The following is a 57,671-nucleotide window of genomic DNA, read 5'->3' on the forward strand; positions in this document are numbered from 1 at the left end:
GGTTAAGTTGCTCATTGCCTTCAACCTGTAAAATTGAAATCTCAGCAGACAAACCATCAATATTTAACGTATAGCGATTGTGACCGACTTCATTAACCAAACCATTCTTTAAACCACGACTTAAACCATTGCCCAATTGATCCATCAAATTGCTTAATCCTTTATCCATGCTATCCTCAATATATTTCATGTGCACTGCAAATTCTACAGTGCTTTATTTAACCATTTATTATTAATATAAAATAAAAATTATAATTATTATAAGCAGTGCATAAAATAACTTATTTTAGATCAAATATCAATCACAAAATAGCTATCAATCATACTGTTACAAATTGTAACCCTAACACTTATGAGTAAAAACTGATTGATTATTCAATAAAAATTAGACTTTTTATTTGCCTCATTTTACATAAATGGGGTATTTTGCTATAATTAATACCTAATTTTCATGAAAAGAATGATTTTGTCGATATTCAGTTATATTAGAATGCATGAACAAAACATCATTTTTTGCTTTTTTATTGTCCTCTTTTATCTTTGCTTAAATTTTCATCAATAAAATTAACTGAATAACACATTGTAAATGTGTCATTTGAATTGTATTCATCTTGCATTACTAAGTAACCGATTTACCTTGTTGCATTATTTATTTTCATTTATGACATGAAAACAGGCGGTATTCTATGAAGAAAACGATAAAACCGAAAAATCACCCATTAAATATAAATGACATAACAATTATTGATGATAGCAAATTAAAAAAAGCCATTATTGCAGCAGCACTTGGTAACGCAATGGAATGGTTTGATTTTGGCGTATATGGCTTTTTAGCTTATGTATTAGGGCAAGTATTCTTCCCTAATGCTTCACCCAATGTACAAGTAGTTGCTGCATTGGCAACTTTCTCGGTGCCTTTTTTAGTTCGACTATTAGGTGGATTAGTGTTTGGTATATTAGGCGATAAATTTGGTCGGCAAAAAGTACTTTCTGTTACCATAATTATCATGTCATTAAGTACATTTTGTATTGGTATGATTCCTTCCTATGCATCAATTGGCATTACCGCCCCTGTACTATTATTATTGGCTAAATTAGCGCAAGGCTTTTCAATTGGCGGTGAATATTCCGGCGCAGCAATTTTTGTGGCCGAATACTCGCCAGACCGTAAACGAGGTTTCATGGGCAGTTGGTTAGACTTTGGCTCCATAGCGGGTTTTCTAGTAGGTGCGGGCTTAGTCGTGCTATTATCAACTATCCTTGGTGATGCTAAATTCCAACAGTGGGGATGGCGAATTCCATTCTTATTTGCTTTACCATTAGGACTAGTTGGACTTTATTTACGTCATGCATTAGAAGAGACCCCTGCATTTATGCAACAAACTGATTCAATGGATAAAAATGAACAAGCCAATATCGCAAATCCACCTAAAATGACTTTCAAAGAAATTATAACCAAGTATTGGAAAAGTTTATTTGTTTGTGTTGGATTGGTCATTGTCACTAATGTCACTTATTACATGCTACTGACCTATATGCCGAGTTACTTATCACACAATTTAAATTATCATACTGATCATGGTGTATTAATTATTATTGCTATCATGATTGGCATGTTATTTGTGCAACCTATGATAGGGTTGATTAGTGATAAAATAGGACGTAGACCCTTTATAATAGGAGGAAGTTTAGGATTATTTATTCTTTCCTATCCTGCCTTTGTAATGATTAATAGTGATATTATTGGTCTTATTTTTCTAGGATTATTGATATTAGCAGTTTTGCTAAACTGTTTTACAGGAGTAATGGCATCAATATTACCGGCTATTTTTCCAACCCACATCCGTTACAGTGCATTGGCTATCTCGTTTAATATTTCAGTGTTAATTGCTGGTGCAACACCAACCGTTGCCGCTTGGTTAGTAGAGGAAACTAATAACCTATACATGCCAGCTTACTACTTGATGATTGTTGCATTAGTAGGATTACTTACTGGTATAAAAATGAGAGAAACCGCCAATCAACCATTAAGAGGTGCAACACCTGCTGCATCAGATCGTTCAGAAGCAAAAGAGATCTTATCGGATCACTTTGATTCCATCGAGCAAAAAGTGGAAGATATCGACGAACAGATAGAAAATCTACAAGAACAACGTCAAGATTTAGTTGATCAACATCCGAAATTAGATTGAGTTTTTGCTTAATTTTGTTTTAATTCGTTTCTTATTATATAGATATTTCTCATAATTAAGGCTTTTATTACAAAAGCCTTAATAAGCTAAAACAAACAATCTGTAAAAAATATTCAGGAGTCTATACCGTTTCATTTTATTTTTAGCCATAATTCATATTAGAAACAAGAATTATGTTATTACATAAACTTTGTCTTTATAAATCAAATCGTTCCAATTGTATTAAATTTGATGAATAAACGTTATGGAGCTTCGATAAACTATCTATACTCGAAAATAAATCAAAATTCACATAATTAAACACTCAAGACCTAACAAAAACAGAATACACAGTATTAAATAGGTAAGTATTTATATTTATTTAATTCAAAATTAAATGATAAAAGAATAAATAATATACAGCTATTTTTATTCCAACTTAATACGTTGCGGTTTAATCAAACCAAATCATTGATGCCATTCGACCAGTCTTATTTTCACGACGATATGAGAAGAATTTATCTTGTTCGGTATAAGTACAGTAGTCCCCACCAAACACATGAACAACCCCCATAGCTTGCAAACGTTGTTTGGCAATTAAATACAAGTCAGCCAGATATTTTTGCTCGGATGGGTTAATTAAAGTAAAAGCCAATTTAGCGTTAGAATCGACTTTTTCAAACTGATGTTTAACTTCAACACCTACCTCAAATTTTTTTGCACTGATGGCGGGACCCATCCAAGCTAAGATTTCACTGGTTGGACAGACAAATTTTTTAACTGTTTCTTCTAAAATACCATGACATAACCCTCGCCAACCCGCATGGGCGGCGGCGACTTCATCGCCTTTCATTGAACAAAATAACACAGGCAGACAATCTGCTGTTAGCACAACACTAACTTGCTTGGGTTGATTAGTATAAGAAGCATCGGCTTCAAATGATTGGTGAGTATTTATCTTTCCTGTTGGTGCTTGTAAAGCAATTTGTGAAATATCGAGCGCGATAGTGCTATGCGTTTGATTGAGCCAATAAGGTTCACTGGGTATCTGCTGTGCGTTAATAATACGCTTACGGTTTTCGGCAACATGATCTAAATTATCATCAGTTCGATTACCCAAATTTAAACTGGCAAATGGCGTTGAACTAACCCCTCCCGTTCTGGTGGTAGTAAACGCATGAATATTTTTAGGTGCAGTCCAATAAGGGTAAATCGATTTAATCATATTTGTTACCAATCCAGTTCATCTTTATGAAGTTCGGTATCTTCCTGTAATGCTTGAATTAATTTTTGCATATCATCAGGAATCGGCGCATGCCACTCCATCTGTTCGCCCGTAACAGGATGGAATAGACGTAACATAGTAGCATGCAGTGCTTGTCTGTCAAAATCTCGTAAGGTTTGAATAAATGATTCACTAGCACCTTTTGGCGGTCTTGGACGTCCTCCATATAATGGATCACCAACCAATGGATGCGCTATATGCGACATATGCACACGGATTTGGTGAGTTCGTCCTGTTTCTAAACGTAAGCGTAATCGAGTATGTAACCGATATTTTTCCATTACGCGATAATGGGTAACTGCAGGTTTACCTGTCGGGAATACCGCCATATGCGTTCGTTTAGTCGGATGACGTGTGATAGGTTGATCAATAGTGCCCCCCGCGGTAATAATTCCCATTGCGACAGCTTCGTATTCACGGGTGATTTCACGCAATTGTAATGATTCAACTAAATGGGTTTGGGCGACGATTGTTTTAGCCACAACCATTAAACCTGTAGTATCTTTGTCTAATCGATGCACAATACCCGCACGTGGTACACGCGATATTTCTGGATAATAGTGCAATAAAGCATTTAATACCGTGCCATTAGGATTACCCGCGCCCGGATGTACAACTAAATCGCGCGGTTTATTAATCACTAAAATATCATCATCTTCATAGACAATATTAAGTTTAATATCTTCTGGCTGATGATAAGTTTCTTCCTCAATTTCAGCGCATATACTTATTTTTTCACCGCCAAGAACACGTTCTTTCGGTTTATTGACAATAATATTGTTAACAGTAACTTTATTATTAACGATCCAATCTTTAATTCTAGATCTTGAGTAATCAGGGAAAAGTTCTGATAATGCTTGATCTAAGCGCATTCCTAGCTGGGTTTGTTCAATTTCGGTCGATAATTTTAACTCGTGCATGTGTAATTTATCTATTTTAAGCTGTTAGGTTTTAGAGTATTATATACCAATCATTGCCTTTAATGTTTAATTAAATTTGGACTGAAAAACGAATGAAACTACGTTTACACACTTTATTAGCAATCACTTTAGCTGGCATGCTAATTGGCTGTACTTCTTCCAAACCAGATGTTGAAAATGTATCAGAATTAGATCTTCATAACAAAGCTCGAAGTGAACTCGAAAGTGGCAACATAAAATCCAGTATTACCATATTAGAGACAATCGATAAGAATTATCCATTTGGTCCTTATTCACAACAAGTACAGTTTGATTTGATTTATGCTTACTACAAATCAGGTGATTATCCATTGACTATTGCGTCAATTGACCGTTTTTTAAAATTGAATCCAACGCATCCTAATATAGATTGGATTATCTATATGCGTGGTATTACTAACATGGCACAAGATGATAATACCATTCAAGATTGGTTTAACGTCGATCGTTCCGATAGAGATCCTGATTTTGCCATGGCCGCATTCAGAGACTTTACCTATCTGGTTTCAAGCTTTCCTGACAGTCCTTATGCAGCTGATGCACAGAAACGTTTGATCTACCTAAAAAACAGATTAGCTCGATACCAATTAAAAATTGCAGAATATTATACCAAACGTGGAGCTTATATTGCAGTGATTAATCGGGTAAGCCGAATGATATCGTTATTTCCTGACACAGATTCAACAAAAACAGCACTTTTGTTGATGCGTAATGCTTACAATGAATTAGGTTTAGATAACGAAACCCAAAAAGTTGATGAGTTAATTCAAGCGAATCTCGAAAATATTCCTAAAGAAGAGGAAAAATCATTTTTATCGCGATTTACCAGCATATTTAATGGTGGTTAAAACTTAACGAGCGGAGTTCAACTCCGCTTATTATTTTCGCCATAGCCAGAATTAACGATTATCTTTGGATTGTTTATTTCAATAAGTTAATATTTTTAATCCCCCCTCCCTTTCTTTTTGCTTAACAATTCAGGCTAACCATGCATATAACGTTTGTAAAACACTACAATAACCAATACAATTAGCAAAATATTTTTATTAGCAATAATAGATAGGACATTAATTCGTCATGCAAGAACAATATCGCCCCGATGAAATAGAAGCCACAGTACAAAAACATTGGCTAGAAAATAAAACTTTCCACGTTACAGAAGATCCATCAAAAGAAAAATATTACTGTTTATCGATGCTACCTTACCCTTCTGGGCGTTTACATCTTGGTCATGTTCGTAACTACACAATCGGCGATACCATTTCTCGTTATCAACGTTTAAATGGCAAAAATGTGTTGCAACCTATTGGCTGGGATGCATTTGGTTTACCAGCTGAAGGTGCTGCGGTTAAAAACAATACGGCTCCAGCAAAATGGACCTATGAAAATATTGCTTATATGAAAAAGCAGTTACAATTATTAGGTTTTGGTTATGATTGGGATCGCGAAGTGACTACTTGCCGTCCTGAATATTACAAATGGGAACAATGGTTTTTTACTAAGCTTTATGAAAAAGGTTTAGTCTATAAAAAAACTTCTGCCGTTAACTGGTGTCCAAATGACCAGACTGTACTTGCCAACGAACAAGTAGTGGAAGGTTGCTGCTGGCGTTGTAGTACCCCAGTTGAACGTAAAGAGATCCCACAATGGTTTATTAAAATTACGGAATACGCAGAAGAGTTACTCAATGATTTAGATACATTAGAAAGCTGGCCTGAACAAGTTAAAACTATGCAACGTAACTGGATTGGACGTTCAGAAGGGGTTGAGTTTGATTTTTCTGTTGAAAACTATGCTGATAAATTACGTGTTTATACAACTCGTCCTGATACTTTAATGGGTGTAAGTTTTGTATCGGTTGCAGCCGAACACCCTCTTGCCCAATTAGCCGCACAAAACGATCCTAAAATTGCCGAATTTATTGCCGAATGCAAAAACACTAAAACGGCTGAAGCTGATATGGCGACGATGGAAAAGAAAGGCGTGCCAACAGGCTATTATGCCATTCATCCATTGACTGGCGATAAAGTGCCTGTTTGGATAGCTAATTTTGTGCTAATTGAATATGGTACGGGTGCTGTTATGGCAGTACCTGGTCACGATGAGCGTGATTATGAATTTGCCTCTAAATATAACTTACCAATTAAACCGGTTATCTTAAACCAAGACGGTAATGCACCCGATCTTTCCGAGCAAGCTTATACCGAACATGGCAAATTATTTAATTCGGGCGAATTCGATGGACTTGATTTTGAACAAGCATTCAATGCAATTGCTGATAAGTTAACTGCGCTTGGTATTGGTACTCGTAAAGTCAATTATCGCTTACGTGATTGGGGCGTTTCACGCCAGCGTTATTGGGGGGCACCAATTCCAATGGTTACGCTTGAAGATGGTACCACAATTCCAACACCAGAAGATCAGTTACCGGTGATCTTACCCGAAGATGTCGAAATGAATGGTATCACAAGCCCAATCAAAGCAGATCCTAACTGGGCTAAAACTACGGTTAATGGCCAACCTGCATTACGCGAAACCGACACTTTCGATACATTTATGGAATCTTCTTGGTATTACGCACGTTATACTTGCCCTCATTATGACAAAGGCATGTTAGATGAAAATGCGGCTAACTATTGGTTGCCAGTTGACCAATATGTGGGCGGTATTGAGCATGCAATTATGCATCTTCTCTATTTCAGATTCTTCCATAAATTAATGCGTGATTTTGGTTTAGTTACCTCTGACGAACCAGCCAAACGCTTGCTTTGTCAAGGCATGGTATTAGCTGATGCATTTTATTACACCAGCCCAACTAACGAACGTATTTGGGTTTCACCAACTGAGGTGACCATTGAACGTGATGAAAAAGGTCGCATTGCCAAAGCGGTTGATAGTAAAGGCAATGAACTGGTGCATGCTGGTATGACAAAGATGTCAAAATCCAAAAATAATGGCATTGACCCACAAGAGATGGTCGAAAAATACGGTGCAGATACAGTACGCTTATTTATGATGTTTGCCTCACCGGCTGATATGACACTGGAATGGCAAGAATCTGGCGTTGAAGGAGCCAATCGCTTTATTAAACGTGTATGGCGTTTAGTGTATGAGCACGCACAAAAAGGTCAAACAGTGGAGCTTGATGTTTCAGCTTTAGACAACGATCAAAAATCATTACGTCGTGAATTACATAAAACGATTGCAAAAGTAACTGATGATATTGGTCGTCGTCAAACATTTAATACAGCAATTGCGGCTGTAATGGAATTAATGAATCGCTTACAAAAAGCGCCGCAAGAATCTGAACAAGACCGAGCATTAATGGACGAAGCGTTAAATGCCATTGTTCGTTTACTTTATCCTATGATGCCTCATGCTTGTTTTGTGATGTGGCAGGCATTAGGTCATAGTGAATCGATTGATGATAGCTTATGGCCAGTTGCTGATGAATCAGCAATGGTTGAAGATGAAAAACTTATTGTGGTACAAATCAATGGTAAAGTACGTGGCAAATTTACCGTGCCAGCAAATGTTGATCAAGATTCGGTCATAGCTCAAGCTAAACAAGAACCAAATATTCAAAAATATTTAGTCGATGTTGCAATTCGAAAAGTGATTTATGTACCTGGTAAATTATTAAATCTTGTTGTTGGTTAATATTGTTTATAACTAAATATAGGCGGTAGTAGATATGAAAAAATATTTAGCTTCTCTCATGTTATTAACGATATCCTTGTCTGGATGCGGATTTCATTTACAACATGAGACAGAAGTACCAACGCGATTTAAAACGATGTCTTATATGAGTTATGATCCTTATGGACGTCTTTCACGAGACATTAAAGAATTATTACACGACAATCATGTTACGTTAACCAACAATGAGGTTTCACAAAGTTATCCTGTATTAAAGGTTGTGAGAGATTCAATGGATCGTAGCACAATATCAATTTATAAAGATGGTAAAGCAGCTGAATATCAATTAGTTTTAACTGTTGAGACACAAGTCATTATCAAAAATGAAAAAATCTATCCTATCAATGTCCGTGTTTTCCGGACATTTTTCGATAATCCTTCAGCCGCGCTTGCCAAAACGACTGAACAAGATTTAATTGAAGATGAAATGTATATGGAAGCAGCAAAACAAATTATTCGTAAATTAAAATCTGTTGATGTCGTAAATTAAAAATTGATATGATTAAAATCAGTGCCGATCAAATCACCACTAAATTAGGATCGCCTTATTACCTGATAATAGGGAATGATCCTTATTTACAACATTATGCGAAAACTCAATTAAAAACTTCATTTAAACAATTAGGTTTTAATGAGCAGCTCCCGTTTAATATAGATAATCAAACCGATTGGTCAACTATCTTCGATAGTTGCCAAGAAATGAATTTATTCTCTGATAATACACTCATTTTTTTGGATTTTGGTGAAAACTCGATAAATGCCAATGTAACCACAAAACTCAATACGTTAAGTGAAATGTTAACTGCTGAGATTGTCTTAATCATCAGTTTAAATAAAATCACTAAAACGAATGAAAATGCACAATGGTATAAAACATTATCTGATAAATTAGTTGTGGTGAGTTGTAATACTCCCGATGAAGTGCAATTACCTAAATGGCTTTCTAATCATTTGCAACAAAAACAGATGCAAATTGAACCACTGGCAATTGAATTGCTTTGTTATTATTATGAGGGTAATTTACTTGCTTTAACCCAAATTGTTGAACAATTAAAATTACTTTTTCCAAATCAGACTATCACATATGATCAAGTCGAAAGTAATATTAATGATTCAGCTATATTTACGCCTTATCATTGGATTGATGCAATGGTTTCGCACAAAACTAAGCGCGCAACACACATAATGCAACAACTAAAGATGAATGAGTTTGAGCCACTAATTCTATTGCGTGTTATACAACGAGAACTTATCTTACTTATCAATTTGAAAAAAGGATTATCAAACAAATCTTTTAAACAAATTTTTGACGAATATAAAATTTGGCAAAATAAAAGACCCATGTATACCTCTTATTTGAATCGCTTTGATATTAAAGATCTATTTAATATACTTAAACGACTAACCGAGATTGAAATAAGTTTTAAACATGATAATCAATTACAAATTTGGGATGCTTTATCTGCTTTGACCATGCAATTTATGGGGTTAAATAGATGTTAACAGCGTTGTTTGGCGGTACATTTGATCCCGTACATTATGGACATATACATCCTGCTATCGCCTTAGCCAAAGAAATTGGCTTAACACAAATTAGCTTGTTGCCTAACCAAATCCCTCCACATAAACCACAGCCAGAAGCAACAACAGAACAACGTTTGGCTATGTTAAATTTGGCAGTAGAAGATTTACCTCTATTTTCGATTGATACTCGAGAAATATCATCTGAAAAATTGATGAGACCTTCCTATACAATCGAAACGTTGGAAAAGTGGCGTCAGGAAAATGGTTATCAAAAAGGACTAGCCTTTATTATGGGGCAAGATTCATTATTAAGCTTGCCTACTTGGCATAAATGGCAAACACTGCTTGATTACTGCCATTTGTTAATCTGTCGTAGACCTGGTTATGCAGAAAAAACCGATAATATCGAGTTACAAAATTGGATAACCACACATCAAACAAAAAATATTAAAGATTTACACGATAATCCATGTGGATACATTTTTTTTGCTCATACGCCACTTGAAAATATTTCGGCGACAGAAATCAGACAAAATATCAACAATAAACAAAACTATGAAAATTTGTTACCAGCCAAAGTTTGGCATTATATTCATCAAAATGCACTTTATAACGCAAAGAAAAAGTAGAAAGGACTTTACATCTGACAGTTTTTTCGGCATTATTTTGCCGCTAAGTTTATATATTCTAAATTCAGTTTTTTTATGTTTATACGTTAATTTGCTAAATCCTATTATAAACAACCTATATGGTTACGAAAAAGTTTAGAGCTTTTTCATGCACACGTTAACAGTGTGAAATAAGACTAGCATTTTAAGTATATTTAATTTGTATTTATTATTTAAGAGGCCCCAATGGCAAAAGAAGATAACATTGAAATGCAAGGTACAATACTTGATACACTCCCAAACACGATGTTTCGTGTTGAACTTGAAAATGGTCATGTTGTTACTGCACATATTTCTGGTAAGATGCGAAAAAATTACATTCGTATTTTAACAGGTGATAAAGTGACTGTTGAAATGACGCCTTATGATCTATCCAAAGCACGTATCATATTCCGTAGTCGCTAATATCGTTATCAAAATAAATAACACAACAGATTATTTATCTCTTTCTTAATAAAAAGGCCGTCGACAAATGTCGACGGAAATTAGGAAGTTTTGAAAAATCTGGGATGTTAATCAGCTTTAGAAAAATCCATCTCATCGTATTTTACCCATTTAGTCTTTTTAACTATTTTGTAGGTAAAATAAATTACAAAGAATAATGGGATACCAATGTAAGTTGCAATCACACCATTCCAATCTATAGTATCTTGTAAAAACGCTTCATAATTTTGTCCTAACGTAATAATTAAGCATAATACAAATGCAAAAATAGGACCAAATGGGAAACAACTTGAACGATAAGGTAATTTACTGACATCGTTACCTTGAATGGTGTAACCCTTTCTAAAGCGATAATGGCTAATTGCAATGCCAAGCCAAGCAATAAATCCTGTCATACCTGACATATTAAGTAACCACAAATAAACGGCCTGATCTTTATACATTGAAGTTAAAAAACAGAGCATCGCGACAAATGTTGTTGCTAACAATGCTGCTCGTGGTACACCTGATGAGGATAATTTAGCAAAGATTTTCGGCGCTTTGCCTTCTCGAGCAAGTGCATAAAGCATACGTGTTGATGCATAAAGACCCGAGTTACCAGCTGATAAAACCGAAGTTAAAATAACGGCATTCATTAGTGCTGCCGCAGACAGTAGTCCTGCATGTTGAAATACTAACGTAAACGGACTAACACTTATATCCGTTTCATCATTGCGTAGCAAATTAGGATCGGTATAAGGAATAATTAAACTAATAACTAAAATCGCAAAGATATAAAATAGTAATATACGCCAAAATACTTGTCGCATAGCTCTTGGTATATTTTTTTCAGGATCCTTTGATTCACCCGCAGCAATACCGATTAATTCGGTACCTTGGAATGAAAACCCAACCACCATTGCGACACCAATCATTGAAGAAAATCCACCAACAAAAGGTGCATCACCTACTTGCCAGTTTTGCCAACCTGCACTTTCTGCACCTCGTAAAATGCCAATTATCATCAACAAACCAACTACGATAAAGACAATAACAGTGACAACTTTAATTAATGAAAACCAAAACTCAGCTTCACCAAAACCTTTAACAGAAATATAATTTAAACAAAATATAATGCTTAAAAATAGTAAGCTCCATAACCAACTGTAAGCCCCTGCATCAATCCAATATGAGATAACGAGCTGTGCGGCAACTAAATCAACCGCAACGGTAATGGCCCAGTTATACCAGTAGTTCCAACCGATTGCGAAACCAAAAGCTTCATCAACATAACGTGCACCATAAGTTGCGAATGTTCCTGAAACAGGTAAATAGGCGGCAAGTTCGCCAAGACTGGTCATTAAAAAGTATACCATCACCCCAATAATGGCATATGACAGTAGCGCACCACCTGGACCTGCTTGGGCAACGGTTGCACCCGATGCAACAAATAGCCCTGTTCCGATTGAACCGCCGATAGCAATCATCGTTAAATGACGAGCTTTTAAATCTCGTTTTAATTTATTTTTCATAACAATGTTCTTCTGTTTATTGATATTAAATTTAATAGAAAAAACAGCTATCAATTAAGATATTTCCTAATCTGAAGATAGCGAAAATTAATTCTATAATTACTGATATTTATTACTAGATATTGAAGTGCGGTGAAGTTTATCAAAAAAACAACTTTGCGAGATAAATAATTCTAATAATCGATCTGGTTTATTAAATTTATGCAATACTCAATTGCTAGTCAACTGTTCTAATTGAGTTAAATAATGTATAGCTTGTTCTCGATTATTGCCACACATTTCAAAACAGGGTTTTAATCGACCACAAACTATCGGTCTTGATGATTTTTGAAAAAGACCACACTGATAATTATTATCCAAATGAATGCATGCAATGCCCGCAGGTTTGCCATTAGGCATACCGGGAATTGCAGATGAAATTGAGGGAGCAATGCAGCAAGCGCCACAATTTTTTCGACATTCATATGAATCTGCCATAGTATTTCCTTTATTTTAAAGTTCTGCGATAAATTTTGATGGTGACAATAGCAAGTTAGCGGTAAAATAGCGAGCTAATTTTTACCTTATCTAACCTTTATTATCATTAATTGTGAAGAATAAATATTATGGCTAAAGCAAATGAAATAAAACGTGGCGATGCGGTCACGTACAATGGAAAACTTCTTCTTGTAAAAGATATCGATGTTCAAAGCCCGAGTGCTCGTGGTGCCAGTACACTGTATAAAATGCGTTTTACCGATGTAAAAAATGGTGGTAAAGTGGAAGAACGCTTCAAAGGTGACGATATTATCGAAACCATTGAGCTTTCTCGTCGTCCAGTTAGTTTTTCTTATATCGATGGTGATGAATATGTGTTTATGGACAATGAAGACTACACACCATTTATCTTCAAAAAAGAACAAATTGAAGAAGAGTTACTGTTCATTCCAGAAGGCGGTATGAGTGGCATTCAGGTATTGATGGCTGATGGTGACGTGATTGCTTTAGAATTACCGCAAACGGTAGATTTAGAAATTATCGAAACTTCACCAAGTATCAAAGGTGCTTCAGCAAGTGCTCGCACTAAACCCGCAACATTATCAACAGGTCTTGTTATTCAAGTGCCTGAATATATTGATAACAATGAAAAAATTAAAATTCATATCGCTGAACGTCGTTACATGAGCCGTGCTGAGTAATCTATAAAATTGTGATGAATACATATAATCAAAATAAACTACATAAACGATTGCGTCGCCTAACCGGCGAGGCAATTGCCGATTTTAATATGATCGAAGATGGCGATCGTATTATGGTTTGTTTATCAGGTGGTAAAGATAGCTATACCTTGCTTGATATCCTTATTAATTTAAAAATAAGCGCGCCAGTCAATTTTGAATTAGTGGCGGTAAATTTAGATCAAAAGCAACCAGGGTTTCCTGAACATATTCTACCTCAATATTTAGCATCATTAGGTATCGAGTATAAGATTGTGCAGGAAAATACTTATGGTATTGTGAAAGAAAAGATCCCAGAAGGTAAAACTACTTGTTCGCTTTGCTCTCGCTTACGACGTGGAATTTTATACCGTACAGCAACCGAACTGGGTGCGACCAAAATAGCATTAGGGCATCATCGTGATGATATTTTAGAAACCCTGTTTTTAAATATGTTCTATGGTGGCAAACTTAAAGCCATGCCACCCAAATTGATGAATGATTCTGGTGAACATATTATCATCCGTCCACTTGCTTATTGCAAAGAAAAGGATATTGCCAAATATGCTGAAATTAAGCAATTTCCAATTATTCCTTGTAATCTTTGTGGCTCACAGCCTAACTTACAACGTCAAGTCATTAAAGAGATGCTTAATGAGTGGGATAAAAAATTCCCAGGACGCATTGAAACCATGTTCCGTGCTACCCAAAATATCACTCTCTCTCACCTGTGTGACACAAACCTTTTTGATTTTAAAGGAATCAAAAAAGGGGATGATGCCATTAATGGTGGTGATATCGCTTTTGACCGAGAAGACATTGCTCCTGCAATGGGTTTTGATGCATCAGAACTTGAAGAGCAAGATATGATTTTGTGGAAAGAAGCAAAATAACCTGTTAGTGAAATTTTGACATCCATTATCGGCTAAATAAACACTATTAACCGATAATGGTTCACCTAAACAATTACATTAACCACTTTTGCCAACTTTGTTTAACAATCTGTTTTTCTCGATAAAATTGTGAACTGTTGACCGTACTTGGTAATAGTTGCAATGCAAGTTGATGAATTTGATTACGCATATCAATATAAGCTTGAGTCAATTGTTCTGCTTCATCACTGTCCATAATTTGGTAATGAGTGGCTAGCTCTAAAATTCGTACATTGTCACTCCAAGTTGTCATTTTAGGGTGTGAATGAGCATAATTGAGCACCAAATATTGTGATAAAAATTCGATGTCACCAATGCCTCCCTCATCAATTTTCAAGTTAAATAGTTCAGCTTGGGTCGTTCCTAAGTGATTTCGCATTTTTTCACGCATTTGCCTAACTTCGGTTTTTAATTGATTTTCATCTCGTGGTTTGCAAAGCACATCATGACGGATTTGGTTAAAACGTTTTATGAGATCATTTTCACCATACACCGCTCGAGCTCGTACCAGTGCTTGGTGTTCCCATGTCCATGCTTCATTCATTTGATAATCCGCAAAGGAATCTAAACTACACGCAAGTAAACCTGCATCACCTTGTGGACGTAATCTGACATCTACTTCATAAAGAATACCGAAACTAGTGCGCACATTAAATAAATGGATAATGCGTTGCACTAAGCGTAAATAAAATTGACGACTATCAATCTGTTTGTCACCATTGGTAACACTATTTGCAGGGCAATCATGCAAAAAAACTAAATCCAGATCCGAACCGTAACCCAACTCCCAGCCCCCCAATTTACCATAAGCAACCACGACTAATCCTTTATGATTATCAGCTAAGTGAGTGGGTTTACCATAACGTTCGACCATCTGACTCCAAGCCATTTGTACAACAAAATCAAGTAATGCTTCCGCCACATAAGTAAGATGATCACTTACTTTCATAGTGGTTAATACATGTTCCACATCAGCCGCAGCAATGTGCAGTAATTGCATCTGCTTAAATTGGCGTAAGGCTTCTAATTGCTGTTCTTCATCGTCAACGTGAATACGTAATAAGTATTGATAAAGTTGGCTTTTATACTCATTAGGTTCAATCGTTTGATAAAGTGAATTAATATCAATTAATTCATCTAATAAAATCGGATAATGAGCCAGTTGATCACTAATCATAGGAGAGGCACTACATAGACGGATCAACTGCTTTAATGCACTCGGATATTCAAGCAATAGCTCTAAATAGGTCGTACGACTAACAATATTAACCAACAAAGGCAATATGCGTGAAAATACCATAATTGCCTGTTGTCCATTACAAATAGCATCTAATAAACGAGGCATGAGTTGATCGAGTATTTCACGCCCACGCACACCTATTGTCCGTTTGCCAATATCATTACGAAATTGGATGAGCATCTGATAAAGTTGCTCTGCATCACTATCAGAATAGTTTGGCAATACAGTTTTTATATCGCTTAATTGCAAATCAGGAACCCATAAGTCATCAAACAGATCATTGTATTGTTTTGTGTTTGGAACAGACTCTGAATCATCATTACCAATAAGAGCATTGAATATCAAGCGATTTTGTTGCATACGCACAGTTAATTGTTCAATAAACTCAGACCAATTGGTAAATCCCATATTGGTAGCTAAACGAATTTGATCGAGCTCTTCTTCTGGTAATGTTTGGGTTTGTTCATCATTAATGGCTTGCAGTAAATTTTCGCAGCGACGTAAAAATAAGTAGTTATTACGCAATTGAGCCACTTCATTAGTATCAAGCAATGATTCTTGTTCAATTACTTGTAAGGCGGTAAGCAGAGAACGTGTCTGTAGCCCAATGACACGGCCACCGCGAATCAGTTGAAAAACCTGTACAATGAACTCGATTTCACGAATGCCTCCAGCACCTAATTTAATATTATTTTTTAAACCACGTCGGCGTACTTCACGTTCAATCATGCTTTTCATATTACGTAAAGATTGCAAAACACTAAAATCAATGTAACGACGATAGACAAAAGGCTTAAGCATTTGGTAAAGTTCTTTGGTGAAAGAGTTTTGCTGATCGCCTAACACTTTGGCTTTTACCATAGCATAACGTTCCCAATCTCGCCCTTGTTCTTGATAATAATCTTCCATAGATGAAAAACTTAAGACTAATGGCCCACCCTCACCAAGTGGACGTAATCGCATATCAACACGATAGACAAAACCGTCTTCGGTAATACTATCAAGCGCTTTTATTAAACGTTGTCCTAAACGGGTAAAAAATACAGCATTATCCAGTTCTCGCCTGCCACCTTGCGTTTGCCCATGTTCAGGATAAGTAAAAATTAAATCAATGTCAGAGGAAAAATTCAGTTCTCCTCCCCCTAGTTTTCCCATACCCAATACGAGCAAAGGTTGAGGTTCACCTTGATGACTACACGGTGTCCCCCACTCTTTACAACTTAATTCATACAACCAATCACGTGCCGTTACAATAATGACTTCAGCGAGTTCACTTAATTGACTTAATATTTGTTCATCGCTACTAGTATAAGTTAATTGTGACCATTCAAGTCTGACTAAGATATAACGTCTAAATAATCTCAATGCTTTCATTAATGCCGTTTCATCCAATACCGATGTTAAGTGTTCATTAAGCCATTGTTGATAATAACGTCTTTCATCAGCTTGTGGCGGATGATTAATAATATTTGTAAGCCACTGTGGATATCGATAAAAAGTATCTACTATAAAATCACTTTGTACCAAAATATTAAGATTTTCCTGTACGAAAACGGAATTACATTGTGATAGCTGTGATGTTATTTTCTGTTTTTGTTGATTCAAAATTTCAGATTGTGACATATCCTTCTCTCGCATTGATGACGTTATCGACTCGTCCTATTTATCATAAAATCATAACATTACTCTTTATTTAACCGTGCAACTAGCAGTAGTTTTAATACTGTATTTATTGGGCTATAAGCAAAATCATAAACGGAGTGAATATTGGTGATTGCTTGTTGCCACTGTTTAAATTCAGATTCGTGTGCAATATCGTGATTAGCTAGTATTTCGTTTATTTGAATTAAGAGTTGTTGATAAAACGCTAGATCATTATTTTCGAGTGCATACTCTTCGTTTTGTTGCCAAAAATTTAATAAGCTTGATAAATCATGTTTAATTTGCAGGCTAAAAGGAGCGCGATTAACAGGCGAGTTTTTTAATAATCGATAACCGCGAGAGGCCTTACTTTGAGAAAAGAGATGTAGGTTAAATCTACTTAATTCAATAGCAAAATTGATTAAATCATGTTTATTACCTTGTTTTATTTCTAACTCAACTTCTTGTATCGATTTTGATTCTCCATTAGCAATGATTTCACCTTGATCTAAAGCGACTTCTATTTCGCTATTGGCAAATGAAATTAACCATGTTTGCCGATCAAAATGTGTTGTAAATAGTGGACGCAGCATTTTTTGTAAATTTTCTATATTACAATCTTTAGGAAAAGCATCGCTTGGGAGCAAAGTTAAATCAAGATGGTTGTCTGGTAAGCTAGCATTATATTCAGATCGTTCATGTAAACCTGCAACGGCTTTGTTACCATGCTTTACGGTAATCTCAAATTGTTTACTGAGCTTGTCTTGTGTTCCCCTAATCCGTAAACCACACCCATTAGAACGTAAATAGTAATCTTGAGTATCATAATAGGTATTTAAAAGTTTAAATTCGTGAATATTGTTTTGAATTTTTGAAGAGGATTCAAATTCAGCTTGATCACAACTTACCCATTGATTTAAAAAATTTTTTAAATCATGAATATCTTTAGTTGCAATTTCAAATTTTAATTCGATTTCTTTCATTATGTTCAGGTAAATCAGTTAATTTTTTATATCATATACCGATTTACCCAAGAAATACACTTAATCAATTACTGACAGAAAACTCTTGTTTTTGCAGAGAATAAAGTCTGGCAAATAAACCATTGTTATCGATTAATTGTTGGTAGCTACCCTGTTCAACAATACGGCCTTTATCTAATACAATAATTTGATCGGCCGTGATAATTGTTTTTAAACGATGGGCAATTACAATCACAGTTCGATCTTTAACTAATTCTGAAATGGCTTGTTGTATATAAACTTCATTTTCAGGATCAAGCGATGCAGTTGCTTCATCCAGCAGTACAATCGGAGCATTCTTTAATAATGCTCTTGCTATTGATATTCGCTGTCTTTCGCCACCCGATAGCTTACTGCCATTTTCACCAACTAAAGTATCCCAGCCATGAGGTAAACGAGCAATCAACTCATCACATCGAGCTTTTTTGGCTGCAAGTTTAACCTCTTCATCGCTCGCATCATGTCGACCGATACGAATATTATTTAAAATGGTATCATCGAATAAAATAACATTTTGAAATACAAACGACACACTGCGCATCAACGTCTCCGGATCGATGGTTTTAATATCATTACCGTCAATACTAATCACGCCTTTATTGACATCCCAAAAACGAGCAATTAATTGTAATAACGTGCTTTTACCGCTTCCTGAAGGCCCTACTAACGCAGTCATTTTGTTTGACGGAATAACACAACTCAGATCATTAATAACAGTTTTTTGCTTATACGAAAAATTAATATGATCTATGGTAACACTAAAATTTTTCAACAAAACATCATCTCGACCTTCCATTATTGGTTCTGTTTGTAAACTTTTCATCCGTTCAATAGATGTCAGCATATAAAAAAGCTCAGGTAATAGCGTTAATACAGAAATTAAAGGGCTGTATATGCGTGAACCAATAACAATAAAGGCTAAAAATGTTATCGGATCTAAACTACCAATAACGATCAACTTCACACCGACTAAAACAACTATGCCCAAACCTACCTGCAAAATCAAAGTAGATAACGCGACAAAAATTCCACTTACACCTTCAAATTTGATCGATGCCCACATCATATTTTTAAGCGCTCTATCCAGTGTTTTAAATTTTTCACCACTAATACCAAAGCCTTTGATGATTTTAATTCCATCAAGATATTCTTGAACCTCATTTGAGACAGCTAATTTACTTTTTACTTGTTTTTCGCCTAATTTTTTTTCAAAACCTTTGCCGATAAGCATAATCAAAAATGCAATAGGTAAAGTACAAAAGATAGCACTTGCCATTCTCCAATCGTAAAAAGCTAATAAAGCACAAGTGATAACACTACTGCATGAATAACCAATTAGTTGGGGAATGACATGACTCAACATGTTCTCAATTGTTGCACAATCACCCATAATATTAGTTGTTAGTTCAGATAAATCTTTACGATTAAAAAAACTAAGTGGAAGTTTTCTTATTTTCTCTGCCACTTCAATGCGAGTATTTGCTGCCTGTCCAAAAGCATTTGCATAAGTTTTTTTATATTCCCTTTGATAGCAAAATAAAAAAAGTAAACTAGATAATATGCCTAACCCTATCATTAACCATAAATAACTCTTATTTACAGCTAAATGACTTGTTAACGGGGTAATTAACGAGACAATAACTTGCAATAGAATAATAAACGGTAACATCAATGTAAGATTTGAGATCGTACATGCAATGATAGCTTGTCTTAAATTTTCACTTCCTGTATCGGATAACATCAATAATCGCTTAAACATTTTCTGACCCCTGCTGATAACTTATTTGCTCATCATTATTTGACTTACTCATATCAGAATGATGCATTTGCCAATCTAATGTTTGCTGATAATATTGCCACATCTTGTAGTAGGTTCCCTTATTTGAAAATAGTTGTTCATGTGTTCCTGACTCAGCAATATTCCCTTTATCTAATACGATGATCTTATTAGCATCTCTTATTGTTGAGAGACGGTGAGCTATCATAATGACCGTTTTATTTTTCATTAATGCTTTCATTGCTAATTGAATTTTGCTCTCATTTTCAGGATCGGCAAATGAAGTGGCTTCATCAAGGATTAAAATTGGAGAATTTTTTAATAGTGCTCGAGCGATAGCCAGTCGTTGCATTTCACCCCCAGAAAGATGTATACCATCTGATCCAATAATTGAATCATAACCATTTGGTAATTTTTCAATGAATTCATGGCATTGAGCAGATTTAGCAACCGCAATAACTTCATTAATTGTTGCGTCAGGTTTACCGATCCGAATGTTGTTTATTACACTTTGCTTGAATAAAAACACATCTTGAAAAACAAAACTTACTAAAGACAATAGATAACCACTAGTCATCTGTTTTAAATCAACATGACCAATTGTAATAAGGCCCTCATCTGGGTCATAAAATCGTGGAATGAGTAAGGATATGGTACTTTTGCCACTGCCTGATAAACCGACTAAAGCCGTTATTTCACCTTGTTTAGCAGTAAATGAAATATGGTTAAGCGCGTTATTACTTTCGGTTGGATTTGATACCTGTTCATCATGATAAGAAAAACACACATTATCAAATTGAATATCGTAGCTTGCAACTTTCAGCCCCTCTTTGGGTTCGCTAAGAGGAGGAACATTTAATACCTCATCCATATTTTGTACGCTTTTAACTGTTTTTTGAAATCCTTGAGTTACATATATCAATTTGAAAAATGGTGCAGGTAATCCTAAAGAAAAAATCAAATAAAAAATGGCTGACAAAATGAAATTAGCGTAATTATCCGTATCACTGATCAAAAAGATAACAACTGGAACAATAAAGAGATAAATACTATTTAATAACAATATAAAAAATGCCATGTGGTATTTAAAACAATATATAAATTTTAAACAATAAAATTGATAAGCTTTAATCGCGTCATTAAATCGTTTAAATGAAAAAAATGTCTGATTGAAAGCCTTTATAACGGTAATACCTCTTATATATTCAACTGAAGCATGACTCATTTCAATCAATTTTTTTTTGCAACTCTTGTTGATTGGTTTTGATATCCTTACGTCGATAGCCACTAATTAATACGATATAGGCAAGGATAATTGGTACTAACGTTGCTAAACCTAATCGCCAATCGAAAACGGCTAGAATCACCAAAATAACCACAGGAGAAGCAAAGGATCCAATCATATCGGGCAATTGATGAGCAATAAATTGTTCAATTTTTTCGATATCGTCATCCACGATTTTTCTAAGCTCGCCACTAGAATGGTTTGTATGAAAGCCTAAAGGTAAACAGGATAAATAACGAATAAAGTTGTATTTAAGATTATAAAGTGTTTTAAATGCAACAATATGTGATAAGCATAACGCTAGGAAATTAAAAACAATCGCTAATGCAGCAGCCATAAATGCCAGCCAGCCATAACTAATAATTAATTCGCTATTTAATTCTGTTTGATGACTGATGCTCACTATAATTTCACAAACAATGAAATAGATGGCAATGAATGGTACAAATGAAGTGATGACACTAAAAATAGAGAATAAACAGGAAAAAATCATTAAAGTTTTATAAGTAAATGCTAATTTCCACAAGCGAGAACTTGGATTGATATCAGTTGAATTCATGACATAACACGCACGCATTTTGATGTTAATAATAATCATTATCAATTATAAGAAATTAAAATGATAATAAGTTTTATCTCTTCATTTGATAAATGATAACTATTAATATTTCAAATTGCATTGATTTATTATGTTACTTATTGCCCGTTAGTTAAGCGGGCGTTAATAGACATTGAGATTTAAATCTGGAAAATAATTTTGTTATTAAAAATTATTTTACCACTCTAAATGGATTGGCCTTTTTTGCAGGAGGTGTTTCGGATTGATTATTTTGTTTTTCTTGTAACGCTCGATATTGAGGTTCATCCTCAAATCCCATCCCTACTCCATTTTCACGAGCATAGATAGCTTCAACCGCAGCCATAGGAACAACAATATGTTGTGGCACACCAGAAAAACGGGCATTAAACTCAATTTGCTCATTATTTGATACATATTGACCTACAGATTGTGGTGCAATATTTAGCACTATCTGATTATTCTGTACAAACTCTTGTGGAACCAATACTCCATAGACAGAAGTATTCACCACAATATAGGGCGTTAAATCATTATCCAGAATCCAATCATAAAAAGCCCTAAATAAATAAGGCCGACGTGGAGTCATTTGCTCAAGTTCCATAAAAATACCTTGTATAAAAAATAGTGCAAATCAGATAAAATTATTTATTATGCTCTCATCTTTCTTTCATCGTCAGTAAGAGACTGAATAAAAGCAGGACGTTCAAAAATGCGTGCCATATAATTTAAATAATTTTTCTCAGCAACTTTTGGTAATTCAATATTAAGCATTGGTAAACGCCATAATAATGGAGCAAAATAACAATCACATAAAGTGAAATCATCACTCATAAAATAATCTTTTTCTTTAAAAATAACTGAGATTGAAACAAGATCATCCAATAAATTTTTTCGGGCTGTTTTAGCTGCATTGCTATTAGGATCGGCAATAATTGTTTCGTAAGCGGCATACCACTCTTTTTTGATACGATACATCGTTAAACGTGCATTTGCTCGAAGAATAGGATAAACAGGCATTAAAGGAGGATGTGGGAATCGTTCATCTAGATATTCTAATGCGATATGAGGCTCGTATAAAGTAAGATCGCGATCAATTAAAGTTGGGATATTAGCGTATGGATTAAGATCCAATAATTCTTGAGGTAAATCATCTGCGGTTACAAACTCGATTTCAGCAGTCACACCTTTTTCTGCCAATACAAAACGAATCTGATGGCCGTAAATATCTGTTGTATCACAAAATAGTGTCATAACAGAACGTTTATTAACAGCAACAACCATGTTCACTCCCAATAAGCAAAGTTAAAATAAGTTAGTTAAGTCACTATTCTAACAAATTGGATAACAAATTTGTTAAAAAAATGCATTTTATTACTATCTTTCTTGTATTGAAAAATTTTTTGACAAGAAGTTTAAGGTTAGCTATACGTTTTAGTAAAAATAATCGTTCTTATGAGTAGCAATAATTAAATTAAAAATCTGAATGTTATATTACAAAAAAGCTAAGTTACACTTAGTCAATCATCTTAATGACTATTTTAGATAAACAATAATTTGACATAAAAAAACCCAGCTTTTGGCTGGGTTTTGAAAACAATTTTGTAACGTATGCAATTAACGTTTGCTGAATTGTGGACGACGACGTGCTTTGCGTAGACCCACTTTTTTACGTTCAACTTGACGAGCATCACGAGTAACAAAGCCTGCTTGACGTAATGCAGAACGTAATGTTTCATCATATTCCATTAATGCACGAGTAATACCGTGACGAATTGCACCAGCTTGACCTGAAATACCGCCACCTTTAACAGTGATGTATAGATCAAGTTTGTCAGTCATTTCAACTAACTCTAAAGGTTGCATAACAACCATACGAGCAGTATCACGACCAAAGTATTGCTCTAATGAACGTTTATTAATAACGATATTTCCACTACCTGGTTTAATAAACACGCGAGCAGCAGAACTTTTGCGGCGACCTGTGCCGTAATATTGATTATCAGCCATCTTCTATCCCCTTAAATATCTAATACTTGCGGTTGTTGTGCCGCATGATTGTGCTCACTACCAGCATAAACTTTTAGTTTACGGTACATTGCACGACCAAGAGGACCTTTCGGTAACATGCCTTTTACAGCAATTTCGATGACTTGTTCAGGATGACGTTCAATCATTTCTTTAAAAGTCGCTTCTTTAAGTCCACCGATGTAGCCAGTATGGCGATAATAAATCTTATCAGTGCGTTTTTTGCCTGTTACAGCAACTTTTTCTGCATTGATAACAATGATATAGTCACCTGTATCAACATGTGGTGTGTATTCTGCTTTGTGTTTACCACGCAAACGGCTTGCGATTTCAGTAGCTAAACGACCTAACGTTTTACCTGCTGCATCAACAACATACCAGTCGCGTTTAACTGTTTCTGGTTTAGCTGAAAAAGTACTCATTCGTAATTATCCAATTTTTAATTAATCTCACGTTAATAAATCATTTGATTTATTTACACTTTTTGATTGTTGCTATTAACTAACTAACCCCTTCGAGTTGTTACATTAACTTTGACAACCGAAAACAACGTTGGGAAAAACGTTGTTGTAACGTGGGTGCCGATATTATACAGAAATAATATAAAAGCGCTAGTTTAAAAATAAAAAATCATGGCGATAATAAAGTCTTGCTGTTACACTTAAAGTCAAGCCCACATAATAGAAAATTTATATCATGAATACGACAATCACACTTTCCGAAAAAGATTATATAAGTCGCGGATTACACCGCAAATGTTATCATCACCCAGAGGATGCGAATAAATGCATTAAAGTCAACTATAATGATGGGGCAGAAGAAGAAACCAACCGCGAGATTGCCTATTATAAACATCTTATTAAACGTAATGTATCATTTGATGCATTAGCTAAATATTATGGATCAGTTTCAACTAATTATGGTAATGGTCATATCTTTGAACTGATTCGAGATTATAATGGTGAAACCGCAATTCCACTGGAAAAATACCTTGCTAATAAATCGTTAACCGAAAAATATTTTGATCAATTAGTCACGGGGCTCAAAGAGTTAAAATCAGCATTATTAAAAGATCGTATCATTACCATGACTATCAAAAGTAAAAATATCTTATTTCAACATTTAAGCGATACTAACAGTCGTTTAGTGATTATCGACAACATTGGTAATTCAACTTTTATTCCAATTGCGAATTACATTCCTTGTTTTGCAAAATCTAAAATTGAACGAACTTGGCAGCGCTTTTTAAAGTCTATTGTTAAAGAAAATAGTCATAATCCTTTGCTTACTCGTTTAATTGACGTGTTGAATCAGTAAGTTGCAATTGTGCAATTGCACCTTTCGCATCGCCAGATCGATTTTTTAACATAAATAAACCCTGATGTAACTTTGCAATACGATTAACAATACTTAAACCAAGCCCAATGCCGTCATGTTTGCGATCCATCCGGAAAAAGGCTTGAGTGAGTTTTTCGCTTTTTGATTCGTCAATGCCTGCACCCTCATCCTCCACACTTATAAAGATATCTTTTTTATCCTTATAACAACTTACTACTATTTTGGTCTGTTTTGGGCTATAGCGATGACTATTTTCGACTAAATTACGCAACAGTAATCTTATTAAAGTGACATCACCATTAAACGAAAGTTTTGTATCAGGTATATTCCATTCAATAGATTGAAATTTTTGTTTAGTTAATTCCGTTAATTCATCAGATAAAGGGATCATAATATCATCATAGAAATTAATCTTTTGATATTGCCCAACTGTAAATTTTTGGCTTGCACGCGCTAACATCAATAATTGCTCAACCGTGTTAACTAAACGATCAATTCTGTCAATTAATTCAGTACAATCAATATTGTTTTTAGTTTCTAATAATTCTAAATGTAAACGTATACCAGCAAGCGGCGTTCGCATTTCATGCGCAACATCGGCAGTAAAAAGCCGTTCTTGTGCCAAAGTTGTACTAAGACGAATAAACAGATTATTCAATACTGAAGTAATGGATTTAATTTCGCGCATATTACTAATCGGTGCAATAGGTTTTAAATTCTCTTCAGTACGTTGATTAAGATCTTTTTCCAAAATTTCTAGCGGTTTAGTAATCCATTTGATGGCTTTATAGGCTAAAAATAATGTCACCAGCATCATGGTAAAAGCAGAACAAAACAGTGCAAAAATAGCTTCAAGTTCTTCATGCTCAACCACTTCATCAATTTTATTTTGACTCAGTGTTAAATTAACCAATACATCAATTTGTTCTTTACTTTCATGCCATAACCAAAAAACGGTAATAGTTTGGCAAATGAGCATAATTGCGCCTAAAGTAAAAAAAAGATTCCAGCGAATACTGTGACGAATATCACTAAGAGATTTTGCGATCATAATAAATTTATATAGTTAGTAGTATTAATTAACAATCAATGTTAAGTTGATAGCCATAGCCACGAACAGTTCGAATACAATTTTTTCCGAGTTTATTGCGTAATCCATGAATGTAAACTTCTAGGACGTTTGAGCTTGGATCACTTTGCCAATCGTAGAGATCGTTTTGCAGTAAATCACGATGCACTTTTTCACCTGCTTTTAACATCAATCGGGATAAAACGATAAACTCTTTTGGCGTTAATACTATTTCTTGATTATTGACAGTTACTTTTTGCTGTTTGATATCAATAGTAATAGGTCCATAGCTAATCAGATTATCAGCGGTACCTTGATTACGACGAATTAATGCCCGCACTCTGGCTAACAATTCTGTTAAAGCAAAAGGTTTTATTAAATAGTCATCAGCACCTAAATCTAAACCCTCTACTCTATCCTCAACGGTATCACGTGCGGTAAGAATAAGAACAGGCGCATCAATTTGCTTTTTTCGCCAGCGTGTCAGTAATTCTAAGCCATCACAATCAGGCAAACCTAAATCAAGAATAATCAGACTAAATTGCCCAAATTGGATATACTGTTCGGCCTGCTTACCTGTTGATGCTAGCTCACACACATAACCATTGGAGGTAATACCATCATACAGACCTTTTTGTAGTAAGCTATCATCTTCAACAATAAGTATTTTCATTATCATTTACTCTAATCGGTATTTTATAATAAAGTCGATAGGTGATGACTTATTATATGTTTGTCTTTGCTACACAGCGCAGTTAATTACAATCCATAAGATAACTATCGATTAATCAATTTACTTATACTCATCCAACATTTTTTAACTATCAATGAGGATATAATGCTTACGATAAATCCAATAAAAATATCTAATGGCCAATGAACTCCCAGATAGATACGGCTCCAACTAACTAATAATGCAACTATCAACAATACGTATAAGATTGTTTTAGTTCTCTGTGCTTTATTAAAAAAGGCAGTAAAAAATAAAGTCCATACAAAAACCGCATGTTGGCTTGGTAACGAGCTTGTTTTATCATGAAACAAATAATTTGTTCCAACATCTATTGTAAATGGCCGTGGAGAATAAAATAGATGACGAATAATAAAAGTAATCAATAATGCGATACATAAACCTATCACCATTTTTAACATGAGTTGCCGATAAATAGGATAAATAAACCAACAAATACTCATAACAATAATTGGGACATAAACCAAATATTTTGCACAAAAAATAGCAAAGCTAATAAATGATTTCGATGCTTGCTCTGACGCATTAATTAATAGAAAAATTTGAGTATTTAAATCATGCCACATTGAACAATTACCAGATTAATTAAAATTATTAACAATTTAACGCTTAAACCTTAAAAGAACCTTAATAATATAATCAATTAATAAACAAATTTATCAAACAAAATCATAGATGCTCGATTATTTTGTACTAAACCAACATTTTTTTGCAAAAAACGATACAACAATATCCAGAGATAAACAAATGATAAAATAGATAACAATCACAAATAAAAATATTTCGGTCGGATAAACCATACTACGATTATTAATTTGCGTGGCAATAAAGGTAAATTCAGCGACACCAACAACATAAGCCAAGGAGGTATCTTTAATCAACGATACCCATTGATTAACAAACGATGGCATCATCATTTTTAGAGCTTGCGGTAAAATAATGTAGATAATGACTTGAGTTTTAGATAATCCTAGTGAAAATGCAGCTTGCCATTGATCTTTCGATATAGCAATCATCCCTGCATGTACTGAGTGCCCAATATAGGCAGCACCAATAACAGATAATGCAAAAACTACCGTTGTAATTGCAGGCACGTCTACATTTAGTAACACAGGCAATAAAAAGTAAGTCCAAAATATGAGCATGATCACTGGAATAGCTCTTAAAAAGCCTAGCACACCAATAAATAAGGAACGAACAAGCCCTTTACTAACCGTTAAGCCAACGCCTGCTAAAACTCCCATAAAAGATGAAAATACAATTGCGGCTAAACTCATTAATAGTGTTAAAAATATCCCCCCCGGAAAGTTACCCCACATCATATAACTTAGGTTATTATAGATAACTTCTAGACCTTTAAATTCCATAATAAGTAATTACATCCTACCCGTAGGGAATTGTTTGGTTTGATAAATATTGCCTAACGTACCAATAATTACAATAGCCAAAATATATAAAAACGTTGCAACAGCAAAATCTTGAAAAGTTTTTAATGATTCGGTTTCAACTTGCCTTGAAACATAAGATAGCTCTAACACACCTATGGCCATCGTTAACGATGAATTTTTAACGATATTCATATATTGACCAATAAGAGGCGTAAAGGCAATACAAAAGCTCTGAGGTAAAATAATAAAACGCATACTTTGCCACCAAGTTAATCCTAATGCCAATGATGCTTGTTGTTGCCCTACACTCACACCAGCAATCCCTGCTCTAAATTCTTCGGCAATAAAAGCACTGGAATAACAAGTCAATCCAATAAAACCAATGATAAATTCGAATGATGGCATTTTCAGTGTCAAAAACCATAATTGAATTTGTGGCTCGTCAAATAGCCAAATTTTAAATTCATCGGGTAATAAGTTACCAATACCAAAATACCAAAAAAACAGTTGTGGCAATAATGGAGAATAACGAAAAATTGCGTTATACCCTACCACCATACTTTTAATCAATTTGATCCCACTTTGCTGAGCAATAACCAATAAAAAACCTAAAATCGTAGAAAAAATGATAGTAAGTAGTGAGATAGCTAAGGTTACTAAAAAACCATCCCATAACCACCATAAATAGCGGACTTCAAGTAATTGCTCTAACATAATTTATTGAGCCGACCCTATTTTAAAAACACCGCGGGGCATTGCAGATTTAGTGTTAGGACCGAACCAACGATTATAAATCGTCAATGCTTCACCATTGGTTTCGAGTTTTAATAATATTTGGTTCACTTTGTCTATTAAGCGTGTTTCTCCTTTAGGGATACCAACCGCTTGATATTCTTGTGTGATACTAAAGGGTGAAATTTCGAAGTTTTCACGCTGTTCTTCTGGTACATTGGCGAGTAAGCCAATTAATTTAGCATCATCTTGAGTAATCGCTTGCACCACACCATTACGTAATGCAGCAAACGCAAATGGCGTATCATCATAAGAGATCACTTTTGCAGTTGGATACTTTTCACGAAGCGTAATTTCCATCACGGTGCCTTTATCAGCGCCGATCCGCAAATTTTTCAGATCATCGGCTGTTTTAAGTACGCCCTTTTTAGCAATAAATTTTTGACCGGTAGCAAAATACGGCAAACTGAAATCGACTGTTTTTGCTCTTTCATCGGTAACCGTAAAGTTTGCCACAATTAAATCCGCTTTTTTTGAGGTTAATAATGGAATACGATTCGCAGGATTAGTTGGTACTAATTCAACTCTGACATTTAATTCTTTGGCAATTGCATTGGCATAATCTACATCAAGACCTACAATTTTATTGGTTGCTTCGTCAATAAAACCAAAAGGTGGGTTGCTATCAAATACAGCTATTTTAATTTCGCCCCGTTTTTCGATATCATCTAAACGATCGGCAAAAGCAGAATTGGTGCTTAATAATGTGCCGAGAAAAGCAATCGTTATTAGCGATTTAGTAAGAAATTTCATTCAAAACCTCATTAAAAATTATATTAGGTACCGCTAAAGTCTATCAACAAAAAAATGAAATAAATAAATAACAAATCATCACATGGTTATAACTAAAAGTTATATTAAGAGAATTGAACTTGCTTTATAAGATTGTTACGGCCTAGAGAATACACTCTTTTCAGTAACACATTAAAAATGATAATAATCAGACCTTGCATTAAAAAAATCTGGTCTTTAAAAAATTAACGATTAAAAAAAGATATTGTTGAAATCAACAGATGTATTGGTAAGAGCGAATCCCCACCCATTTCAATAATATTGCTGGAATATGGTTAGAGATTGAGATTCAAATTGATAAGGTTGTACGCGATCAAAAGGAACGAATTTACGCATGACTACACTATATTATTTCACACTAACCATGTATCCATAATATAGTATAAAATGTGGATTAATATAGCGAGTTAGGCTCAGTGAACAAACACATTAATGATGTTTAAATTCAAGATATTTTCTTAATCCTGGCGGCACAGATTGCAATAAGTAAATGTTTATTGCTTTTTCGTGACGTTGCCAAAAAATACCCGCCACAATAATAGATAAACCTATTATTGTTAAGGCAAAAGGAAACAGTAGGCTGTCTTCAAACACGTGATAGGATAAATAACTTAAATATCCCGTTATTCCTAAACCGCCAAAAATAACAAAAACTCTTCTAACGATTATTACCCCTATTAGTATCATGAGTAAATTAACACAGAAATAGAAAAATTTATTTAACTCACTGTCTGATTCCATTGAACTTAATGCGCCCCAAAAAGTGAGAACGCCAAATAAATAGAGCCAAAATGACAAATCTTTATCACTTTTATTCTTTATATCAATAAGAAAGGCCACCACAACAACCAATAATCCAAACCATAGCGATACTTGTTGACGCATATTGAAATAATCCGAATAATTAATATCGTTTTTTGCATAACCCAATAAATGAACTAAATAAGGTGTAAGATCCATACTCATATACCAGAGTGTAAATGCTAGTGGCATAAATAAAAAAGAAGATCGATATCGAAGAATTAGACAAACAGCAACCAATACGGTCGCTAACTCCATAAATAACCACCGAAAGTCAATATATCGATGATAATCTCTGTAATCATAATGGTTATCCCAAACGCCTATAGCATTTTCAAGTCCATAAACCCCTAAAGGCGTTAATACAATCACTAACGTTGTTAATATATTCGCTGGAATGATCAGATGATAACGTTTTAATAAAAATTGTGCAGTGCAAAGTGCAGTGATGGCATAAATCGCACTAATACACAATAAACCAATACCGCCTAAATGCTCCCAACCTAAAGTCATAAATAGTGACATCGCACCTATCGCAATCAAACCTCCTAGATAATACAATATATGCGTAAATTGAAAGCTAGGCAGATGTTTATTCTGTTCTTGGAAAAACAGCCATAATTGTTCTGCCTGCTGATGAGTCAATAATTTTTGTTCCACTGCACTCGTTAATTGTTTATAGGTAATTTTCATAAGTTTTATAACTCTTTGTTAAATAATAATCACCTAACGAAATATCTCACTATCAACAAAAAAATAAGCAATTTCACGTTCTGCTGATGCTAAAGAATCGGAACCATGCACGGCGTTTTCTCTCACACTATTCGCAAAATCGGCTCTTAAAGTCCCTGCAGCAGCTTTAGATAGATCAGTGGGTCCCATCAGTTGTCGGTAGCGTTCAATGGCATTTTCACCTTGTAAAACTTGAACAACAATTGGTCCAGACATCATAAATTTTACCAAATTAGCAAAAAAGGACTTGTCTTGATGCTCAGCATAAAAACCTTCAGCTTGTTCTTTTGTTAACCTCACCATTTTCATAGCAATAATATCGAGTTTAGCTTGGTGAATTCTTGTTTGAATTTCGCCAATAATCTGTTTTTTTACCGCATCAGGTTTAATAATGCTGAGAGTTTGTTCAATCGCCATGTTAATGTTCCTTTATTAATCTGACATAAAATTTATTCGGACAATTTGTCCACTTTCATCTAATACCAGTAAACGATGTTTTCCATTTTTAGTCACAGTTAAAGCGACTTTTTCATTATCCTTTGAATTAGCCACTAAAGTACCATCTAAAAACCACCATTTTTCACCAAATCCACCTTCAGGAATTAAATCAATCGTGACTTGATTATTGCCTGGTAATGCTCTAACGAGTTGTTTATCCCGTAAACCAACAATATTAAGTGAGGCAAAAATATCTTTACCCATTACAGGACATTTTTTATCAATTGGGGGCAGTAAAGATTGTCGTCTTTCTTTAGTTAACAACCAATTTTCTAATGAAATTGGCCACAAAGCTATCTGTTTTTTTTGTGCTCCTATACAATCAGCTGCTACACGCTCACCGCGATCATTTACCCAAATATTTATCCAACCTGAACGGTAAATATTATTTTTTAATTCACTGTAGGTGCTTAATGTTGGTGGCAACATATTATTTAATACCCATGCTGTTTTTTGACGATGACAATTAGCATCAGATTCAGGAAGTGGCTGCCCTGATGGCCAACAAATTTGGGCGCTTGAGACTGATTCAGGTTTCTCATAAGTGAGGAGAGGATGATTTAAGCGGTTTTCTCTATTTAATAATATTGAATTTACTTGTTGTAAAATTGGAGTTGCAGACATTGAACCATACTGCCCAACAACAGGCGTACCATCAGGGCGCCCTACCCAAATGCCTATTAAATATCGAGGATTTATACCAACAGCCCAAGCATCGCGATAACCATAACTGGTTCCTGTTTTATAAGCTAATAAATTGCTATTAATTAACATTTGCCGTGTTATCCATGCACTACCATCAGAGATAAAGGGTTTATTAATTAAAGGATCAGATTGAGTATATCGTAAGGGGCTCACATCCCCGTGCCTTGCAAATGCACTGTATGCACTAACAAGGTTATCCATTCTAAGTGAAGCTCCACCTAATATATAGGAAATATTCGGATCATTTGCGATAGAGGATAAAGGTAAACCAATACCTGCAAGTTTTCCTGCGAACCTTTTTGGACCATATAACTCAATTAATTGAACTGCCGGTAAATTTAATGATTTACTCAATGCATCAGAAGCACTAACAGGCCCATGAAAACCCTCATCAAAATTAGTTGGTCGATAATCGGTAGTAATACGCGGAACATCTTGTAGTAACGATTCAGAATGAATCATACCGTCATCAATAGCAAAGGCATAAATGAAAGGCTTGAGTGTAGAACCAGGAGAGCGTAACGCTCTAATCATATCGACTTGACCAAAACGCTCTTTATCATTAAAGTCAGCAGAACCAACATATCCTTTAACCGTCATATCATCATGATCTACCACTAAAATTGCTAATGATGTTTTAGGCGGGAGCTGTTTTTTTCGATTAATAGCAAGATCTTCTAAAATATATTGAATAGAAACATCAATAGTGGAATGAATAATATTATCATTAGGATATTGCTGTTTTAAACGATAAGCCAATAATGGTGCTAACTGTGGTGCTTTTCGTGGATAAACCCAAACTTCATCACGTCGAACTTGTTCAATCAACTCTTTTGGCCAAACATCATATTGAGCAAGTCTATCTAATACTTTGTCACGAGCTTGCTTAGCTCTTTCAGGAAATCGATCTGGTCTTAATCGACTCGGTGCTTGAGGCAATACCGCCAATAATACCGCTTCGCTTCGAGTTAATGCTTTAGGTTGTTTACCAAAATAAGACCAGCTAGCGGCTCCAATACCCTCAATTGTGCCTCCGTAAGGCGCATGATTAATATATAAAGTTAAAATCTCTTCTTTACTATAATGTAGTTCAAGTTGAAAAGTCCGAAAGATTTGTTTTAATTTACCGATAATTGTTCGATCATGAGGAGAGAGTAACCTAGCCACCTGCATTGAAATGGTACTACCTCCTGAAATAATTTTATTATTGGATAAGTTTTGCCAAGCAGCTCGAAATAACGACATCGGGTTAATACCAATATGATTATAAAAATAACGATCCTCATAATTTAATAACACATCAAGATAATAATCAGGAACTTCATCAAGGCTTACCGAATAACGCCAAATACCCTTTTCATCAGCAAATCGCCATAAAGGAGTTTCATCTTGAGCAACAACGGTTTGTGTTGTTTTATTTCGCGAAATAGATAATGGAAAAAAATAATCCAAGACAAAAAAACTGCCGACTAACAAAACTGATAATAATAATAAAAAAAGAAATAATTTATAAAAGAACTTTTTCATTATTGATATTCGATTATCCAACACAATTTTAAAAAAATAAAAATTCCGCCAACGCTATTGGCGGAATAGTCAATGAAGTTAATCTTAGTGATAGTATTGAAATTTTTACTATCCCTTGATTAATTACTTTCTTTATTAGGAACAGATATCGTCATCAAATCTGGTGATTGTCCGATTGCAAAACGATCAGGACGGTACATAGATTCAACATAAGGATAAGGAATCATGTAATTACCAGTTGTTACCGCTCTAACTAAATAAGCAACACGTTTATGATATTTTTGGCGTTCCTTATAATTTTGGATATTAACAGCAGCAACATATCTATCATCTCTAAATTCCTGATATTTAAGTTGACTTACATCATCATCTTTCAATAAATCAGATACACCAGGAATTGATGATAAATTCACGCTACTATTTGAAAGATTCTGATTTTCAAGTTCTAACCCAGCTGGTAAGTAATCAACAATCAATGCATCATGAACAGGTTCTTTTGATGTTACATCTAAAATCACAACCATCATGGAACCCACTTCTAATTGGGATGGATTTATTTCGTTGCCATGTAGATCGTAATAGGTTCGGGTAATATTGAAAAAACCATCTTTCGATGTTGGTGCCGGTGGCGTTTTTCCATACCCAGAAAGCGAGAATTTAGCATAAAGTGGTCTATCATGTTCTGAATTATTGATAGATAACCCTTGACTTAAGGCTTCATAATTATAGGAATGAGAATAGACAGAATTAACCTCAACAACACTATCATTTATTGCCAGTTTAAATTTATCATCTTTTTTATGTTGCTCTAATGACCAACCAGCAATAAATAATGAATTTAACTCCTGAGTTGAGTAATAACGTTTATTTTTTAATAATTCTGATAAATTAACTAAATAACTGGCTTGATTTTTTGTGGCCATATCGTTTTCTATCAATAACGATAGAATTAATGCTTGATCACGAACCTCGCTACCATAATTACCCCGCCATGTACTGTAATCATATGGAGTAGTGAAAATTAATGGTAATAATTTATCATAAACAGATGTCAAACCATTCAACTTTGCACTTACGGCTAATTGTGCCAAAGGTAACGGGCTATAGATAAATGATTTATCCTTACTGACCTTATCCGATAAATAATTAATCTCATTACGCATCGCTGAGGTAATCTTATTTTGTTTGGACAGTATCATCAACGCATAGGCTTTAATAGAGAATTTTCTAAATTCAAGTGCATTTTCATCCCTATAATAATAAAGATTATTAAATGCAGAAGTATCATAAATATATTGACCAAGACGCGACATTGCTGCATCAAGAGCTTTATCATTTACCTGATAACCTCGCTCTTTAGCTTGCAATAAAAAGTCCGTAGCATAAACAGTAAGCCAATGTTCTTCTTCGCTATGATTACTCCATAAACCAAAACTACCATTACTACGTTGCATTGATAAAATCCGTGAAATGCCTTTTTGAATTTTTTCTCGGCGCTTATCATCAGAATCCGTTTTAATACCTAACTGTGCAAGCTGTTCACTGTTAGCATATAAAGATGGGAATAATCCACTGGTTGTCTGTTCTAAACAGCCATAAGGATAGGCAAATAAACTTTTGATATATTGAGCGATATTCAGTGGTGGTTGATTAGAGATAACCAATTGCCCTTCAATGGTATTTTCAACCAGTCCCATTAACGCTTCGTCAGGTAATTTCCAACTGTTCTTTTCATCTAACACTACTTCAAAATATCTTGTAGTTGCAGCATAGGCTGGTCTTACACCGATAGCCCATGAACGATGAATATCAAAATCTGAATTATCATCGATAACAATCCCTTTCACATCTATATTTACAGTACCTTTACCATAACCATAATCTGCGACAACAGGAATTTGAATAATATTTTTTTGTTTGCTATCAAGTCTGACAGGAATAGATTTTACATCATTTTGATGAATCAACCCCGTTGTTGATACTTCAACTTGCATATTTTGAGTCGTATCAGTCAAATTATGAAGATCTAATGCTAATACTGCTTGATCTCCCCCAGATAAAAAGCGCGGAGTTGTTAATTCGGCAATAACAGGAGCAGCAACTTTCATCGTTTTTTCTGCTTTACCAAAACGATTGTCATCCCATGCTTGCGCCATGATGCGCAATTCACCATTAAAATTAGGTAATGGTAAATCAATAACACCCTCACCTTGGTCATTTAACTGAATGGTTTTCAATTGTTGAGCAACAATAAGAACTTCATTAGACGGTTTTTTTCCGCCAGCGCCCATCGCATCACCACCAAAACTCATGTTAACATTACGCCCTGAAGCCTCAATTAACTTACCATAAACATCAAAAATATCGACATCATAACGTTTACGCCCTAAAAATCCAGCATAAGGATCTGGCGTAACATAATCAGTAATATTTAATACACCAGAATCAACAGCTGAAACTAACACTGTGACTTTTTTATCTTTTTGGATAAATTTTTCATCCATTTTGATTTTAATTGGCACAGTACTTTCTGGTTTCACTTGTTTTGGTGCATTTATTGAAATATTTAAATGGCGATTTGTTGTATCAGTAGGTAAATAAAGTAAACCAATTGCTCGTTTTACTGTTTGTACGGCAGCATTAGTTGATGGACGGATTATCATGGCATTAATATAAATATCATGTCTTCCCCAATCTTTAATTGGTATATCGACATCTAAACCTTTTTCGCCAACAGTAATTGCTTTTTTCCAAATGATACCATCATTCGTTTCAAGAGAGATATAACCAGAGCCTGCAACTGGGGCTTGAACGTTGACTTTAGCCACATCACCGACATTATAAAATGGTTTATCAATACTTAATTTAACTTGATCGGGACGTACTGATTTCGTACCACGTGTATTATCCTCCCAATCATAACCTGACCAAAAGCGAAAGCTTGTCACTACTTTAGACTCGTCATCGATCACTTCAACACGATAAGATCCATAATCACTGGTTAAATAGCTTATTTTAGTCGTACTATCCTTTTCAATTGATAGCTGATCTTCCGAAATAACAATCTCACTGGAATTATGATTAAGTTGCCAGCCATCTTCACTTGACCAAGTCCAATAATATTCACGACGTTCACGAATCAATCTTGTTTTTAAGGAGTTTGTCGCCAGTTTGTTACCGTCTAGATCAACATAAGCAATTTCAAATTCCGCATTAGTCCCTATATCAACGGTAGGACGCTCATAATAATTATCAGTATTCCAATCATAATAAGGTGAATCGCCAATCAATGCTCGGATAGCTGGTACTTGATTAGCAGGCCAAATGGTTTGAGTTGCATAACGTGTAACCGGTCTACCTCCTGAATCGAGTAAACTCGCTTGTAAAACTACTTTCACTGGAGAACGTAAATTTGCCCAATTACTCCTTTTAATATGAAGCTGGGTTAAGCCATCATTATCTAATGTTTCTTCAAAAGAACCAAGTTCACTATAAAGACTACCATCTGTCACTGAACCAATTTTGAAATCGGCTAATCCGGTAATGGAGTCAACTTTCTTTAAATAAACATTAGCGTTTAGGCGATTATCTGATGCTGGTGCACCATACAAATACCAACCTTTGATATCAAAGTTAACATCTTCATCGTTTAATATTGGACCGTCTGACGAACTGGTTATTTCCATCGCCATACGTTCTGGCAAAAATTCTTCCACGTTGAAATACCAATAACGATAAATATCATCACCTAAATTAAAACGAATTGACCATTTACCTGTTGCCGCATCAGATGGAATGACAAAATTTGCCTGATATAAACCATTGGTATTAGCACTGCTTTTTAATTGAAAATTTTTAACTACACGCCCATCAGTTGAAATCGCATCGGCAATAATTGGTTGATCAGTCAATGGTTGCCCATCCGCATCACGCAATAATGCATTAAAATAGACGGTTTCATCTGGACGATAAAGATCTCGTGGACCAAAAACAAATAATTGTGCATGCGAATAAGGTGTACCTGATAAATCGAATTCAGTCAAATTAAGGGCATTTCGATCTACATATATAAATGAAGTTTGTTTTCCATCATTGGCTAGCAATATCCAATTGTCATCATGGGTATTCATAGAAAATTCAGCATAACCATCTTTATCTGTTTTTTCCGAAACACTACAATCGTCGTCTTTTATTGTTACATAACGACAAGATATTTCGATATTTGCAAGAGGTTTACCATTATCTAAACCATGAGCCATAACCGAAAATCTATGGTTGTTGTAGTTATGAACTGAAACACCAATATTACTTATTGAAAATAGGGTTGCTGGATTTGATTCATTGTAAGTTCCGGCTTCATTCATCACCGCAACATAAACACCTTCTTGTTTAAGTTCACTAATTTTAGAAAGATTGACTAAAACAGTTTCTTGGGCATTAGGTTTAGGATTAAGATCAAAACGTGACGAGTAAACTAAATCAGCATAACTATTGAGTTCTTCAGAGCGCCAAGCATATAGCATATTAATAAAGCCAAATTTATCAAAGAAATCACTTAGTTTTTCTGGCTTAATTTTAAAAAAGTTTATGTCGACCTTATTAATGTTCAATGTCGTCACAGGTAATCCACTCATGGACTTACTCGGTAATAATAATCCAGTACTTGCAAAATTTACTAATGGCTGACGATCCCGAGTGGTTAATTCTTTTTCATAAACTGATTGTAAACTCTTGTTATTAATCGCCGTTAACATTTTATCAATGGTTAAATCTAATTTACGATTTGGTGCAAGATAACGATGTCTTAATTCCAAACCATTATCAGACAACTCCCAGTCACCATCGACAACACCCGTTTCCTTGTCAACTAATCTCAGTAAATTTGAAAAATTTAATTTAGGAAGAAGTGGAACAGAAAAAGTCACGACTAAAGTACTTGATCCATCAATAATCATCTCCGAACAATCAAGAATTTCAAGTTTTTTATCTTTATATTTTTCGATTAATTCTGGTGTTGGATTAAATACATTATGCAATTGCGAATTAACACTCGAGTTTTGAGTTGTGCTATTTTTTTGATTAGCGGTTATATTTGTCGTTAGCTCGTTGTTTTTTGCTTGTGCACATAGCGTTAAAAACAAACCCAACATAGCTAAGTGTTTAGTTAATCTCATGATTTCACCCAATTCCTTTTATTTCACTAAATGTTGTGACTATTTTTGGTCAATATTATGCACTGTCACCAAACGTTTAGCAAAATATCTTTACAAACAAATTGAATTTTTAAGTAAGCAATCAAATTTTTGAAAGAATCGTTGATCTGGGTTTATTGGAAAGTAGTATTACTGACATTTAGAACATATTGTGTTATCAATAAGTTCTAAATGTTAGATGATTTCAGAATTATTAAGCAAAAGCTGGCTGATTTATTACTTTTTTGCAGTTAATTTTTTTAAGATAAAATTCAAAATAATTCCATATAATGGTAAAAAGAATAAACCACAAATTAAAATTTTAAAACTATAATCCATTAACGAAATTTCACCCCAATGATTAGCCATAAATTCATCACTACTTTTGTAAAAGGCAATAGCAAAAAATACAATAGTATCAATACCATTACCAAAGATTGCTGAAGCTGAAGGTGCTACCCACCAAAATTGATTTTTTCTTAAATAGTTAAAAACAGTAATATCCATTAATTGCCCAACTAAATAAGCTGCAAAACTGGCTAATGCTATGCGAAAAACAAAGTTATTAAATTGGGTCAATGCTGACCAACCTACCCAGTGGGTTTCGAAAAATAGAACCGAAATCAGATATGAAAACAGTAAAGCGGGAATCATAACCACAAAGATAATTTTTCTTGCCAAACTGGCACCAAAAATACGGATAGTTAAATCAGTAGTTAAAAAAATAAATGGAAATGTAAAGGCTCCCCAAGTAGTATGAAATCCAAAAATATCAAATGGAATTTGCACCAAATAGTTACTGGAAGCAATAACAATAATATGAAAAAAAGCTAACCAACCTAGTGCTTTATGCTTTTGCTGTCGAGTAAATTGTTTTTCAATCAATTGTGAATGAACGTTCAAATACATATTTGTTTCCTTTTTTAATGGGGTGAGAGAACCCAGATAAATATTTTTTAAGTTTTGGCCAGATATTCTTGTAGACCTTTATCACGCAGCATACAACTTGGACATTTACCGCATCCCCCTTCTACACCGTAATAACAGGTATGAGTATTTTGACGAACATAATCAAGATAACCCAATTTATCAGCCATTTCCCATGTTTGAGCTTTAGTAAGATACATCAACGGGGTTTTAATATTAAACGCATAATCCATCGCTAAATTCATAGATACATTCATGGATTTAATAAAAATATCACGACAATCTGGATAACCACTAAAATCTGTTTCACATACGCCGATAATAATATCTTGAATATCTTGCTGTTTGGCATAACAACCAGCTAACAATAAAAACAGCATATTACGACCATCGACAAACGTATTTGGATAATCGCCATCTTGTGCAGCTTTAATTTCTTGTGAATCGTCAATCAAAGCGTTATTGGTCGTCTGTTTAATAACCGATGTATCAATTACGGTTTGCTTGACACCTAAATCTTCAGCAATCCATTTAGCTTTATCTAATTCAATACTATGACGTTGACCATATTGGAAGCTGATAGTTTCAACATTTTCAAGTCCATAATCGGCAATGGCTTGTAATAAACACGTAGTCGAATCTTGCCCGCCAGAAAATATCACGAGTGCTTTACGATTTTTCATTAAAAAATTCCTGTCAGATTGAACAAATTAGCGATTATCGACTTTTTCAGGATAAAGATCATGATTCGCTAAACGATTGAGCGCAATTTGCTCCCACCGAGTATCAGCTTTACCATAATTGGCATAAGGATCAATTGAAATACCTCCACGTGGTGTGAATTTACCCCACACTTCAATGTATTTAGGATCCATTAATTTGATCAGATCTTTCATAATGATATTGATGCAATCTTCATGGTAATCACCATGATTACGAAAGCTAAACAGGTATAGCTTAAGAGATTTGCTTTCAACCATTTTGATGTTAGGCACATAAGAAATATAAATTGTGGCAAAATCAGGTTGCCCAGTAATAGGACAAAGACTGGTAAATTCCGGACAATTAAATTTAACAAAATAATCATTACCGGGATGTTTATTATCAAAAGTTTCCAGAATTTCTGGACTATAGGTTGTTGGATAGCGAACAGACTGATCGCCTAATAATGTAACGTTACTCATAATTTTCCTTAGTTTTTTAGCGTGGGAGGTTCACGAACCACGAGACAAACCGTACACATTACTCTTTTTTACAAAAAAAGTCTAGAATATCGTTCTTAACCCTTGTGATTAAACATATGACTTGTGAACGAATGTAATAGTTAACTGTAAAAACTAGCCAATATTTCTTTAAAAAATTAACTGTCTAATCAAATTTTATAAAGAAAAAGAAGTTACTTTATTTTCACTAATGTTTATGTGCATCACTCTACCTTGTTTATCAAAAAAATAATATTCATTACCGATAGAAGAACACGACACAATTGTTGATGATTGCCAATCAATCGTTATATGTTTGCGATTAGTATAGGGATGATAAAGATTAATTTCATAACCTGTTTCATCTATTCGTTGAATGACTAAAGCTATAAGTTCGCCTGTAGATAATATAATTAAATTATCAAATTGTTTTTTCTCGATTTGTAATTGAAACTCGAAATCATTGTTATAGTGAGATTTAAATTGTACGCGTTTAGTCGATTCAATATATTCAACTTTTAAGATCTTGTGATTATGACCCATTATTAACCTGTCATAATACCCATCAATTACCAATCGTTTTGTTAAACTATAGTCAGGTAAACAATAATACAAAATTTCATCTTTTTTCTCAGCGTTGTGGGTTAAAACCATTATTTCATGATTTTTAATCACCAACTTATTTATCACATTAGGATAAAGATCGATTCGCCGTACCACAGATAATTTATGACTAATATCAATAAGTTCAAGGCAATTATTTCTAATGATAGCCCAATTTATACCATCAAACTCAAAGGAGCATAATTGGAAGTTAACAACGCCTAGATCGATTGTTTTCTTGGTACTTAAATCAAGTTTATGAATGCGGTAGTAATTATCTTGTTTAGCCAAAGCTAAAATTTGCAATCGATTCGAAGATACGACAAACTTATCAGCAACAATCATAAAATGATCAAGTTGCTTGCCTTTATTATCCACTCTTATAATCCCTGCTTCACCTAATGCAAGCAAATATTGATTATTGATTAGCGGGATCATGTCATAAATTGCTCGATGGCCTTTGTGCGGACTCTGATAATGATCCAAATGATATTGCATTAATAAAGATTTATGCCTAACCAGTTTTAATGAAGAGATAGGCAGATCTATCTGTAATGTTCTATCTTCAGTAAGAGTAATTAATTTTGCAATTTTAGCTTTAGTTAACTCATTAGGATAAGTAATGGCATCAACAATTATCTCGTTGATCATCATTCGTAATAAATCTTGCAATTTTTGAATATTTTGCTGATTTTTTAAAATTTCATTAGCCAGCTCTAATCTTACTCGATAATGAGCTTGTTCAGTTTTTATCTCAATCAAAGTTCTTTCAAGTTTTATTATCGAATTAGGTATTAAAATAAGACGCTTTACGATCGCTTTAGCATCGTATATATCCAGGTTATTAAACCACTGTTCAGCAAGATAACGATATTCCGAGAGTGACCAAATTACATCAATTGCAGCTAACCAATCTGCTTTTTCTGCTAAAGTCTTAGCCCAATAAAGTTTTAATTTATTGGCTATCTCAAAGTGTTGTTTTTCAAGCATCAAAATTACAGCTTCAAAGGCATTATCGCGTCTGGCCAACATAACCGCTATATCCCATTCATTTGCCAAACAACAAAGTTTTATACATAATTGAGTTTTAGCATTCCTTGCAATTGCTAACTCCATGGCTTGTTTATATCGGTTGTGTTGTTCTAAAAATTCTATTCCTTCTTCTAAATGATTGAGCAGTTCTACTAAAACAAAAACCGCTTCTTCTATTTTGTTTTGTTTGGCTAACGTATCAAAGCTTTGTCGATATAGTTTTTTCAAGTATTTAAGTTTTTCAGAATCAAGATAAATTGAGGATGAATCACCATAAACGCAATCACTTATCGACAGTTTATTTCGTGGTTTGGGTGTACCATAGTTTTTTTCGATTGAATTTTTCTCATTATTGATCGGAAGAGCGTAACGCAAGGCATTTAACAAATCACCTTTCTCAAACTTTTTAATCATTGTTTCAATGTAGTTACTCTGTCGAAAAGAAAACAAATGACTTAATTTTGAAAATAATGATAAAAAAGAATGGCTGTTAAGCAGTGATTTTTTTTTATAATGAGAGGGAGATGACAAAGATGAGTGATTAACTTGTGGTAACTCATTGGCATTAATACTGTAAGAAAATGATTTTTTTAACATGCCATCAAGTAAATCTTCTTTTTTTTCTTCTGAAAAGATTCGATTTAGCATTTTTATGGTTTTAATAAAAATAACAAAAATACTCACATGAAAAAAGCTTACTATTATAAAAATAAATATTTTATAGAGATTTTTACCAAGTGAAGTATTAAATGAAGATATTTTTAGAGAATAAATAACATACAATGCTATCAGCAATATTGAAGGAATAACTACTGCTAAAATAATATGACTTTTTTTAATGAGTTTTTCTTGAGACAAATGATTATTTTGTTCATCAATTTCTTTATCTTGATTAACTATCTTATTACTATCAATAAATTGTAATTTTCGAGGACTTGGCACAGGTATCTTGCCATCAAATATTTGTTCAAAGGATCGACTCTCTAAACTGAATTCTGGTAGTTCATTTTGGACAATATTTATTAAATAACGATTGGTTTCATACAATTGATATTCACTAAGATCAACCCAATTAGCGGGATCGATATTGATGGCATCTTCACAACGATAACATTGAATATCATTACCCATAACAATGACCAAATCATAGTTAATTATTTTGGAACTCAGTTTTTTGGGGAGTTGCATAGAACTGAGGATCCCGTTATCTAAAATTAATGGCCAACCAAGTAAAGTATCACAATTCACAGTTTTTGCCGATGGAAACTTAAGTAAATCACCATGTTCAAATTGATAAATTGAGCATCCTAAAAACCATGATTTTATTAAAAGACGTTGACGCTGCTCGCGATCAAACCACTGCGTTGGAAACCATATTCCCGCTACATTTTGAACGCCTTTTAAGGTTGGTTCTGGGATAAAAAAAGCTTTTCCTTTCATATCATTAATCAGCTTTATGCAATTTCAATCTTATTGATTGTGTTTTCAAAGAATATAAAATCAATTCCCCGTTATCCATAATAACTGAAAACGATTGAGCCAATGAGTTATAATGATAGAGAACAATTTTATATGATGATTTGAAACAAACATCAATTTTATGATTGAGATAATCAAACAATGCTACTTGTTTTTTATCTTTATCAATTATTAAAAAATTAATTTTATCTTCATGATTATCATAGAAAAAACCAAAAACCTGCCATTCTAAGGGGGTTGTTACTTCAACATAGCTGTTTTCATCAACAAATACTTGCCATTGATGCTCAAAACCAACAGCTAAATGACCGAATCCAGTCAACCATAAATTTTCGGATGAAATAAAATATTGCAAATTTTCATTAATTTTTTTAATGCTTAAATAATAGGATAAATGATTTAATGCATAACCTGTAATGCAAAACTGTTCTTGATCATCTTGGTAAATATAACAGGCCTGTTTTTCACTCAGTTTGAACAATGCCATTACATTTTTGGCTATTTCTCGTTGAGAATTAAGGATATCACCATAATAATTTATCCAATACACAGAATAAAGTGATTGATGATCGTCTATGTATAACAGTTTTGGATCATGATCGCCATATAGATATAGGAAATAAGATAATTGATTGATAGCATTAATGTTGATCTCTTCCGATAACTCTCTTTTTGGGATATTTGATCCCCATAAATAATATTTTTGATTTTCTTGATACAAGGCTACGATATGTTTTCCTTGAATATCTAAACCCAGTACATGAGATTTTAAAGAATAATTTTTGACACGAAATACCTGTCTTTGAGACAAGACATCATTAATAGTAATAAAACAAATTTTGTTATTTTCACTATTAAATACTAAAACGTGGTTACTATTAGGTGAAATATCAAGATGTAAGTTAGCATTTAAAGGAAGATACGATTGTTCATTAATAACAGCGTAATTACTACCAGACTCAAATAGTCCAGATAACATCTTTGCACAAATGACTTCATTGGGTAATTTTAACTCAAAATGTTTTGATATTTTGTTATTAGTCATATCAACGGATAAGTTTGTAAATTTACCTATTAATCTATTTATCGATATTTTATGCGTAGCAAAATCAACTTTTGAAAAATTATTCCCAATTATCCAGCACTCATCATAAAGTAATTCAGACTGTTTTAAATAATCTTTCCAATAATCAAGATGTTTAGTATCGAGGCAATTCATAGTACGATTTTTTAATAATAACTTTAGGTCTTCAATACCTGAAAATAAAATCAATTCTGAGTTAGATTGTAAGATGCCCCAATAAAATTGGCTATTAAGGTTATGAGCACGGATATCAAATAATATCATCAAAATTAGATGTGCCACACGAGGCATACCCAATTGTAGTAATCCACAATCAAACAAAGCGATAATCACTCCATTCGCTTTTGGTTTTTCATATGCTGGCGTTAAAAAAAGATGCTCATTATTGGCTGCTCGGCGAATAAATTCATCAGGTTCTTCTTGAGCAATTAACCATTCAGTTGTTAACAAATGTTCATATTTTCCTCGCTTTTGCAAATCGCTTGAATCTGATGATAGTTGTTTACTGCATCGACTTTCGCTGATTGAACCTATAAAAAGATTAAATTGCAAAAGTAAATCAGCAATAATCGGTTGTAAGTTCTCATCAAACCTTGATAACCAATGTTGCCAAGCTTGAAATGGTTTGGGTAGTGGTTTATAAGGCATATTGAATAAACTCTTTAGTTAAAGGCCAGCTAAAACTTAATGGAATGATAGCCTGCGGACGATCCCATAACAGGACATGCTTATGCTCAAATTTATTCGCTATAGCATCGGCTAGAAGTAAAGAAGGAACGGAGGGTTTGGCATGACATGGTAGCCAAAGTAAAGGTGTCTGGTTGTCAACCATAGCATATTGCACACCATCAACCCAAGGTAATTGAGAGGACGGACCGATGATAATAATAAAATGGTTACCTTTGATAAATTGAAATTTAGTTAAATCGAATTTATCTAAATTTTTTGAAAGATGAGTAAGTAAGTGTTTAACCGTTTCATGCCAAGCAACAACCGCGATAGGGGTTATTGCTTCATCATCATTGGGTTGCCAATGCCAGTTAATAACAATCTTGTTGTTCATATTAGACAATCAATTTAATTAATTGTGTTCTTAACTGCTTTAATGGCTCAGGTAGAGTATCGATGGTGTAATTAGCATCGATTTCACGTAACACATGTTCAATTCGAACACCACCATTTAGGCAGTTATTAGCCTGTTCAATTAGGCGTTGCAGACGTGCATTCGGTTGTTGTGTGGCAAATTCAGTTGCATAAAACAATTGAGAATTATTTGAGAGTGTAAAAAAATCATTTAAGATTTCTTGTCCGCGTTGTTGCATATCTAAAGTAGGTAATACGTAATATAAAGGCCAGATATCTTGTTTTTGAGCTTCAAATCGACCATTTATTAACGCAGCAGCAGCAATAAGTTTTAATGTTTTTACTACTCGCCTGTCGGATAAAATGATTCCATTTTGTCTAAGTAACCGAATAGCATCTGCGTAAAAAGAAATAATGTTATCTAAATTAACATTTTTAAGATTGTCACTTATTGCTGAAAGTTCAGTTAATGAACTCAATGAATCAACATCAGTAAATTCAGCTTGCCATCCACCCACTAACATATCTTCAATAAAATTATCCGTTACGGGATCAATAAAAAGGTGAATTAAAAAACGATCAGCAAAAGCAACCAGATCTTCATCTTGAGGAAGTGAATTTGATGCCCCTATGCAGATTTTTAATGGGCAACTTATTTGAGTATGTCCACGTCTAAATTTACGTTCATTTAATATGCCAAGTAAAGTATTTAAAATGGCAGTTGATCCTAAAAATACTTCATCTAAAAAAGCAATTTCTGCTTCAGGTAACATTCCTTGAGTATCGGTTTCAACCGTCCCTTCACGAAGTTTTTTTAGATTTACGGTTCCAAACAGTTCGGACGGTTCTGTAAAACGGCCTAATAGATATTCAAAATAGTTACCATTCATGATTTTAGCCATTCTCCTCACTACAGCACTTTTTGCTGTACCTGGCGGTCCGATGACTAATAAATGTTCTTGGGCAATAGCTGCGAGTATGATCAGTTCCGCTAGTTGTTCACGTCCAATAAAACCTTGAGTAGCAACTTTTATACATTGACGAATTTTAGAAACATGTTCCATTATATTTCTTTCTAAATGATTATACTTAATATATTAATTAATATTTAAGGATTATAAATCATTTTTACAAAAATAATCTAACTGAAATGAAAATATATTTGCCAGAATTTTAGTTAAATTGCATAAAAAAGATGACCTCAAATAGCTAAATAACTACTTGAGGTCAATATTGATTAAATAAATTTCAATATTATTTAGCGTGTGAATCTATCTTTTTAATTAGGACAAAATTAAAAAATTCAAATTATTTAGTTTTAGCTTTTTCATAATAATCCGCTAGGTTATTTTTTGCTTCAGAAAGTTCTTTTTCTGCATCTTGTAATTTAGATTTTAATGCATCAATTTTATCTTGATTTGCATCAACACCATCTTTTTCATACTCTTTCGTTTTTTCGGCTAATTCTTTGGTTTTGTCAGAAACATTTTTGCTTTTTTCATCCACCAATCTTTTATATTTTTGCTCCAATGTTTCATCGGAACAATTGGTATTAACTTGTTGAAGTGCTTTTTCAAGCCCTGTTACTTCAAAAGTATTATTGGCTTTTTTAGCTTGTTCTATTTTTGTTTCGATTGCTTGCTTTTTAGCATTGCAAGTTAATTCTTCACGTGTATCATTACTTGATGCATAACTATTTACTGAAAACGCTGTAACTAAAGTGATAATGCTTAATTTACTTAATAACCCTATTGCTGATTTCATATTGAACCCCCTAAGTTTATTTTCTTAATTGAACATAATCTACTTTATGATCTTCCCCTTTTGTCAAAATTAAACTGGCTCTTTCTCGAGTTGGCAAAATGTTTTCAACTAAATTTAATTCGTTTATATCGCGCCATAAGCGATTGGCAATACTGATAGCCTCTTGTTCTGGCAATTTAGAATAGTGATTGAAGTATGAATTAGGATCACTAAAAGCCCCGGCTCTAAATTTTAAAAAACGGTTCACATACCACTGATGTAATAAAGATAAATCAGCATCAACGTATATTGAAAAATCGACATAATCCGAAACAAAGACTCGATTATGTGCTTGAGTATAATTGACCGCACCTTGTAATACGTTTAATCCTTCCAAAATTAAAATGTCCGGACTGTCAATCACGATCTCTTCATTTTCTACAATATCATAAACTAAATGTGAATAAACTGGCGCTTTAACTTCTGCTTGTCCTGATTTAATATCGGCAACAAAGTTAATTAGCTTTTTAAGATTGTAAGATTGTGGAAAACCTTTTTTATTCATAATGCCTCGCTCTTCAAGGCATTTATTCGGATATAAAAAACCGTCCGTTGTAACTAAAGCTACTTTTCTATGTTCAGGCCAGCGAGTTAACAATGCCTGTAATACACGTGCTGTAGTACTTTTACCAACTGCAACACTGCCAGCGATACCAATTATATAAGGGATTTTTTGGCTTTTACCTAAAAATTTGGATAATACTACCTGCCGACTAAAACTGTTACTAATATAGAAATTAAGCAATCTTGATAAAGGTAAGTAAATTTCACTCACTTCATCCATAGATAAATCTTCATTGATTCCCTGTAAAGAAATGAGTTCTTCTGGTGTTAAAGTCATTGGTTCCGAATTACGCAAGCTTGCCCATTCTTTACGGCTGAATTGCATATAAGGACTCAAAGGATTATTCATGTTTATTTCTCTATTACTTGATTCTAGAATATTCGGTTCAGATTATACATAAAACTGTAATTTTACAATCACAAATTCACAATGTGTCTTCCTCATAGCTATATTTTAGACTTACTGATAAAATACGTTGAATAAATGATTAACCAAAGTGTAAAACAGAGATAGTATGTTAAAAACTAAATCGAAACAAAAACCCAAAAAAAGCCGTCAAGAAATTAATGAAGAGTCTCGCGAACTCAAACGTAAACGCAAACATAAAGGTTTGCCTAGTGGTTCACGCTTTAATAATACAGATAATAACAAAAATAACAATACTCAAAAAGCAGTAAAAGATCCACGTATAGGCAGTAAAACACCAATTGCTTTAGTTGTTGATACAAATATCAATACTACTAAAGTAGTTAAACAACCTAAATCTAAAAAAACGATTCTTTCACCACAACAAGAATTAGAGCAACTTGAAAACGATCCTAAATTAGATATGTTACTCGATTTAGTTGAACAAAATGGCAAGTTGACTAAAGAGCAACAAACTTATTTGGACAGCAAATTAAATCGAATTGATGAACTGATGCAAGAATTGGGTTATACCGACGATGATTTTGAAGATCTCGATGATCAGAAAGAAGATATTGTGAGTTTATTAAAACGTAATTAATAGTAGGCAATGATTTTAGCTTGCCTAATATTAATTTTTCAGTAACGTCAGGGATTGAGTCATAAAAAATCCCTGAAACACGTTGATAATAATGGATGTCTTATTCAAATCATAATTTATAACAAATAGCGAGCAAATAGTAATGCCAATATTGATAATGTTAAGTTTATATTTTGGATTATTAATTTGCACATTATTGTATTTGCATAAAACAAACCAGATTAAACTGAAAACAAAAACCAAAGCAAAACGTATAACTAAGCGAAAACCAACTTTAATAAGTCATGGATATAATAACGCTAAACACAGACTTAAACGGAAACAGAAGCATGACTGAAACACAATTATGGGATCAGGCCTTAATTGAAAAATATAACTATTCTGGTCCAAGATATACTTCGTATCCCACTGCACTTGAATTTAATGAAAGTTATAATGAACAGGATTTTTTGAACGCGACTTCTCGTTACCCCACTCAACCATTATCCTTATACGTACACATTCCGTTTTGTCATAAACTTTGTTATTTTTGTGGTTGTAACAAACTTATTACACGTCAAACACACAAAGTCACTAAATACCTTGATATTTTAGATATTGAAATAGCAAAACGCGCCAAACTTTTTGAAAACAGAGTGGTAACACAAATGCATTGGGGAGGAGGAACCCCCACCTTTTTAACGGATCAAGAAACTAGCCGATTAATTACCTCTCTAAAATCCCATTTTAACTTTGCTGATAATGCCGAGCTGTCAATTGAAATCGATCCTCGTGAAATTACGCCACAAACTATCGATCATTTAGCCAATATTGGGTTTAATCGCTTAAGTATGGGGATTCAGGATTTTAATCATGAGATCCAAAATCTGATTAATCGCGAACAGGACGAAAATTTAATTCGGTCATTGATCGATCAAGCTCGCAAAAATCGTTTTCATTCAATTAGCCTAGATCTAATTTATGGTTTACCCAAACAAACGGTTGCCAGCTTTACCGAAACACTCAATAAAGTGATTGATATCTCGCCGGATCGTTTAAGTGTGTTCAATTATGCACATTTACCAAGTCGCTTTGCAGCTCAACGCAAAATAAAAGATAACGATTTGCCCAATGCGGCGCAAAAATTATTGATTTTACAAACCAGTATTGAAAAGCTAACCCAAGCAGGCTATCAATATATTGGTATGGATCATTTTGCTAAGCCTACCGATGAACTTGCTCTTGCTCAACAGAACAATAAATTACATCGAAACTTTCAAGGTTACACCACACAAGGCGATGCAGATTTGCTCGGATTAGGCGTCTCTTCAATTAGCATGTTAGGCGATAGTTATGCGCAAAATCAAAAAGATCTTAAAACCTATCAACAACAAGTCGAACAGATCGGTAATGGTTTATGGAAAGGTTTCACATTAGATCGTGATGATCTTATCCGTCGTGATGTGATAAAACAATTAATTTGTCATTTTTATCTTGATAAAAAAATGATTGAACAGCAATACAATATTAATTTCGACGATTATTTTGCCGAAGATTTAGCACTTTTACAGCCATTGCAGAAAGATGGATTGGTCATCATACATGGCGATAAAATTAAAGTTCCCCTTAAAGGTCACCTACTGATCCGTAATATCTGCATGTGTTTTGATACTTATATGCGTAAAATGGCAAGACAACAGCAGTTTTCGCGAGTAATTTAATTTTAGTTAAGCCCAAAAAGTTACGGCTAACACCGTAACTTATTTAAATAAATAGAAATAAATGCTTTTAGCTATTTAATGACTCGCTAAATAAACTTTAAATTTAGTCGTTTGCGCAATGACTTCCACACTTTTGAATGTTTCGTCTAAAATTGATTGATAAGGCAAAAATGAATTTGCCACAATGCACAAATAACCATTTAATTTTAGATGTTTTTTGGCTTCTTTAATTAGCGTATTGACAGCTGTGTAATTTGTCTCTTTACCATCATGAAAAGGAGGGTTAGAGATGATAAGATGATATTTATCATTTAAATTAGAAAATACATCACTTGCAACAACACTTCCTTTAACATGGTTACAATTTAGGGTAGCTTTACTTGACTCAATTGCTGCACTACTCACATCAGATAAGGTAAGCTCAATATCTGGATATAGTTTACCGACAACCGTAGATAATATGCCAGAACCACAGCCAACATCTAACACATTGCCTTTGATGATTTCAGCATGGTCAACTAATGCATTGAGTAATAATTCGGTTCCAGAATCTAACCCTTTTTGGCTAAACACACCTGGCAAACTTTTAATTTCAATATTTTGATTTTCAATGGTTAGATGATAACTCAACCACCATTCATTTAAATCAAACGCTAAACGACTTTCAGCCTGAAAATGATACAATCCACAGCGTCTTGCGCTATCAATTTTTTGAATGGTACCAAAATCATTTAATAACGCTTCAACACTTTTTACACCGGTACGATTTTCGCCGACGATAAAGATATCGCTCCCTTTGGGCATATTATTAAGTAAATAAGAGAGCTGAAATTGCGCTTCACTTTTCGTTTTTGGCCAATAATAAATTAGCGTATTCATTCCAGCATAAAATTCAGCATCCGGTAGTAACGAAAAATTGGTTTGCGCACCACGCACACTATTTTTTAGGCGCAAATAAGTATGGAATTGAGTACAGTGAATTTTAACTTGATTTGCGACCATTATTGCAGGATAACTATCTTGTATATCTCCTGCAATAATCACATTTTTATCATTAAAAAATGTTTGATGACGTTCAATTACCTGACTTGCTGGAGTAAAAACAGATGTTGCCATAGTACCTCAATGAAAAAACCTTTATAATTTTAGTCGTTGATTATACAATTAACCCTTATTATTCACTAATAAAAAATAGTAATTCCATAATGACTGAACAAGATTGGTATTTGCAACAATGCAATATTACTCAATACATTTTGCGTAATTCGGCAGTATTTAAAGGTGAAATGGCAACCCATATTAGTGATGAAATTCGTTTAATTGTTGTTGCCGACCAAAAACCAATGCAAAAAATATACAAAGATATTCTTAATGCTATTCGACTTAAAGAAGATCAAGTATTAATACTTACATCATCACAATTGATTATTCCAGCTAGCGATATAAAAACGGTAGTTTGGTTTATCGATATTACGCCTGATGAAAACTGGCAAAATCAATTAACCATACAAACAGCAAGTTTAGATGTTTTAGCTAATGCACCACAACAAAAACGCCAACTTTGGCGACAATTATGCCAATATGAAAACTATTTCCATCCTCAACCACAATGATTTAACCGAGGCTTTTGCTTTAGAGCAGCTTTGTCATACGATCCCATGGTCCAAAACGACGTTTTTTTCAAATCAAGGTGATCGTTATTTAAATTTAAAGCTGACCATAGATAATAAGATAATTGGTTTTTGCATCTGCCAACTGGTTGCCGATGAAGCCAATTTATTTAACATTGCTATTCATCCTGAATTTAGACAGAAAGGATTAGCTAAAGAGCTTTTAAATAAATTAATTGAAGAATTGCTGTCACTCAATTCTAATAAACCTATTGCCTCTTTATGGTTAGAAGTAAGAAAATCCAATGATGCAGCGATTCGCTTATATCATTCACTTGGATTTAACCAAATAACAATCAGAAGAAATTATTATCCAACTGTTGATGGAAAACAGGAAGATGCCATTATAATGGCTTATACCTTAACTTTATAAAACAGCAAAGTATATGACAATGCAAAGCAATAGAGCCCTACTTTTTGTAAATGGGGAACCGCCCAAGCGCTATCCCAACAATATAGATAAATATGCTTTTATTGCCGCAACAGATGGGGCTTATCATAACTATCTTTATACTTCATCAATAAGTCCTAATTATATTATTGGTGATTTAGATAGTTTTGATAAAAACCGTACTATACCAAGCAGAACAGAGATTATTCATACCCCTGATCAGAATAAAACGGATTTTGAGAAAGCAATCTTATTTTTAGCAAATAAAGGGGTGAAAAAATTTGATATTTATGGTGCTTCTGGTCATGCCAGTGACCATTTCTTAGGAAATTTATCAGTTGCAATGCATTATTATCATCGATTGGATTTTACTTTTTATGATAATTATTGTCAGTTCTTTTTTTCTAAAAAACAGCAAACTATTTATGATGTAAAAAACCATATCATTTCTTTTATCCCATTGTCTAAAGTCACAAATGTCACAGTTACAGGCGTTAAATATCCATTAAGTAATGCAACATTAACGTTAAGAGGATTAACAAGCTTAAGAAATAAAGCCATCATGGATTTTGTCAAAATATCCTTTAAAAACGGTGATTTACTTGTTTTTATAGAAAATAAATGTACACAAGATTGACAATAACATTTACGTTACTTTACAATAATATACACAACTATACATAACCATACACATTAGCAGAAGAATTACTTAAAAAGGGCCTCCTCCATGTTCATTAAAAAACTGTTTGTGCTTATTTGCTCTTCACTAATTTCTTTTGTGGTTTATGCACAAGACCAAACTATATTAAATGAAACAAATAAAGTAGTTGATTCTTTTTTTCAGTGTGATAATCAATTTTTCAAGCAATTAGCAATAAGTAAAGACACTTTCGGTCAGTATGCGGATTTAGCCACTATTGATAACTTTGCTTATATTGTTGTCGATTCGGTTGAATATAATAACAAAAATAAGGTGATATTTAAAAAAACAATTGAATACAAAGGGTTAAATATTGTAGGCTATCAAAATATCTTTATCCCTACCCCATTATCTGGTCAATTTTATTATTGGGGATTTATTTTAGACAATAAATCACAAGACGTTAAACAGTCGCTTACTAATATTAATTGGTTAAATTTTAACGAAAAAATTTATTTTGCTAATCCTAAAATTTATGATCGCAAAAGTAAAAATCAAACTTGGTTAGATAACCCTTATTCAATTGACATGGTGATACCAAAACCGGGTACTGTTGAAAAGTCCTTATATTTAGAACCGATTACAGATAATCAAAGTCGTATAATTTGCTCAATACAAGGAGACATTGATAAAAAAATTCTCTATTCAGTACGCCCAGATATGAAACCCATCGACAAGGAATATGAAGCAAAGCGTAAAAAACGAATTGAAGATTATAACCGATTAAAACAAAAAGAGAATCAAGAAAAACTGAAATCCCAGCAAGAAAAAGATATTAATCAAAAGTTAATTATAACTAATTCAAAAAATGGGGATAAAATCTAAATGAAAAAATTATATTTGTTATTTATTCTCTTTTCTTTTTCAGCTTTAGGTAATGATTTTAACACTTCAGCTTCAACCAGTAATAATAAAAGTAATACAAGTAACTCTCATGAAACAAATGAAAATTTAAAAGATTCGCGCATTGGGGAACAATTTATCCCAATGACTAAATTTAATGAAGATAAATCGATAGGTTATTCATTTATTGATAGAAGTTCCATTGTTCTTCATCCCTATAATAAAAAAATTCGAGTATTTAATGAGGTAGTGAATTTTATTCCTCCACTCACGCAAGAAAATAGTGAAGGTGAAAAAATCACATACCGATCAATTGTGATTCAACATTTCGCAAACTGTGACAAGAAAGAAATCGCGAAAGGGATTATCCAATTATTCGAAAATTACTTTGGCGATGGTCGTTTGGTGAGTACCAATGACACTCCTAACCGATGGGCAAATGCAATTGACAATAATGAACAACGTCGATTGTTAATTGTTGCTTGTTCATTATCTATTGCTCATTAAATATTACTGATTTTTTGTTGATATCTGACTGCCACTTCTTGTGGCAGATAGTTATCGATTATGCTAATATCATTTCACTACATCAATATTGATTAATTTTCTATGAACATCACTGAATTTCATGCTATTACCGATCAACTATTTAATAAGATCGAATTATTTTTAGATCACTTTGCCGAAGAACAAGACATTGACATTGATTATGAAATAAATGGTAATGTGATTACCATAACTTTTCCCAATTACAGTAAAATTATCGTCAATACTCAAGAACCTCTTTTCCAAGTTTGGCTAGCGACAGAAAAACAAGGCTATCACTTTGATTATTCGGAAAATGAGTGGGTATGCACTCGCACTAAGCAATCATTTGATAAAATCTTCTCACAATCAGTAACGGATCAAGCGACAATATAACGACAAAGTTCTAAAAATAGGTAAGGCAAATTAAATTTTTGCCTTTATTATTACTCAAGATTTCAATATTAAAGTAAAGTAAGATTAGCTAATTTAATCACCAACCATTTAACCCCTTCATCAACAAAGGCAATTTGAACGCGTTTATGATCACCTTCGCCATCAAGATTGATAATGGTGCCTTCTCCAAAGCGATGGTGTTTAACTTTTCGACCTAAAATATAACCATCACTTTCGCGTTGTTTTTCAAGATAGGATTTTTTACGATCAAGAATAAACTGCTCATTTTTACTGAGGTCTTTTTTGTTTAGATCATTCGATTTAAACTCAGATGAGGTGATCATACCTCGGTAACTAACTTCGTTTAATCTATCAACCGGTAATTCCGCTAAAAAACGAGAAGGTAAATTACGTTCTTCGCGGCCGTAAAGTCGTCTTAATTCACATAAAGTTAATGTCAAATGTTTTCGAGCGCGAGTGATACCAACATAGGCTAAGCGTCGCTCTTCTTCCATGCGTTCATTATCTTTCACTGAACGTTGTGCAGGAAAGAGGCCTTCTTCTAATCCGACAATGAAAACATTATCAAATTCTAATCCTTTAGCTGAATGCAACGTCATTAACTGCACTGAATCTTGAGCTTTGACAACATCGCGGCTTTCTAGTGAGGTAAAAGCTAAAAAGGACTCAAGTACTGTGAGTGTTTTACCCGTTACATTATCCTGAATAACCGTGTTTTCATTGTTATGGAAAAATTGTTCCGCAGCCGATACCAGTTCTTCAAGATTTTCTAATCGTGATTGTCCTTTAATTCCTGGCTCTTGCTCATACATTTGCTGTACACCAGATAATTTAATCATTACATCAAGCTGCTGATAAAATGGCAACTGTCTCACTTCTTCATGAATTGATGCCATCAATTCAAGAAAACGACTCAAACCTGAACGCTGTCTTTCAGTTAACGCATTTGTTTGGATTAACATTAAACAAGCATCCCATAATGAAAGATTATGTTGTTTAGCAGTAAGCCTCACTTTATCAAGTGTAACATTACCAATACCGCGGGTTGGAGTATTGACGGTCGCTTCAAAAGCCATATCATTGCTGTGATCATGCAG

52 protein-coding genes, 1 pseudogene and 1 riboswitch (1 of these 54 running past the window's edge) are annotated in these 57,671 nt (G+C 33.9%); of the genes and pseudogenes, 18 read left to right on the plus strand and 35 right to left on the minus strand.

The genetic code is table 11. From position 1 onward, the window contains the following. The coding region (locus H3S73_RS05860; protein ID WP_198248895.1) for a hypothetical protein at positions 1-190 on the minus strand (190 nt) is incomplete at its 3' end. Positions 191-686: 496 nt separating this feature from the next. Between H3S73_RS05860 and proP the strand changes: the two genes are divergently transcribed. Beyond that, a complete protein-coding gene (gene proP / locus H3S73_RS05865; protein WP_198236099.1) occupies positions 687-2,192 on the plus strand; it encodes a glycine betaine/L-proline transporter ProP in 1,506 nt (501 codons plus the stop codon). A gap of 433 nt (positions 2,193-2,625) precedes the next feature. Here the strand turns inward: proP and pgeF are convergent, their stop codons facing one another. Together pgeF and rluD are read right to left on the minus strand one after the other, a co-directional pair. After that, the gene (gene pgeF, locus H3S73_RS05870) at positions 2,626-3,393 is read right to left on the minus strand and encodes a peptidoglycan editing factor PgeF (protein WP_039126197.1); all 768 of its coding nucleotides are present in this window, start codon (positions 3,391-3,393) and stop codon (positions 2,626-2,628) included. Positions 3,394-3,401: 8 nt separating this feature from the next. After that, positions 3,402-4,376 carry a 23S rRNA pseudouridine(1911/1915/1917) synthase RluD gene (rluD, locus tag H3S73_RS05875; RefSeq protein WP_198226700.1) on the minus strand — a complete coding sequence of 325 codons (975 nt, stop codon included), beginning with the start codon at positions 4,374-4,376 and terminating at the stop codon, positions 3,402-3,404. A 92-nt stretch (positions 4,377-4,468) separates the two neighbouring features. On the opposite strand from rluD, the pseudogene bamD reads away from it, so the two are divergent. The 6 genes and pseudogenes from bamD to infA form a co-directional block, all read left to right on the plus strand. Then, positions 4,469-5,191, plus strand: a pseudogene (gene bamD / locus H3S73_RS05880) (outer membrane protein assembly factor BamD); the annotation flags it as partial. Between the two features lie 301 nt (positions 5,192-5,492). After that, complete coding sequence (leuS, locus tag H3S73_RS05885; RefSeq protein WP_198236102.1) at positions 5,493-8,075, plus strand: leucine--tRNA ligase; 2,583 nt, start codon at positions 5,493-5,495, stop codon at positions 8,073-8,075. Between the two features lie 34 nt (positions 8,076-8,109). Continuing rightward, the gene (gene lptE / locus H3S73_RS05890) at positions 8,110-8,604 is read left to right on the plus strand and encodes an LPS assembly lipoprotein LptE (RefSeq protein WP_198226694.1); all 495 of its coding nucleotides are present in this window, start codon (positions 8,110-8,112) and stop codon (positions 8,602-8,604) included. Positions 8,605-8,612: 8 nt separating this feature from the next. Continuing rightward, complete coding sequence (gene holA / locus H3S73_RS05895) at positions 8,613-9,617, plus strand: DNA polymerase III subunit delta (RefSeq protein WP_198236103.1); 1,005 nt, start codon at positions 8,613-8,615, stop codon at positions 9,615-9,617. Further along, entirely contained in the window at positions 9,611-10,267 is a 657-nt protein-coding gene (gene nadD, locus H3S73_RS05900; protein ID WP_039126106.1) for a nicotinate-nucleotide adenylyltransferase, read from the plus strand. Before holA ends, nadD begins: the two co-directional genes overlap by 7 nt. Before the next feature lie 225 nt (positions 10,268-10,492). Then, positions 10,493-10,711: a translation initiation factor IF-1 gene (gene infA / locus H3S73_RS05905; RefSeq protein ID WP_025315083.1), complete on the plus strand. Its 219-nt coding sequence runs from the start codon at positions 10,493-10,495 to the stop codon at positions 10,709-10,711. A 107-nt stretch (positions 10,712-10,818) separates the two neighbouring features. On the opposite strand, the gene H3S73_RS05910 is transcribed toward infA, so the two are convergent. Then, positions 10,819-12,285 carry an amino acid permease gene (locus H3S73_RS05910; RefSeq protein WP_370528789.1) on the minus strand — a complete coding sequence of 489 codons (1,467 nt, stop codon included), beginning with the start codon at positions 12,283-12,285 and terminating at the stop codon, positions 10,819-10,821. A 186-nt stretch (positions 12,286-12,471) separates the two neighbouring features. Further along, a complete protein-coding gene (locus H3S73_RS05915) occupies positions 12,472-12,738 on the minus strand; it encodes a YkgJ family cysteine cluster protein (RefSeq protein ID WP_086351428.1) in 267 nt (88 codons plus the stop codon). A gap of 128 nt (positions 12,739-12,866) precedes the next feature. Here H3S73_RS05915 and yeiP point away from each other — a divergent pair, with 128 nt between their 5' ends. After that, positions 12,867-13,439: an elongation factor P-like protein YeiP gene (gene yeiP / locus H3S73_RS05920; RefSeq protein WP_039126116.1), complete on the plus strand. Its 573-nt coding sequence runs from the start codon at positions 12,867-12,869 to the stop codon at positions 13,437-13,439. Between the two features lie 14 nt (positions 13,440-13,453). Beyond that, positions 13,454-14,350, plus strand: coding sequence for a tRNA 2-thiocytidine(32) synthetase TtcA (gene ttcA / locus H3S73_RS05925; protein ID WP_198236105.1), 897 nt, complete (start codon positions 13,454-13,456; stop codon positions 14,348-14,350). A 73-nt stretch (positions 14,351-14,423) separates the two neighbouring features. Here the strand turns inward: ttcA and glnE are convergent, their stop codons facing one another. The 9 genes from glnE to rplM form a co-directional block, all read right to left on the minus strand. Next, positions 14,424-17,267, minus strand: a complete 2,844-nt coding sequence (glnE, locus tag H3S73_RS05930) for a bifunctional [glutamate--ammonia ligase]-adenylyl-L-tyrosine phosphorylase/[glutamate--ammonia-ligase] adenylyltransferase (RefSeq protein ID WP_370528788.1) — start codon at positions 17,265-17,267, stop codon at positions 14,424-14,426. A gap of 44 nt (positions 17,268-17,311) precedes the next feature. After that, entirely contained in the window at positions 17,312-18,253 is a 942-nt protein-coding gene (locus H3S73_RS05935; protein ID WP_198236107.1) for an inorganic triphosphatase, read from the minus strand. Between the two features lie 64 nt (positions 18,254-18,317). Then, positions 18,318-20,051: an ABC transporter ATP-binding protein gene (locus H3S73_RS05940; protein WP_198236108.1), complete on the minus strand. Its 1,734-nt coding sequence runs from the start codon at positions 20,049-20,051 to the stop codon at positions 18,318-18,320. Further along, complete coding sequence (locus H3S73_RS05945; protein WP_198236109.1) at positions 20,044-21,147, minus strand: ABC transporter ATP-binding protein; 1,104 nt, start codon at positions 21,145-21,147, stop codon at positions 20,044-20,046. Before H3S73_RS05945 ends, H3S73_RS05940 begins: the two co-directional genes overlap by 8 nt. 148 nt (positions 21,148-21,295) lie before the next feature. Next, positions 21,296-21,913 carry an ABC transporter ATP-binding protein gene (locus tag H3S73_RS05950; protein WP_198236110.1) on the minus strand — a complete coding sequence of 206 codons (618 nt, stop codon included), beginning with the start codon at positions 21,911-21,913 and terminating at the stop codon, positions 21,296-21,298. A 211-nt stretch (positions 21,914-22,124) separates the two neighbouring features. Further along, positions 22,125-22,535, minus strand: a complete 411-nt coding sequence (locus H3S73_RS05955; RefSeq protein WP_065737400.1) for a ClpXP protease specificity-enhancing factor — start codon at positions 22,533-22,535, stop codon at positions 22,125-22,127. 47 nt (positions 22,536-22,582) lie between these two features. Next, complete coding sequence (locus tag H3S73_RS05960; protein WP_198226680.1) at positions 22,583-23,215, minus strand: glutathione S-transferase N-terminal domain-containing protein; 633 nt, start codon at positions 23,213-23,215, stop codon at positions 22,583-22,585. Positions 23,216-23,548: 333 nt separating this feature from the next. Beyond that, positions 23,549-23,941: a 30S ribosomal protein S9 gene (rpsI, locus tag H3S73_RS05965; protein WP_034915459.1), complete on the minus strand. Its 393-nt coding sequence runs from the start codon at positions 23,939-23,941 to the stop codon at positions 23,549-23,551. Between the two features lie 11 nt (positions 23,942-23,952). Then, on the minus strand, positions 23,953-24,381 hold the full coding sequence (gene rplM / locus H3S73_RS05970; RefSeq protein ID WP_034901369.1) for a 50S ribosomal protein L13: 429 nt from the start codon (positions 24,379-24,381) through the stop codon (positions 23,953-23,955). A 274-nt stretch (positions 24,382-24,655) separates the two neighbouring features. Here rplM and H3S73_RS05975 point away from each other — a divergent pair, with 274 nt between their 5' ends. After that, entirely contained in the window at positions 24,656-25,276 is a 621-nt protein-coding gene (locus tag H3S73_RS05975) for a YrbL family protein (protein ID WP_198226678.1), read from the plus strand. On the opposite strand, the gene pmrB is transcribed toward H3S73_RS05975, so the two are convergent. From pmrB to coaA, 19 genes are all read right to left on the minus strand, one after another. Further along, positions 25,245-26,348, minus strand: coding sequence for a two-component system sensor histidine kinase PmrB (gene pmrB / locus H3S73_RS05980; RefSeq protein ID WP_198236111.1), 1,104 nt, complete (start codon positions 26,346-26,348; stop codon positions 25,245-25,247). The genes H3S73_RS05975 and pmrB overlap by 32 nt on opposite strands. 28 nt (positions 26,349-26,376) lie before the next feature. Further along, on the minus strand, positions 26,377-27,039 hold the full coding sequence (gene pmrA / locus H3S73_RS05985) for a two-component system response regulator PmrA (protein ID WP_039126139.1): 663 nt from the start codon (positions 27,037-27,039) through the stop codon (positions 26,377-26,379). 104 nt (positions 27,040-27,143) lie between these two features. After that, positions 27,144-27,683, minus strand: coding sequence for a phosphatase PAP2 family protein (locus tag H3S73_RS05990; protein ID WP_198226674.1), 540 nt, complete (start codon positions 27,681-27,683; stop codon positions 27,144-27,146). Positions 27,684-27,800: 117 nt separating this feature from the next. After that, complete coding sequence (locus H3S73_RS05995; protein ID WP_198236112.1) at positions 27,801-28,484, minus strand: amino acid ABC transporter permease; 684 nt, start codon at positions 28,482-28,484, stop codon at positions 27,801-27,803. A 9-nt stretch (positions 28,485-28,493) separates the two neighbouring features. Beyond that, positions 28,494-29,219 carry an amino acid ABC transporter permease gene (locus H3S73_RS06000; RefSeq protein WP_198236113.1) on the minus strand — a complete coding sequence of 242 codons (726 nt, stop codon included), beginning with the start codon at positions 29,217-29,219 and terminating at the stop codon, positions 28,494-28,496. A gap of 3 nt (positions 29,220-29,222) precedes the next feature. Continuing rightward, entirely contained in the window at positions 29,223-30,050 is an 828-nt protein-coding gene (locus H3S73_RS06005; protein WP_198236114.1) for an ABC transporter substrate-binding protein, read from the minus strand. Positions 30,051-30,518: 468 nt separating this feature from the next. Then, positions 30,519-31,583 carry a hypothetical protein gene (locus H3S73_RS06010; RefSeq protein WP_198236115.1) on the minus strand — a complete coding sequence of 355 codons (1,065 nt, stop codon included), beginning with the start codon at positions 31,581-31,583 and terminating at the stop codon, positions 30,519-30,521. Between the two features lie 33 nt (positions 31,584-31,616). Beyond that, positions 31,617-32,039 (minus strand): nucleoside-diphosphate kinase, encoded by a 423-nt coding sequence (ndk, locus tag H3S73_RS06015; RefSeq protein ID WP_198226664.1) that lies wholly within the window; start codon positions 32,037-32,039, stop codon positions 31,617-31,619. 15 nt (positions 32,040-32,054) lie between these two features. Continuing rightward, positions 32,055-34,352 (minus strand): penicillin-binding protein 1C, encoded by a 2,298-nt coding sequence (gene pbpC / locus H3S73_RS06020; RefSeq protein WP_198226662.1) that lies wholly within the window; start codon positions 34,350-34,352, stop codon positions 32,055-32,057. Positions 34,353-34,471: 119 nt separating this feature from the next. Then, complete coding sequence (locus H3S73_RS06025) at positions 34,472-39,526, minus strand: alpha-2-macroglobulin (RefSeq protein WP_198236116.1); 5,055 nt, start codon at positions 39,524-39,526, stop codon at positions 34,472-34,474. Between the two features lie 255 nt (positions 39,527-39,781). Then, positions 39,782-40,453: a 7-cyano-7-deazaguanine/7-aminomethyl-7-deazaguanine transporter gene (locus H3S73_RS06030; protein WP_198236117.1), complete on the minus strand. Its 672-nt coding sequence runs from the start codon at positions 40,451-40,453 to the stop codon at positions 39,782-39,784. A 47-nt stretch (positions 40,454-40,500) separates the two neighbouring features. After that, positions 40,501-41,154, minus strand: a complete 654-nt coding sequence (gene queC, locus H3S73_RS06035; RefSeq protein WP_039126151.1) for a 7-cyano-7-deazaguanine synthase QueC — start codon at positions 41,152-41,154, stop codon at positions 40,501-40,503. A gap of 27 nt (positions 41,155-41,181) precedes the next feature. Continuing rightward, complete coding sequence (queF, locus tag H3S73_RS06040) at positions 41,182-41,655, minus strand: preQ(1) synthase (RefSeq protein ID WP_039126153.1); 474 nt, start codon at positions 41,653-41,655, stop codon at positions 41,182-41,184. Positions 41,656-41,657: 2 nt separating this feature from the next. Continuing rightward, positions 41,658-41,702, minus strand: a riboswitch (PreQ1 riboswitch). 148 nt (positions 41,703-41,850) lie between these two features. Then, positions 41,851-44,748 carry a bpX6 domain-containing protein gene (locus tag H3S73_RS06045; RefSeq protein ID WP_198236118.1) on the minus strand — a complete coding sequence of 966 codons (2,898 nt, stop codon included), beginning with the start codon at positions 44,746-44,748 and terminating at the stop codon, positions 41,851-41,853. Between the two features lie 4 nt (positions 44,749-44,752). After that, positions 44,753-46,519: a hypothetical protein gene (locus H3S73_RS06050; protein ID WP_198236119.1), complete on the minus strand. Its 1,767-nt coding sequence runs from the start codon at positions 46,517-46,519 to the stop codon at positions 44,753-44,755. Continuing rightward, complete coding sequence (locus H3S73_RS06055; protein WP_144092285.1) at positions 46,509-46,934, minus strand: hypothetical protein; 426 nt, start codon at positions 46,932-46,934, stop codon at positions 46,509-46,511. The genes H3S73_RS06050 and H3S73_RS06055 overlap by 11 nt, the downstream gene beginning before the upstream one ends. A gap of 1 nt (position 46,935) precedes the next feature. Then, positions 46,936-48,018 (minus strand): AAA family ATPase, encoded by a 1,083-nt coding sequence (locus tag H3S73_RS06060; protein ID WP_198236120.1) that lies wholly within the window; start codon positions 48,016-48,018, stop codon positions 46,936-46,938. Between the two features lie 244 nt (positions 48,019-48,262). Then, a complete protein-coding gene (locus H3S73_RS06065; RefSeq protein WP_198226650.1) occupies positions 48,263-48,718 on the minus strand; it encodes a DUF1090 family protein in 456 nt (151 codons plus the stop codon). 16 nt (positions 48,719-48,734) lie between these two features. Next, positions 48,735-49,670 (minus strand): type I pantothenate kinase, encoded by a 936-nt coding sequence (coaA, locus tag H3S73_RS06070; RefSeq protein WP_198226648.1) that lies wholly within the window; start codon positions 49,668-49,670, stop codon positions 48,735-48,737. A gap of 166 nt (positions 49,671-49,836) precedes the next feature. Between coaA and yihI the strand changes: the two genes are divergently transcribed. Together yihI and hemN are read left to right on the plus strand one after the other, a co-directional pair. Further along, a complete protein-coding gene (gene yihI / locus H3S73_RS06075; protein ID WP_198226646.1) occupies positions 49,837-50,328 on the plus strand; it encodes a Der GTPase-activating protein YihI in 492 nt (163 codons plus the stop codon). A gap of 329 nt (positions 50,329-50,657) precedes the next feature. After that, positions 50,658-52,028 carry an oxygen-independent coproporphyrinogen III oxidase gene (gene hemN / locus H3S73_RS06080; protein ID WP_198236121.1) on the plus strand — a complete coding sequence of 457 codons (1,371 nt, stop codon included), beginning with the start codon at positions 50,658-50,660 and terminating at the stop codon, positions 52,026-52,028. Between the two features lie 75 nt (positions 52,029-52,103). Here hemN and rsmC read toward each other — a convergent pair whose 3' ends face one another. Further along, a complete protein-coding gene (gene rsmC, locus H3S73_RS06085; RefSeq protein ID WP_039126169.1) occupies positions 52,104-53,144 on the minus strand; it encodes a 16S rRNA (guanine(1207)-N(2))-methyltransferase RsmC in 1,041 nt (346 codons plus the stop codon). 89 nt (positions 53,145-53,233) lie between these two features. Here rsmC and H3S73_RS06090 point away from each other — a divergent pair, with 89 nt between their 5' ends. The 6 genes from H3S73_RS06090 (at position 53,234) to cyaY (ending at position 56,553) form a co-directional block, all read left to right on the plus strand. Beyond that, the gene (locus H3S73_RS06090) at positions 53,234-53,641 is read left to right on the plus strand and encodes a DNA polymerase III subunit psi (RefSeq protein WP_198236122.1); all 408 of its coding nucleotides are present in this window, start codon (positions 53,234-53,236) and stop codon (positions 53,639-53,641) included. Beyond that, entirely contained in the window at positions 53,610-54,071 is a 462-nt protein-coding gene (rimI, locus tag H3S73_RS06095) for a ribosomal protein S18-alanine N-acetyltransferase (protein WP_198236123.1), read from the plus strand. The genes H3S73_RS06090 and rimI overlap by 32 nt, the downstream gene beginning before the upstream one ends. Before the next feature lie 19 nt (positions 54,072-54,090). Beyond that, positions 54,091-54,726 carry a thiamine diphosphokinase gene (locus H3S73_RS06100; protein ID WP_198236124.1) on the plus strand — a complete coding sequence of 212 codons (636 nt, stop codon included), beginning with the start codon at positions 54,091-54,093 and terminating at the stop codon, positions 54,724-54,726. A gap of 90 nt (positions 54,727-54,816) precedes the next feature. Then, on the plus strand, positions 54,817-55,614 hold the full coding sequence (locus tag H3S73_RS06105; RefSeq protein ID WP_198226638.1) for a hypothetical protein: 798 nt from the start codon (positions 54,817-54,819) through the stop codon (positions 55,612-55,614). Beyond that, positions 55,615-56,139: a surface-adhesin E family protein gene (locus tag H3S73_RS06110; RefSeq protein WP_198226636.1), complete on the plus strand. Its 525-nt coding sequence runs from the start codon at positions 55,615-55,617 to the stop codon at positions 56,137-56,139. Between the two features lie 102 nt (positions 56,140-56,241). Continuing rightward, positions 56,242-56,553: an iron donor protein CyaY gene (gene cyaY / locus H3S73_RS06115; RefSeq protein ID WP_198226634.1), complete on the plus strand. Its 312-nt coding sequence runs from the start codon at positions 56,242-56,244 to the stop codon at positions 56,551-56,553. A 68-nt stretch (positions 56,554-56,621) separates the two neighbouring features. Here cyaY and uvrD read toward each other — a convergent pair whose 3' ends face one another. Further along, positions 56,622-57,671, minus strand: the final stretch of a protein-coding gene (gene uvrD / locus H3S73_RS06120) for a DNA helicase II (RefSeq protein WP_198236125.1). Its footprint extends 1,194 nt past the window's final position; only the last 1,050 of its 2,244 coding nucleotides appear in the window; the start codon falls outside the window, past its right edge; it ends in the stop codon at positions 56,622-56,624.

Source organism: Gilliamella sp. B14384G12, from assembly GCF_016101825.1.
In the GTDB taxonomy this organism is placed as follows: domain Bacteria; phylum Pseudomonadota; class Gammaproteobacteria; order Enterobacterales; family Orbaceae; genus Gilliamella; species Gilliamella apicola_N.

Bases quoted from the DNA above. Each gene is read 5' to 3' on its own strand.
- proP (WP_198236099.1), top strand. From the start codon at position 687: ATGAAGAAAACGATAAAACCGAAAAATCACCCATTAAATATAAATGAC.
- rluD (WP_198226700.1), bottom strand. From the start codon at position 4,376: ATGCACGAGTTAAAATTATCGACCGAAATTGAACAAACCCAGCTAGGA.
- leuS (WP_198236102.1), top strand. From the start codon at position 5,493: ATGCAAGAACAATATCGCCCCGATGAAATAGAAGCCACAGTACAAAAA.
- lptE (WP_198226694.1), top strand. From the start codon at position 8,110: ATGAAAAAATATTTAGCTTCTCTCATGTTATTAACGATATCCTTGTCT.
- holA (WP_198236103.1), top strand. From the start codon at position 8,613: ATGATTAAAATCAGTGCCGATCAAATCACCACTAAATTAGGATCGCCT.
- nadD (WP_039126106.1), top strand. From the start codon at position 9,611: ATGTTAACAGCGTTGTTTGGCGGTACATTTGATCCCGTACATTATGGA.
- infA (WP_025315083.1), top strand. From the start codon at position 10,493: ATGGCAAAAGAAGATAACATTGAAATGCAAGGTACAATACTTGATACA.
- H3S73_RS05915 (WP_086351428.1), bottom strand. From the start codon at position 12,738: ATGGCAGATTCATATGAATGTCGAAAAAATTGTGGCGCTTGCTGCATT.
- yeiP (WP_039126116.1), top strand. From the start codon at position 12,867: ATGGCTAAAGCAAATGAAATAAAACGTGGCGATGCGGTCACGTACAAT.
- ttcA (WP_198236105.1), top strand. From the start codon at position 13,454: ATGAATACATATAATCAAAATAAACTACATAAACGATTGCGTCGCCTA.
- glnE (WP_370528788.1), bottom strand. From the start codon at position 17,267: ATGCGAGAGAAGGATATGTCACAATCTGAAATTTTGAATCAACAAAAA.
- H3S73_RS05935 (WP_198236107.1), bottom strand. From the start codon at position 18,253: ATGAAAGAAATCGAATTAAAATTTGAAATTGCAACTAAAGATATTCAT.
- H3S73_RS05940 (WP_198236108.1), bottom strand. From the start codon at position 20,051: ATGTTTAAGCGATTATTGATGTTATCCGATACAGGAAGTGAAAATTTA.
- H3S73_RS05945 (WP_198236109.1), bottom strand. From the start codon at position 21,147: ATGGCATTTTTTATATTGTTATTAAATAGTATTTATCTCTTTATTGTT.
- H3S73_RS05950 (WP_198236110.1), bottom strand. From the start codon at position 21,913: ATGAATTCAACTGATATCAATCCAAGTTCTCGCTTGTGGAAATTAGCA.
- H3S73_RS05955 (WP_065737400.1), bottom strand. From the start codon at position 22,535: ATGGAACTTGAGCAAATGACTCCACGTCGGCCTTATTTATTTAGGGCT.
- H3S73_RS05960 (WP_198226680.1), bottom strand. From the start codon at position 23,215: ATGGTTGTTGCTGTTAATAAACGTTCTGTTATGACACTATTTTGTGAT.
- rpsI (WP_034915459.1), bottom strand. From the start codon at position 23,941: ATGGCTGATAATCAATATTACGGCACAGGTCGCCGCAAAAGTTCTGCT.
- rplM (WP_034901369.1), bottom strand. From the start codon at position 24,381: ATGAGTACTTTTTCAGCTAAACCAGAAACAGTTAAACGCGACTGGTAT.
- H3S73_RS05975 (WP_198226678.1), top strand. From the start codon at position 24,656: ATGAATACGACAATCACACTTTCCGAAAAAGATTATATAAGTCGCGGA.
- pmrB (WP_198236111.1), bottom strand. From the start codon at position 26,348: ATGATCGCAAAATCTCTTAGTGATATTCGTCACAGTATTCGCTGGAAT.
- pmrA (WP_039126139.1), bottom strand. From the start codon at position 27,039: ATGAAAATACTTATTGTTGAAGATGATAGCTTACTACAAAAAGGTCTG.
- H3S73_RS05990 (WP_198226674.1), bottom strand. From the start codon at position 27,683: ATGTGGCATGATTTAAATACTCAAATTTTTCTATTAATTAATGCGTCA.
- H3S73_RS05995 (WP_198236112.1), bottom strand. From the start codon at position 28,484: ATGGAATTTAAAGGTCTAGAAGTTATCTATAATAACCTAAGTTATATG.
- H3S73_RS06000 (WP_198236113.1), bottom strand. From the start codon at position 29,219: ATGTTAGAGCAATTACTTGAAGTCCGCTATTTATGGTGGTTATGGGAT.
- H3S73_RS06005 (WP_198236114.1), bottom strand. From the start codon at position 30,050: ATGAAATTTCTTACTAAATCGCTAATAACGATTGCTTTTCTCGGCACA.
- H3S73_RS06010 (WP_198236115.1), bottom strand. From the start codon at position 31,583: ATGAAAATTACCTATAAACAATTAACGAGTGCAGTGGAACAAAAATTA.
- ndk (WP_198226664.1), bottom strand. From the start codon at position 32,039: ATGGCGATTGAACAAACTCTCAGCATTATTAAACCTGATGCGGTAAAA.
- pbpC (WP_198226662.1), bottom strand. From the start codon at position 34,352: ATGAAAAAGTTCTTTTATAAATTATTTCTTTTTTTATTATTATTATCA.
- H3S73_RS06025 (WP_198236116.1), bottom strand. From the start codon at position 39,526: ATGAGATTAACTAAACACTTAGCTATGTTGGGTTTGTTTTTAACGCTA.
- H3S73_RS06030 (WP_198236117.1), bottom strand. From the start codon at position 40,453: ATGTATTTGAACGTTCATTCACAATTGATTGAAAAACAATTTACTCGA.
- queC (WP_039126151.1), bottom strand. From the start codon at position 41,154: ATGAAAAATCGTAAAGCACTCGTGATATTTTCTGGCGGGCAAGATTCG.
- queF (WP_039126153.1), bottom strand. From the start codon at position 41,655: ATGAGTAACGTTACATTATTAGGCGATCAGTCTGTTCGCTATCCAACA.
- H3S73_RS06045 (WP_198236118.1), bottom strand. From the start codon at position 44,748: ATGAAAGGAAAAGCTTTTTTTATCCCAGAACCAACCTTAAAAGGCGTT.
- H3S73_RS06050 (WP_198236119.1), bottom strand. From the start codon at position 46,519: ATGCCTTATAAACCACTACCCAAACCATTTCAAGCTTGGCAACATTGG.
- H3S73_RS06055 (WP_144092285.1), bottom strand. From the start codon at position 46,934: ATGAACAACAAGATTGTTATTAACTGGCATTGGCAACCCAATGATGAT.
- H3S73_RS06060 (WP_198236120.1), bottom strand. From the start codon at position 48,018: ATGGAACATGTTTCTAAAATTCGTCAATGTATAAAAGTTGCTACTCAA.
- H3S73_RS06065 (WP_198226650.1), bottom strand. From the start codon at position 48,718: ATGAAATCAGCAATAGGGTTATTAAGTAAATTAAGCATTATCACTTTA.
- coaA (WP_198226648.1), bottom strand. From the start codon at position 49,670: ATGAATAATCCTTTGAGTCCTTATATGCAATTCAGCCGTAAAGAATGG.
- yihI (WP_198226646.1), top strand. From the start codon at position 49,837: ATGTTAAAAACTAAATCGAAACAAAAACCCAAAAAAAGCCGTCAAGAA.
- hemN (WP_198236121.1), top strand. From the start codon at position 50,658: ATGACTGAAACACAATTATGGGATCAGGCCTTAATTGAAAAATATAAC.
- rsmC (WP_039126169.1), bottom strand. From the start codon at position 53,144: ATGGCAACATCTGTTTTTACTCCAGCAAGTCAGGTAATTGAACGTCAT.
- H3S73_RS06090 (WP_198236122.1), top strand. From the start codon at position 53,234: ATGACTGAACAAGATTGGTATTTGCAACAATGCAATATTACTCAATAC.
- rimI (WP_198236123.1), top strand. From the start codon at position 53,610: ATGAAAACTATTTCCATCCTCAACCACAATGATTTAACCGAGGCTTTT.
- H3S73_RS06100 (WP_198236124.1), top strand. From the start codon at position 54,091: ATGCAAAGCAATAGAGCCCTACTTTTTGTAAATGGGGAACCGCCCAAG.
- H3S73_RS06105 (WP_198226638.1), top strand. From the start codon at position 54,817: ATGTTCATTAAAAAACTGTTTGTGCTTATTTGCTCTTCACTAATTTCT.
- H3S73_RS06110 (WP_198226636.1), top strand. From the start codon at position 55,615: ATGAAAAAATTATATTTGTTATTTATTCTCTTTTCTTTTTCAGCTTTA.
- cyaY (WP_198226634.1), top strand. From the start codon at position 56,242: ATGAACATCACTGAATTTCATGCTATTACCGATCAACTATTTAATAAG.